The organism is Streptomyces sp. NPDC045287, assembly GCF_056432325.1.
Genome location: NZ_JBWKJG010000006.1, coordinates 107,277 through 161,983, shown reverse-complemented (window position 1 = coordinate 161,983; position 54,707 = coordinate 107,277). Strand labels below are relative to the sequence as shown.

Below are 54,707 nucleotides of genomic sequence, written 5' to 3'. Positions count from 1 at the left end.
AGGGTCAGCACGCCCAACACCTCCGGCCCGCCCGCACCGCCCGTCGCGGCGTCGCCGACGACCGGCAGGCACAGCAGCGAGCTGGCCTCGGCGCGCACCAGCACGGCCGCCCCGTCGGCGTCCGTACCGAGCGCCAGCGCGTCCTCGGGGCGTACCTGCAAGGACGCCGATCCGCCCGCCGCGACCTCCGCGACCAGGGGGCAGTCCGCCGGGTCCTGCCCGGCGAGCACCTTCGCCAGCGTGTCGTCGTCCGGCGGCCCCAGGACCACCGCGCGGCGAACCGGCCCGGCGGGCCCGCCCGCGCCGAGGCCGCCCGCCGTGAGGTCGGCGATCACCCAGTCCGCGAACCGGTCGTGCAGCACCCGCGCCGCCGCCACCAGGGCGCCCCGCGCGTCCCCCGGAGCGGTGCGCAGCAGGGTCGTCGCGACGGCGTCGACCAGGTCCAGCGTCCCGGCCCGCTCGGTGGCCTCGGCCAGGTTCGGCACGCTCCCCAGCCGCCGGGCCCGCCCCCGCGCCCCGGCCGGAGCCGCCGCGGGGAGGGACGCGTCCGCCGCGGAGGAGCGCCGCCCGACCCCGGCGGGCCCGGTCGGCCCGGTGCCGGCGACGCCCGGCTGGAGGACGGCCACGACGGTCTGCTGCGGTTCCCCCGGAAGGATCAGCGCGGCGAGCGTGGCCCGCACCGGCTCCTTCGGCCGCTGCTGGAGCCGCACCGTCAGGCTCCGCCCGCCCTCCCCGCGTGCGGTGGCGGCGGCCTGCGTGCGGAACGGCGCCCGGTCGCCCGGAGTGAGCAGCGCGGACAGGGGACGGCCCGTCGCGTACCCGGCCCGGACGCCGGTGAGCGTCGTCGCGGCCAGGTTCATCCGCCGGACCACCGTGTCCCGGTCGATCAGCACCACCGGCAGCGGCAGCCGCTGGAACACCGTCTTCAGCAGCTGGCGCTCCTGCCGCTCCGCCGACGTGCCCTCCGGGGCGCGCGCCGCCAGCCGCTCGTACCGGGGCCACAGCGTCTCCGCCGCGTGCTGGAGCTCGAACAGGGCGGCGTCCAGCACGCCCCGCTGCTCCTCCGGCGGCAGGGCGCGCGCACTGCGCAGCTCCGCCACCCGCCGGACGAAGTCGGCGAGGTCCTCGCCGAACGCGCCGGTCTCGCTCATCCCCGGGCCCCCGCTCCGCCCGGCGTGTCCACCCCGGATCCCACTCCAGCACCTCCCTCCGGCGCGCACACCCGCGCGCGCCCTCCGCCCGTATGCCCCGTCGTCCGCATATCAGCACGGTAACCGCGCGCACGCCCCCCGGCCCCGCGCCGTTTCGCCCCGCGCGCAGCGGGCAACCGCACCCCGGAAGGAGACGCCGCCCCATGCTGATCGAGCCCGAGTACGAAGGAACCGACTCGGCGTTCGCCGTACGCCGACTCCAGCAGCTCGCCGAGCAGTGCGTCCGCTCCGTCCCGGCCTGCTGCGGCGCGGTCGCCACCCTCGGCGACGACGACGAGCGGGAGCGGGGCGAGCGCCGCACCACCGCCACGCACCCGGACCTCGCCGCCCTCGTCGGCGTCCAGCTCGACTCCGGCGACGGGCCCATCAGGACGGCGCTCGACAGCGGCGAGCCCGTCATCGCCGCGGACCTGCTCCACGACGACCGGTGGCCCGCCTACCGCGCCGCCGCCCTCGGCGCCGGCGTGCGCTCCAGCGTCACCCTGCCGTTCCACCGCGCCGGCGTCCTCGTCACCCTCAACCTGTACGGCTTCCGCCCCGGCTCCCTGGCCAACGCCGCGCGCGGCCCCGCCGCCGTCCTCGGCGAGGAGGCCACCGCGGGCCTCGTCCGCGACCGCCGCTACCGCGCCGCCCTCACCGAGGTCGGCCAGCTGGAGACCGCGCTGCGCTCCCGGCCCGTCATCGACCAGGCCGGCGGCATCGTCATGCACGTGCTGGGCTGCGGCGTCGAGGAGGCGTACGCCGTGCTGCGGCGCGTCTCCCAGCTCACCAACCGCAAGCTCGCCGACGTGGCCGCGCAGATCGTGCGGACCCGCGGCCGGGGCCTGGAGAAGGAGCTGGCCCGGCTGGCCCCGCCGCCGGCCCCCCGCTTCCCGAACGGCGAACCCGCGTGAACCTCCGTATAACTCCGTATGAAGGGTCCGGGTCCGCAGACGTACGGGAGGCCGTGGTGACGCGCAGCTCCGCCCACGGGCACGGGCAGGTGCGCCACGCCCCGCCCGCCCCCGACACCGGCCTGCCCGTGGTCGGGGAGCTCGCCGAGCTGCTGGCCGGCGCCGCCTCCCGGCCCGACCCCGAACCCCCCGGCGGCGGCCCCCTCCTGCGCGAGGCGGCCTGCGGCTACTGGACGCGGCGCGGCCTGCGCTGCCACCCCGGGGACCTCGCCGCCTCGCCCGGCACCGGGCCGCTGCTGACCGCGCTGCTCGCCGCGCACGGCGGCGACGTGCTGGTGCCGCGGCCCTGCCCGCTCTCCTGGGCCCCGCAGGCCCGCCTCCTGGGCCGGACCGCCTTCCACGTGCCGACCCCCGCCGAGTGCGGCGGCGTCCCCGATCCGTACGCGCTCCTGGAGACCGTACGGCGGGTGCGCGCGGAGGGCGGTCGTCCCGCCGTCCTGCTGCTCAGCGTCGCCGACGACCCCACCGGCACCGTCGCCCCGCCCGAACTCGTCCGCGAGGCGTGCGAGGCGGCCGTCGGGGAGGGGCTGCACGTCGTCAGCGACGAGACCTGGCGGGACACCGTGCACCGGCCGCACGACACGGTCTTCGTCAGCCCCGCCGAGATGTGCCCCGACGACGTCACCGTCCTGTGCGACCTCGCCGGCGCGGTCGTCCCCGCCTCCTGGCCCGCAGCCGTCGCCCGCTTCCCCACCGGCGCCCCCGGCGCCGCCCACCGCGCCCGCGCCCTCGACGTGCTCACCGCGCTCGGCGCCGACCTGCCCGGCCCGCTGGCCGCGGCCGTCGCCCACGCCCTGGACGAGCCGGAGGCCGTCACCGCGCGGAACGCCGCCGCGACCGCCCTGCACGCCCGCGTGGCCGCCGAGGCCCACCGCCGGGTGCTCGCGGCCGGGGCCCTCGCCCTGCCGCCCGAGGCCGGCCGCCACCTGTACGCGGACCTCGGCCCGCTCCGCGGCCCCCTCGCCGCGCGAGGCGTCACCGACTCCATCGAACTGGAGGACCACCTGAGCGCGCGGCTGGGCGTCCCCGTCCCCGGCGGCCACCGCTTCGGCGACGAACCCGGCGCCCTGCGCGTCCGCCTGGCCACCACCCCGCTGCTGGGCGCCACCCCGGCCGAACGGCTGGAGGCCCTCGACGCCGGCGACCCCCTGGACCTGCCGCACGTGACAGAGGCCCTCGAGGCCCTGTCGGCCGCGCTCGGCGACGCCACCGCGCGCACGGACCGCACCGGAACCGCTGGAGGAGCCCGCAGATGACGGACGGGACGCCCACCGACCTCACCGCCCCCGCCGCGCACCCCGAGCGCGGGCCGGACCCCCGGACGGCGCCCCGGCCGCTGGGCGAGACCCGCGTCTGGCCCCGATCCTTCGCCGGCCGCCTCACCGCGCCGCTGCCCGGCGTGCGCGCCTTCGCCCGCCTGGCCCGCGAGGGCTCCGCGGCCGTACGCCCCGGCAGCGACGGCCTGCGCGACGTCCCGAGGCTGCCGTTCGCCCCCGGCCCGCTGCCCCCCGCCGACCCGGACACGGTGGCCGTCACCTGGGTGGGCCACGCCAGTTGGATCGTCCGCGTCGGCGGCCTCACCGTCCTCACCGACCCCGTGTGGTCCCGCCGCATCCTCGGCACCCCGGCCCGCGTCACCCCCGTCGGCGTCCGCTGGGAGGACCTGCCGCCCGTCGACGCGGTCGTCATCAGCCACAACCACTACGACCACCTGGACGCGCCCACCCTGCGCAGGCTCCCGCGCACCACGCCGCTGTTCGTCCCCGCCGGACTCGGCCGCTGGTTCCGCCGCCGCCGCTTCACCACCGTCACCGAGCTCGACTGGTGGGAGTCGGCCGAGCTGCGCGGCGTCCGCTTCGACTTCGTCCCGGCCCACCACTGGTCCAAGCGGTCCCTCACCGACACCTGCCGCTCCCTGTGGGGCGGCTGGGTCATCGGTGACCGCCGCCGGCGGCGCGTGTACTTCGCCGGCGACACCGGCTACGGCCACTGGTTCCGCCGCATCGCCGACCGCCACCCCGACATCGACCTGGCGCTGATGCCCATCGGCGCGTACGCCCCCCGCTGGTGGCTCGGCGACGTCCACACCGACCCGGAGGAGGCCGTTCGCGCCTTCCAGGACCTCGGCGCCCGCGTCATGGCCCCGATGCACTGGGCGACCTTCGTCCTGTCCTCCGAACCGGTCATGGAGCCCCTGACCCGCCTCCACGCCGCCTGGGAGTCCGCGGGCCTGCCCCGCGACCGCCTCTGGGACCTGGCGATCGGCGAGTCCCGCGTCCTGGGGTGAGGGCGCCCCTCACCCGCCGGGGCCGGGGCCCGTCCGCCACCCCCGCCGCACCCGCCGCCACGCCCCCGGCACGGCGCCCACCAGCAGTGCCAGCGCCACCGCCGCCGCCACGCCCTGCCAGGGCCGCGGGAACAGCGACCCGCCCGCCACCCCGATCAGCTGGTACGTCGCCGTCCACGCCAGCACCGCCGGCACGTCGCCCCGCACGAACCGGGCCGGCGGCATCCGGGCCAGCAGGCACGCCAGCATCACCGGGATCCGCCCCGCCGGCACCAGCCGGGACAGCACCAGCACCGGCACCCGGTGCCGCCGCAGCTTCTCCTGGGCCCGCTCCAGCCGGTCCGGCGCCGCACGGGCCCGCAGCGCCGCCAGCCACCGCGACCCGCCCCGCGACGTGACCCCGCGCCGCCCCAGCCAGTACAGCGCCGCGTCCCCCGCGAGCGCCGCCGCCGCGGCCACCAGGAAGACGGACAGCGACGCGAACGGCGTGCTCTGGTGGAACGCCACGACCCCCGCCGAACTGACGACCGCCCCCGTCGGCACGACCGGCACCAGCGCGCCCAGCGCGACCAGCAGGAACAGCGACGGGTAGCCGATCGCCCGCTGCGTCCCCTCCGGGGGGAGCTGGCCGACCAGCTCCGCGATCACCACGCCGTCCCCGGCCGCACGCGCTCCCCGTGCCCGGGCAGGTGCACCGCGACACCGGGCGCCAGCCGCGCCGCCAGCCGGGCGAACTCGCCGCCCGGCGCGTGGAACTCGTGCGGCCGCACCGCGTCCATCCCGATCGGCCAGTACGTGCCGTAGTGCACCGGCACCGCCGCCCGGGGGGCCAGCGCGGCCAGGGCCTGCGCGGCGCGCCCCGCGTCCAGGTGCCCGTGGCCCAGGAACGGGCCCCACCCGCCGACCGGGAGGAGCGCCACGTCGACCTCGCCGACCGCGGCGGCCATCCCGTCGAACAGCCCCGTGTCCCCCGCGAAGTACGTGCGCGCCGCCCCCCGGATCACGTACCCGAGCGCGGGGGAGCGGTGCGGCCCCACCGGCAGCCGCCGCCCGTCGTGCGCGGCCGGCACCGCCCGCACCACCACCGGCCCCGCCTTCACCTCGTCGCCGGCGCCGACCTCGGTGACCCGCAGCCCCGCCAGCCGCCGCAGCCCGGGCACCGCCCGGGGCGCGCCGCGCGGCACCACCAGCCGCGTACCGGGCGCGAGCCGGGCCAGCGACGGCAGGTGCAGGTGGTCGGCGTGCAGGTGCGACACGAGCACCAGGTCGGCCACCGCCGCCTCGGGCGGCGGCAGCGCGCCCCGGCGCCTGCGCAGGTGCGCCAGCCGCCGCACGAACAGCGGGTCCGTCAGCACCCGCACACCGGAGTCCTCGACCGTGCAGGTGGCGTGTCCCCACCAGGTGACCTCCATGCCAAGAGCGTAGAGCGCCGGCCTCCTCCGGCGGGCTCCATCGGGAGTAGGGTCGGCCCATGGACGACGTACGCGTGGCGGCGATCGCCAGCCTGACGCCGCTCGAGGAACTCGACAGCGACCCGTTCCTGGTCGACACGCGCAGCCAGCACGCGATGTGCGAACGGTGGGCGGCCGACAAGGGCTACGTCGTCAGCCGCCAGCTCCTCTTCTACGGGCTGCGCCCCGACCACCGCACGCTGTGGGCGGACGTCGAGGAGGGCGCCGTCGACCTGTTCGTCGCGCCCAACGAGCGCGTCCTGGAGCGGGCCCTGACGTCGGCGCGGGACTTCTCCGCCGAGTGCGCGCGGCGCGGCGTGCGCCTGGAGACCGCCGGTCTCGACGAGCCCTCGTACGACGCGGAGACGAAGGCCCGCGTGCACCGCCGGCTGTCCATGCCCACCGCCGGCTACGACGGCTGCTGACCCGCCCGCCGTCCGCCGCCCCGATCCGCCGGCCGGCCGCCGCCCCGGTGCGGTGTGCCACGCTGGAGCCCCGGACGGAGACGGGCGAAAGGCGGATGGCGTGGTCGTCGGACGGTGGAGGTCGGCGGGTCGCGCCGCCCTGCGGGTCGTCGTGGTGTGGGCCGTGTCGACGCTCACCCTGCTCGTCCTGGCCGGGGCGCTGCCCGACTTCCAGCTCCAGTCCGACGACGGCGACAGCGTCACCCGGACGGCCGTCACGGCCGCCTGGGGCGCCGGCGCGTTCGGCCTGCTCGGCGCGTTGGTGTGGCCCTTCGTCGTACGGGCGCTGCTGCTCGTCCCGGCGCTCGTTCTCGGCGTGCTCGTGTTCTTCCTCAACGGATCGCTGCTGCTGGTCGCGCTCTGGCTGATCCCCGACGGGCGCGGCGAGTCCGACCCGGAGAACGCCGTCGTCGTGGCCGCCGTCATGTCCGCGGTGGCGTCCGCGACCTCCACCGCCCTCGCCGTCCGCGACGACGACGCCTACCGGCGGCGCCTGTACCGACTCGCCGGGCGCGGCGCCGCCCCCGCGCCCGGCGCCGCGCCCGGCACGGTCTTCCTGCAGCTCGACGGCGTCGGCCACCGGGTGCTGCGCGACGCCCTCGACGCCGGGCTGATGCCGACGCTCGCCGCCTGGGAGCGGACCACGCACCGGCTCACCCCGTGGCGCACCGACTGGTCCAGCCAGACCGGCGCCAGCCAGCTCGCCCTGCTGCACGGCACCAACCACGACGTGCCCGCGTTCCGCTGGTACGAGAAGGACACCGGCCGCCTCATGGTGAGCAACCGGCCCGCCGGCGCCGCCGAACTCCAGCGCCGCGCCGCCGCCCGCACCGGCGACCCGGGGCTCCTGGCCGACGACGGGGCCAGCCGGGGCAACCTCTTCGGCGGCGGCGCCGACCAGCTCGCCCTGGTGCTGTCGGTCTCCGGCCGCCGCGGTCCCGGCACCCGCTCCCGCGCCGGGTACTTCGCCTACTTCCGGGACCCGGCCAACGCCACCCGCACCGCGATGGCGTTCGTCGCGGAGGTCTTCCGGGAGGTCGGCCAGTCGCTCGCCGCCCGGCTGCGGGGCGACCGGCCGCGCGTGCCGCGCGGCGGCCTGTACCCGTTCGTCCGGGCCTTCGCGACGGTCGTGGAGCGGGACGTGGTGGTCGCGGCCGTGATGGGCGACGTGCTGGCCGGGCGGACGGCCGTGTACGCCGACCTCGTGGCGTACGACGAGGTCGCCCACCACTCGGGGCCGCGCAGCGGGGACGCGGCGAAGGTCCTGGAGAGCCTCGACCGGTGCGTCGGGCTGATCGCGAAGGTCGCCGGGCACGCCCCGCGCCCGTACCGGATCGTCCTGCTCTCGGACCACGGCCAGAGCTTCGGCGAGACCTTCGAGAGCGCGTACGGGCTGACGCTCCGCGACCTCGTGCGGGTGGGCTGCGGCCTGCCGGTCTCCCGGCGGGCCCGGAGGGCCCGGCGCGGCGCCGGCGGCGCGGAGGCCCGGGGCGCGCTGCGCAGCGCGCTGCACCGGCCGGGCGAGGGGGAGCGGCGCGAGGAGCGCCCGGCGCGCGGCGCGGGCCCGGTGGTGCTGGCCTCCGGGAACCTGGGGCTCGTGTCCTTCCCCGACGTGCCGCACCGGATGTCGCGCGAGGAGATCGACCACCGCTACCCGGGGCTGCTGCGGACCCTCGCCGGGCACCCCGGCATCGGCTTCGTCCTGGTGCGTTCCGAGCGGCACGGGTCGGTGGTGCTCGGCGCGGACGGGTTCGAGGCGCCGGTCGCCGAGCTGACCGACGCGTCGGGGCCGCTCGCCGCGTTCGGGCCGGGCGCCGCCGACGCGATCCGGCGCACCGACGGGTTCCCGCACGTCGCGGACATCATGGTCAACTCGATGTACGACCCGGGGACCGGACGGGTCCACGCCTTCGAGGACCAGGTGGGTTCGCACGGCGGGCTCGGCGGCGGCCAGTCCGAGGCGTTCCTGCTGTGGCCGCGCGAGCTGTCGGCGCCCGTCGGGGAGGGCGGGGCGCTGGTGGGCGCGGAGGCCGTGCACCGGGTGCTGCGGCGCTGGCTGGAGGAGGGGCGCCGTCCGGAGGAGCGTGCCGGGGGGCGTCCCGGGACGTCGGCCGCCTCCCCGCAGGAATCGCCGTCAGCCCCACAAGCGGACGAAGCATTTCCGGTTGTGGAGGGTCTCGCACCGGACAAAAAAGGGTGATTTGGAGCGCTGTTTCGCCGTACGCCAGCATGAGGAACGTTTGTACGGAGAAAGGCGCACCACCCCATGGCCACGGTCATCACCCCGGACACCGGGCACGACACCCACCCGACCCCTCCCTCCGGTTCCTCCGGCGCGCGGAAGGGCGAGGGAGCGGACGGCGGCGGGCGCGCGCGGCGGTTCGGCCTCCCCGTCGCCACCGCCCTGGTCATGGGCAACATCATCGGCGGCGGCATCTTCCTGCTGCCCGCGTCCGTGGCGCCGTACGGCACGATCAGCCTCGTCGCGTTCGCCGTCCTCACCGCCGGCGCCCTCGCCCTCGCCCTGGTCTTCGGGCGGCTCGCGGAGCGGCACCCGCGCACCGGCGGCCCGTACGTGTACGCCCGCGAGGCGTTCGGCGACTTCGCCGGGTTCCTGTCGGCCTGGTCGTACTGGATCACCGCCTGGGTCTCCAACGCCGCCCTCGCCGTCGCCGCCGTCGGCTACCTGGACGTGCTGCTGCCGCTGCACGGCTCGGTCCCCGCGACGATCGCCGCCGCGCTCCTCGTGCAGTGGCTGCCCGCCCTCGCCAACCTGGCCGGCACCCGGTACGTCGGCGCCGTCCAGGTGGTCGCCACCGTCCTGAAGTTCGTCCCGCTGCTGCTCGTCGCCGTGGGCGGGCTGTTCTTCTTCGACGCGGACAACCTGGGCCCCTTCCAGGGCAGCGACTCCGGTGCGTTCGGCGCGGTCTCCGCGTCCGCGGCGATCCTGCTGTTCAGCTACCTCGGCGTCGAGTCGGCCGCCGTCAGCGCCGGCGAGGTCCGCGACCCGCGGCGCAACGTCGGCCGCGCCACCGTCCTCGGCACCCTCGGCGCCGCCGCCCTGTACCTGCTCGGCACGGTCGCCGTGTTCGGCACCGTCGCCCACGACCGGCTCGTCGACTCCTCCGCGCCGTTCTCCGACGCCGTCGACGCCATGTTCGGCGGCACCTGGGGCGGTACGGCCGTCGCCTGCATGGCCGTCGTGTCGGTGGTCGGCGCCCTCAACGGCTGGACCCTGCTGAGCGCCCAGACCCCGTACGCCGCCGCCCGCGACGGGCTGTTCCCGCGCGCCTTCACCCGCCGCAGGCGGGGCGTCCCGACCTTCGGCGTCCTCGTCACGGTCGTCCTCGCGTCCCTGCTGACCGTCTACAACTACACGGCCGGCTCCGACGGCGTCTTCGAGACGCTGGTCCTCGTCACCACGTTCACGGCGACCGTCCCGTACCTGCTGTCCACGGCCGCGCAGATCTACTTCCTGCTCTCCGGGCGGCGCGACCGGGTGCGGGGCTCCCGGCTCGTCCGCGACGGCGTCCTCTCCGCGCTCGCGTTCGGCTTCTCCCTGTGGCTGGTCGCCGGGTCCGGGTACGCCGCCGTCTACCAGGGCGTGCTGTTCCTCTTCGCCGGGGTCCTCGTGTACGCGTGGATGTCGGCCCGCAGGGACCGCGGGGTCCACGAGGACCGCGAGCCCCGCGACGCCGCCTGACGCGCCCGGCGCACCGGCGCCGCCGGTGCGGGGTCAGGCGGAGCCGGGCGCCGACAGGCCCGCCGCGGACCGCGCCAGCGCGTCCAGGACCGGCCGGATCAGCGGATGCCCCTCGGCGCCCCGCCGCACCGCGGCGAAGACCCGGCGGAACGCCGCGGGGCCCGCCACCGGCCGGACCACCACGTCCTTCAACTCGATGCCGCGCAGCGCCGAGCGCGGCACGAGCGCCACCCCCGCCCCCGCCCCCGCGAGCGCCACGACCGCGCGGAAGTCGTCCGACACGTGCACCAGCCGCGGCTCGAACCCCGCCAGCTCGCAGGCGAGCAGCACCATGTCGTGGCACGGGTTGCCGGGGGACTGGCCGATCCAGTCGCTCTCCGCGAGCGCCGCCAGCGCCACCTCCGGCCCCCGCGCCAGCGGGTGCCCCGCCCGCAGCACCGCGTCGAACGGCTCCGCGTACAGCGGCACCCGCGCCAGCCGCCGGTCGCCCTCGCGCGGCGCGCCCCGGTACTCCACGGCCAGCGCCAGGTCGGCCTCGCCGTCCAGGACGAGCGGCAGCGACTCGTCGCCCTCCGCGTCCCGCACCCGCAGCCGGATCCCCGGGTGCCACTCGGCCAGCCGCCCGATCGCCGGGGCCAGCACCTCCGCGATGCCCGTCGCGAACGCCGCGACCGACACCTCGCCCGCCGTCCCGTCCGCGTACGCCGCGAGCTCCGCCTCGGCGCGCTCCAACTGCGCCAGCACCTCGTTGGCGTGCTCCAGCAGGATCTCCCCGGCCGGCGTGAGCCGTACGCCCCGGCCGCTGCGGGTCAGCAGGGTGTGCCCGGTCTCCTGCTCCAGCGCGGCGAGCTGCTGGGAGACGGCGGACGGCGTCAGGTACAGCGCTGCGGCGGCGGCGGTCACCGTGCGGTGGTCCGCCGCCGCCCGCAGTATGCGCAGCCGGCGGGGGTCGATCACCCCGCCATTGTCACCCGGCCGCCGGAAGCGGCGTCACGCGCCCATCGCCGCCCGCGCGTCCACGAACGCCGCCACCGCGCGCTCCACGTCCGCCGTGGAGTGCGCCGCCGACAACTGCACCCGGATCCGGGCCTGACCCATCGGCACGACCGGGTACGAGAACCCGATCACGTACACGCCGCGCTCCAGCAGCAGCTCCGCCATCCGCGCCGCCTCCGCCGCGTCCCCGATCATCACGGGCGCGATCGCGTGGTCGCCGGGCAGGACCTCGAAGCCCTCCTCGGCCATCCGCGTGCGGAACAGCTTCGTGTTCGCGTCGAGCCGCTCCCGCAGGTCGCCCGCCGACTCCAGCAGGTCGAGGACCTTCAGCGACGCGGCGGCGATCACCGGGGCGAGCGAGTTGGAGAACAGGTACGGGCGGGACCGCTGCCGCAGCAGCTCCACGATCTCGGCGCGCGCCGCCACGTAGCCGCCGGACGCGCCGCCCAGCGCCTTGCCGAGGGTGCCGGTGACGATGTCCACGCGGTCCATCACGCCGTGCAGCTCCGGCGTGCCCCGGCCGCCCGCGCCGACGAACCCGACGGCGTGCGAGTCGTCGACCATGACCATCGCGTCGTACCGGTCGGCGAGGTCGCAGATCTCCCGCAGCGGCGCCACGTAGCCGTCCATCGAGAACACGCCGTCCGTGACGATCAGCCGGCGCCGGGCACCCGCCGCCTCCTTCAGCCGGGCCTCCAGCTCGTCCATGTCGCGGTTGGCGTACCGGTAGCGGGCGGCCTTCGACAGGCGGATGCCGTCGATGATCGACGCGTGGTTCAGGGCGTCGGAGATCACCGCGTCCTCGGGGCCGAGGAGCGTCTCGAAGACACCGCCGTTCGCGTCGAAGCAGGAGGAGTACAGGATCGTGTCCTCCTGCCCGAGGAACGCCGACAGCCTCCGCTCCAGCTCCTTGTGGATCTCCTGCGTGCCACAGATGAACCGCACGGACGCCATGCCGTAACCCCACCGGTCCAGGGCGTCCTTGGCCGCCGCGACGACCTCGGGGTGGTCGGCCAGACCCAGGTAGTTGTTGGCGCAGAAGTTCAGCACGTCACCGGGCGCGCCGCCCGCCGTGACGGCGACGGACGCGGACTGCGGGGTGCCGATGACCCGCTCGGGCTTGTACAGCCCGGCGTCCCGGATCTCGTCGAGGGTGGCGCGCAGTTCGTCACGCACGGACACGAACATGAGGGGTGCTCCTAGGGATCGGTACGGGGGCGAGTGGGGTGGAGGGGCGCGGTGGACGCGCGGGGAGGGCGCGGGCCCGGCAGAGGCGGCGCCGGGCCCGGCCGGCCTCTGCCGGGCTCCCGGCGCCCGGAGCCGGGCCGGGCGCCGCCTACGCGGTCCAGTCGAGGATGATCTTGCCGCTGCGCGCGGTCGCGGCCTCGTCGAACGCGGCGTCGAAGTCCTTGTACGCGTACTTGCCGGTGATCACCGGGCTCAGGTCGAGGCCGCCCTCCAGCAGCACGGTCATCGCGTACCACGTCTCGAACATCTCCCGGCCGTAGATGCCCTTGATCGTGATCATCGACGTCACGATCTTCGACCAGTCGACCGGGAACTCCTCCGCGGGCAGGCCGAGCATCGCGATGCGCCCGCCGTGGGTCATGTTGGCGACCATGTCGCGCATCGCCTCGGGGCGGCCGGACATCTCCAGGCCGATGTCGAAGCCCTCCCGCAGCCCCAACTGCCTCTGCGCGTCCGCGATGCCGGTCCGCGCGACGTTCACCGCGAGGGTCGCGCCGACCTGGCGGGCCAGCTCCAGCCGGGGCTCGCTCACATCGGTGATCACCACGTTGCGCGCACCGGCGTGCCGGGCCACGGCCGCCGCCATGATGCCGATCGGCCCGGCCCCCGTGATCAGCACGTCCTCGCCGACGAGCGGGAACGACAGCGCCGTGTGCACCGCGTTGCCGAACGGGTCGAAGATCGCCGCGATGTCGGGGTCCACCTCCGTGCGGTGCACCCACACGTTGGACGCGGGCAGCGCCACGTACTCGGCGAACGCCCCGTCCCGCCCGACGCCCAGCCCGACCGTGGCACGGCACAGGTGCCGCCGACCCGCCAGGCAGTTGCGGCACTTGCCGCACACGAGGTGGCCCTCGCCGCTCACCAGGTCGCCGACCTCGACGTCCCGTACGTCGGAGCCGACCGCGGCGACCTCGCCGACGAACTCGTGCCCGAGGACCAGCGGCGTCGACACGGCCTGTTGCGCCCAGCCGTCCCAGGAGCGGATGTGCAGGTCGGTGCCGCAGATACCGGTGCGCAGCACTCTGATCAGCACGTCGCCGGGGCCCGTCTCGGGCTCGGGGACGTCCATCAGCCACAGGCCGGGCTCGGCCTTCTGCTTGACGAGGGCCTTCATCGCGGCGACTCCAGGCGGGGAAGAGGGGGTGGACGCGACCAATCTGCCGATCGCGGACGGCCGCGTCCATCGAGGTTTTCTTAAGCGGGCCCACAGTCCAGCTTCACGCGCCCCGCCGACCGGGTGACACCCCCGCTCCAGGCCGGCCCGCGGCGGCTTCCGGGGCCCTGGAAGCCGCCCCCGTTCGGCCCCGCCACGCGGACGGGGCCGAACGGGGGCCCGCCGGGGGCGGCCACCGCCGGCCCCTCCGCCCCGGAGGCGGTGCCCCGCCCCCGCGCCCGGGCTCCGGCGCCGTGCGCGCCCGCCGGCGCACGCGGTTCGGCACCGGCCGCCGGGCCGCGCGACGGCGGGGGCGCGGTCCGGGTCCGGGCCCGTGGGGCCCCGGGGTCAGGACGGCGCGGTTTCGAGCTCCGCGCCGCCGCCCGACCGGCTGTCGACGGTGGCGATCCGTTCCCTGAAGTCGGCGTGCACGAACTGGTAGACGGGCCCCACCTGGCGCAGGACGTGCAGCAGGCGGGCGTCCTCCAGGAAGGCCAGCGGGCGGCGCGGCAGCCGACTGATCCGGGAGAGCCTCAGACCGGCCTCCCGGTACCGGAAGTAGGCGCTGTTCGACAGGGCCAGCAGCCCGGCGGCGAGCCCCACGGCCAGGTTCGCCTCCAGGGTCTGCAGCCAGGCCCCGAACGCCTGCAGCCAGAGGTGCGGACTGGTCGCCAGGTCCCACCAGGCGGTGACCGCCCACTTGAGCAGGGGCGGGACCATCGCGAACACCAGGACGGCGTTGGCCACCACGTGCTCGCCGCGCAGGGTCGACTGCGGGGTCTCCTGTTCGAGGTCGGTCGGCAGCCGCGCCCAGCGCAGCACGACCAGGCCCAGCCCGAACAGGACGCCGAAGAACGCGCCCATGAGCCCGGAGGCCGCGAGACGTGCCCACAGCGGCACCCCGGCCGCCCAGGGCGCCACCGCCAGGCCCAGGACCACGACCAGGGCCACACCGCTCGCCAGCCCTCCGCCGACACACGCGGGCAGCGGGCGCAGCAGGCTGGAGACCGGGGCGCGGAAGGACAGCCGGCTCGGGCGGTCGGTGCTACCGCCCAGGCCCAGGAAGGCCATGATCCCGGCGATCAGGAGGAACAGGGCGGCGCGGAAGACCGCCCGCTGGTTGGCGAAGCGCAGGTCCGCCCCCGGGTCGAGCAGCGCGAGGTCCAGCAGTGGCCGCCCGGTCTCCTGCCGGGTGGAGAGGAAGCAGAGCTGGCTGGCCGTTTCGGCACCCACCCAGAACAGCACGGTGAAGGCGGCGATCTTCCCCAACGGGACGCGCCGCCCCCACCGCCGGCCCGGCCGCGGCGGCATCCGCCGCCGGACCAACGCGCAACCGAGCACCCCGACGGTCAGCGCCGACATGGCCGCGAGCCACCAGAGGGCCGCCCTCAGCCAGGTGTGGGCGGCCACGCCGACCTCGTAGTGGATGCCGGTCGACGCCGCCGTCCGGGCCCAGTACTCGATCACGGCCCCGACCGCCGGAGCGAGCGGGAGGAGTACGGCACACCAGATCCCGGTGCGGCGGGCCACCTCCGCGAGGGGCCCCCTCCCGTGCCGGTCCGCGCGGCCGGTGCCCCGTCCGACGAAGGCGAGCCGGAGCACCGTGGCGGAGGCGACCGCCGTGGCGAGCGTCACCACCAGGAAGCACAGGAACCGGCTGAGCGGCGGCAGCGCCCAGTGGAAGTAGTCCCCCGCCATGCAGCCCGCGCCCAGCCCGACGGCAGCGCCCGCGACGGGGCCGGACAGGGGGCCGACCGGGTTCGGGGGCAGGGCCCGGTGCAGCTCCCACCAGGCGATGTCGTCCGTGCCCTGCCGTTGGAGGTGCCGGGCGAGGAAGCCCAGGGACAGCTCCGCGTCGTCGGCGCGCCAGCGGTTCGCGGCGGTGCGGCGCACATGGGTGCCCGACGGGTCCGCGGGGGCGGGCTCGCCGGCGAAGACCGCGGGGACGAGGCTGTCCAGCAGGTGGCGCCGGACGCTCTCCGCGTCGGTGTGGCGGAGCAGTTCGGCGGGGTCGGAGTCCGGCGCGGAGTACACGGTCCGGGCCAACCAGACGTTCAGGGGCAGCGAAAGGGCCCGGGCCAGGGGGCCGTCGGGGTTCCGGGTGATCTCCTCGGTCACCGGCCGCCAGGCGGCGGCCCGGCGCGGAGCGACCACGCTCTGGAGGTACGCCACCACGTCCTCGGCCTTCACGGGCAGGGCGACCACGGCGGCGGCCGCCGTGACGACGTCGCCCGCCTCGACGGCCGCCCGGTACTCGTCCGTCCGGGAGGCGAGGACCAGCGGTTCGTGGACGGCGACCGCGCGGTTGACGGCGGCCAGGGCGCGGGGCCGGAGTTCGGCCGGCAGTTCGTCGAAGCCGTCCAGGACGGGCAGGACGCGTCCTTCGGAGACCAGTTTGCGGGCGGCGTCCCGGCCGTAGGTCTCGTAGTTGCGCAGGGCCGGGTAGTCCTCGTGGATGCGGCGCGCCATCCAGTCGCCGAGCGACTCCTTCCGGGGGTTCCACGGAGCCAGGTCCAGGAGCACGGGCACCGGCTCGCCGGGCGGGGCGTCCCGCAGGAGTTCCCGGACCAGCAGGACGGCCAGGGTGGTCTTCCCCGCGCCGGGCTCCCCGAGGAGGATCAGCCGGTGGCGGGGGAGTGCCCGGAAGGAGGCGGCGAACCCGGGCACGTCGTCGCTGCGGCCGGACACCGCGCGCCCCACCAGACGCAGGTGGTCGCCCGTCTCCGTCTGGTCGCTGCGCCAGCGGACGGCCAGCGGGTGGGGGTCGAGGAGCCCCCGGGCCGCCGCCTCCTCGGTCCACTGGCGGCGCACCATGGCGGCGAGCGCCTCAGCGGCCTGGTCCAGTTCGGCCTGACTGGCCGGCGCCACGGGCCGCGCCCGGTGGCGGGACCAGCCGAGCACCCCGGCCGTCGCCGAGATCAGGACGCTCAGGGCCGCGACCGCGGTCTCGCCGCCGGCCCGGACCAGGACGGCGACCAGCACCGAGAACACCGCCACGCCGGTCGCTCCGACCAGCCAGGGCCACCACCTTCTGTCGACTTTCACAGCGGGGGCCTTCTGTCGGCTTCCACAGCGGAAGGGCAAAAGCGCCGGGCCGCCGGGCGGGGCACGGGGCCGGGCCGCCCGGCCGCCCGGCGAAGCGCCCGCCCGGGGGCCCGGCGCGCGGCACGTTCCGCGCGCCGTGCCGCCACCGCGGCGCGGAGCATGTCCCGTCCGGACCGACGGCTAGACCCCGCCGGCTCCCCGGCGCCGCTCGGCCTCCTCCGGCGGGACCAACGTGATGTCCAGCGGGTCGTCGGACGGAACAGTGATCATGGCACCCTCGGGGACGAGGATGGTGCAACTGGCGCCAGGACAGCGCCGCTCGTAACCACCCCTCTCCGGCGCCAGGCCGAGGACGTCGCGGATGCTCCACTCCTTCCGCTCCTCCATCGGCAGATCCAGAGGGGTACCGCATATTTCGATCGAGAAGGTTTCCGTACCCATGGTGTGTCACCTGTTCAGCAACTGAAGGGAGGTGGGACCGCCGTGGGCGGTCCCGCGGCCGCCCGGCGGCAGGGCACCGGCGGCACCGGGCGAGGCCCGTGCCGCGCCACCGCGGACGTCACCGGGCCGCGGCCCGCCCCGGCCCCCACCGGCGACGGTCCGCCGGCGAACCTGCCGGGTGGGGCGCGAAACCGCACGGGAGTACTGGGCGGCGCTTTCGGCGGGGTGTTTTCGCTGCTATCACCATTTCCGCGGGCTGCGACGCCGCCGAGGACGGAGGTCGCGACGACAGCGGAGCCAGAAGCGGTCCCGACGCCCCCTGACCTTCGCTTCCGGTCGCTCCTGCCCCCTGCGTCCAGCATGCGCCCCAGCCGGACGCGGCGCAATGTCGCGCGTGCGGCGGCGGACGGCACCGAGGGCCGGGGGGCGTACCCCGAACGGCCGCGCCCGGCACGCCGACCGCCGCCGCGAGGCACCCCTCGCCGACCCGGCGCCGCGTGCGGCCCGGCGCGGAGGAGCGATCCACCGACCCCACCGGCCCCGCCGACCCCGCCGTCCCCGCCGACCCCGGCGATCCCGCGGCGCACCTGAACGCGCCGGCCGCGGCCCGCTGCCCCCACCCCCGAGGCACCGCGTCCCCACCCCCGAAGTACCGCGCGCCCACCCCGAGGTACCGCTCCCTCCCTCCCCGCCCCGAGGTGCCGCCGTCATTACCCCCGGGGTAATCGACCGGGCGCGTCCCGCCCGGCAGGGTGGGTCGCACCGGACACCGGGCCGGGGCCCCGACGCCGGGGAGCACCCCGCCCGACGTCCGGTCCCCGCACCGCCCGTGACCCCGTACGAACCTCGATGGAGGGTGATCCGCCATGTCCCAGGCCCTGCTCGCCGGCCTTTCCCGCACCACCGAGCCGCAGGTCATGCTGCGCCGCTTCCTCGCCCTCGACGCGGTCGTCACCGGGGCGAACGGCCTCGCCTACGTCGCCGCGCCGGGGCCGCTCGGGCGGCTGTTCGGCGTCGACGCCACGCTGCTGCTCGCCCTGGGCGCCTTCCTCGTCGTGTACGCCGCCGCCGTCGCCGGGGTCGCCTCCCGGCGGCGGCCGTCCACCGCGGCCGTCACGGCGGTCGTCGACGCCAACGCGCTGTGGGCCGTGCTCAGCGTCGTCGCGCTCGTCGCCTGGCTGGAGCCCAGCACCGCCGGAGCCGTGTGGATCCCGGCGCAGGCCGTGACCGTCGCCGGGTTCGCCGCACTGCAGTGGACGTCCCTGCGCGCCCGCGGCACGGGCCGCTGACCCGTCAGCCGGGCAGCGGCAGGGAGCGGAGGAACGCGGCGGTCTCCGCGTCGGCCGGGAGGAACGTCTCGATGGCCAACTCGGCGACCGTCACGTCCATCGGCGTGTTGAACGTCGAGATCGACGACACGAACGACAGCACCCGCCCGGCCACCTCGATCCGCAGCGGCAGCGCGAAGTACGGGTACGGCTCCGGATCCTCCCGGTCACCGGCCGCCGCGTCACCGGGGCCGGCGGCCACCGGGTACGCGGCGACCTCCTCGTACAGCCTCCGCAGCCGCTCGGACCGTTCGAGGGCGATCTGCCGCTCCATCTGGGCCAGCAGGTGCCCGCGCCACTCCCGCAGGTTGTGGATCCTCGGCGCCAGGCCCTCCGGGTGCAGGGTGATCCGCATCGCGTTGGGCTGCTCCAGCAGGTGCCCGGGCAGCCCGTCCAGCAGCAGCCCCGCCCCCCGGTTCGCCGCCAGCACCGCGTACGACCCGTCCACGACGACCGCCGGGTACGGGTCGTACCCCGACAGCAGCCGGTCGATGCCCTCGCGCAGCGGGCCCAGTTCCGGGCCGTCCAGCGCCGATTCGGTGTACTTCGGCGCGTAACCGGCCGCCAGCAGCAGGGCGTTGCGCTCCCGCACGGGCACGTCCAGGTGCTCGGCGAGGCGCAGGACCATCTCCTCGCTCGGCCGCGACCGGCCCGTCTCGACGAACGAGATGTGCCGGGCCGACGAGTCGGCGCGCAATGCCAGTTCCAGTTGGCTCAGCCGCCGCCGCTCCCTCCACTCCCGCAGCAGAGCCCCCACACCCGTGACCGTCGCGACAGTTGTCATACCGCAGACGGTAGCCCAGCCGGTCGTGTTGACCACGGGCGGCGGGTGCCGGGACCGTAAGGTCGGGAACGTCGCCGCCGTCACCGGCACGAACCGGAAGGAGCACGGGACATGCCCACCGAACCGCTGTCGCAGAAGGAGATCGAGGACCGGCTGCGCGAACTGCCCGGCTGGTCCCTCGCCGGCGACCGCCTCGCCCGTACGTACTGCCTCGCCACGCACTTCGCGGCGGCCGCGATGGTCGTCCACGTCGCCCGCGTGCAGGACGAGCTGAACCACCACTCCGACCTGACCCTCGGCTACGACACGGTCGCCCTGGCGGTGAACACCCACGACGCGGGCGGCGCCGTCACGGACCGGGACTTCGAACTGGCGTCACGGGTCGACGCGATCGCCTCGGCACACGGCGCCTCCTGACACCCCGTACGGCCGGGTGCCGTTCCCGGTGGGCGATGGGTCGTGCGGCCGGGTGCCGTTCCCGGTGGGGCGATCGGCCGTACGGGAGCCTCCGCGCCACTTCCCGGAGGCGCGACCGGCCGTGCGGGGGCCGCCGCGCCACGGGTCCCGGCGCGGACGCGGCCCTCGCGGCGTCGCGGGCCCGCCCCGTGCGGCGACCGGCCAGAGGGCGGGGCGGACCGCGCGCCGGGCGGGGACACGACGGCGCCTCCCCGCTCGGCGCCGCGCTCGGTGCCGCGTGCGGGCCCGCCCGGGCGGCGGCCCGCGGGGATGCCGCTCCGCGTACGCCTCGACGTTGCCGGACCGGCACGGTTTCTCGCGGCGGGCGCCGGCGACGCGCACGCTGTCCCCATGACTCACGACCACACGCACATGGACTGGAACGCGATGCTGCCGCTGCTGGAGCGCGGCGCCGAGTTGCGCACCCCGCTGTACCGGCAGGCCGCGTCCTGGCTCACCGACCTGTTGCCGGTGGGCGCCGCCCGGCGGATCCTCGACGTCGGCAGCGGCCCCGGCGTGCTGTCCGGCCTCCTCGCCGAGGCGTTCCCGTACGCGGAGGTCGTCGCCGTCGACGCGACGCCCGAACTGCTGGAGCGCGCCCGGGAGCGCACCGCCGGACTGGGCGGCCGGGTCACCACACGACTGGCCGAACTACCCGCCGACATGGACGAGTTGGGCGAGGCGGACCTCGTCTGGGCGGGGGAGTCCGTCCACCACATCGGTGACCAGCGGGGCGCCCTGGAGGGCCTCGCCCGCCGCCTGCGCCCGGGCGGGGTGATCGCCCTGGTGGAGGGCGGACTGCCGCCGCGGCACCTGCCCCGCGACATCGGCGTCGGCCGCCCCGGCCTGGAGGCCCGCATCGAGGCCGTGTCCGCCGACTGGTTCAGCGAGATGCGGGCCGCGCTGCCCGGCAGCCGCGAGGAGACGGAGGACTGGTCGGCGCTGCTCGCCGCCGCCGGGCTCGTCCCGACCGGGACGCGCACCTTCCTGCTGGACATCCCCGCGCCCGTGCCGGCCGCCGTGCGCGAGCACATCGTCACGGTGTTCACCCGCACCCGCACCGGCCTCGACGACCGGCTCTCCGACGAGGACCGGGCCGCCCTGGGCCGGCTCCTCGACCCGGAGGACCCCGCGGGCCTCCACCGGCGCCCCGACGTGTACCTCCTCACGGCCCGCACGGTGCACACCGCCCGCCGCGCCTCCTGACGGACGCCCGCCCGGGCGGCCCCCGCCGCCGTCCGCCCGGGCCCGTCCGGCGGGACGAGCCGCGTGACGGACGGGCCCGCGACCCCCGCCGACCTGCTGCCGCCCTGCTGGAGAGGGATCGGGCCGGAGGCCGTGCACGGCGGCATCGGCGCCCGGGAGCCGTACGGGGCGGACGAGGCGGGCCTGCCGTCCGCCCCGGCCGCCCACGGGCGGCGGGCCGCCACCACGCACGGGCCGACCGTCGCGTACGGCCCCTTTCTCGCCGTCGCTGCCGTCCCCGTCTCCGGTGTCCCGCCCGGAGCCGTGCGGACCGTGCCGACCGCCGGGCCGTCCGCCCGCGGTGCGTCCGCCGCCCGGCGGGGTGCCCGACCGGCCGTGACCGGGCGGGCGCGGCGCGGCGGGACCGCGCCCGGGTGCCGCGCCCGGCCGCCGTGCCGCGTCCGGCGTCAGCGGTACAGCGCCTCGATCTCCGCCGCGTACACCGTCTCGATCGCGCGCCGCTTCAGCTTCAGCGACGGGGTCAGCAGGCCGTGCTCCTCGCTGAACGGGTGCGCCAGGATGCGGAAGGTGCGGATCGACTCGGCGTGCGACACGAGCGTGTTGGCGGCGACGACCGCGCGGCGGATCTCCTTCTCCAGCGCCGGGTCGCGGACGAGTTCGGCCGACCGCAGCGGTCCCCGGCCCTGCATCGCGAGCCAGTGGTCGACCGCCTCCTGGTCGAGGGTGACCAGCGCCGCGATGTACGGCCGGTCGTTGCCGACCACGACGCACTGCGCGACCAGCGGATGGGACCGCACGCGGTCCTCCAGGGCGAGCGGCGCGACGCTCTTGCCGCTGGTCGTCACCAGGATCTCCTTCTTCCGCCCGGTGATGGTCAGGTAGCCGTCCTCGTCGAGCGCCCCCAGGTCCCCGGTGGCGAGCCACCCGTCGCGCAGCACCGCCTCGCCGGCGGCCGGGTCGTTGAGGTACCCGCAGAAGACGTGCGGGCCGCGCAACCACACCTCCCCGTCCTCCGCGATCCGCACCGACGTGCCCGGAACGGGCCGCCCGACCGTGCCGTACCTGGTCCGCTCCGGCGGGTTGGCGGTCGCCGCCGACGACGTCTCCGTCAGCCCGTACCCCTCGTACACGGTCACGCCCGCGCCCGCGAAGAACAGGCCCATCCGCCGGTCCATCGCCGAGCCGCCCGACATGGCGTGCCGGACGCGCCCGCCGAACGCCTCGCGCACCTTCCCGTACACGGCCTTCTCGAAGAACTGGTGCCGCACCCGCAGCGCCGCCGAAGGGCCCGGGCCCAGGCCGAAGTCCCGGTCCTCCTGCGCCTCCGCGTAGCGCACGGCCACCTCGACCGCCCGGTCGAAGACACCGCTCCTCCCCTCGGCCTCCGCGCGCCGCCGCGCCGCGTCGAAGACCTTCTCGAAGACGTACGGCACCGCGAGCACGAACGTCGGCCGGAACGCCGCCAGGTCGGGCAGCAGCGCGCCCGCCGACAGCAGCGGCTGGTGGCCCAGCTTCACCCGGCCCCGCACCGCCGCGATCTCCACCATGCGGCCGAAGACGTGGGCGAGCGGCAGGAACAGCAGCGTCGACGCCTTCTCGCCGGGGCGGGAGCGGAACACCGGCTCCCAGCGCCGTAGGAGCGTGTCCGTCTCGAACATGAAGTTCCCGTGCGTCAGCACGCACCCCTTGGGGCGCCCGGTCGTCCCGGACGTGTAGATGACGGTGGCGACGGACTCCGGGGTGACCGCGCGCCGGTGCCGGTGCACCACCTCGTCGTCGATCCGCGCCCCCGCCCGGACGAGTTCGTCGACCGCCCCGGTGTCGAGCTGCCACAGCCGCTTCAGGTGCGGGAGGCGGTCCACGACCGAACCGACCGTCATCGCGTGGTCCTCGTGCTCGACGACGCACGCGCTGACACCCGCGTCGTGCAGCATCCAGTGCACCTGGTCGGCGGAGGACGTCGGGTACACCGGCACGGGCTGCGCGCCCACGGTCCACAGCGCGAAGTCGAACAGCGTCCACTCGTAACGGGTACGGGACATGATCGCGACCCGGTCGCCGAACCGCACGCCCTGCGCGAGCAGCCCCTTCGCGAGGGCCAGCACCTCGTCCCGGAACCGCCGCGACGTGACGTCACCCCACGCCCCGGACGCGTCCTTCCGGCCCAGGGCGACCCGGTCGGGATCGCTCGCGGCGTGGTCGAACACGACGTCGGCCAGCCCGCCGACCAGCGGAGCCGCCGCCAGCGGCGGGACCGTCAACTCGCGCAATGGCCTGCTCCTTGTGGCGCTCAGCACAGCGGAGAGTGACGGTACCGGACGGAGAGTTGGCGCGGGAGGGTCTTCATAAAGTCCGGACAAATGTCATTGTCACTGGTCAGACCGGTGAGCGCGTGGTCACGGGGGCGGGGGACCGCCCACTACTGACCGGAGAGTCAGGAACGGGAGCGGGAATCTCCACCGAATCTGTACGCGCCGGTCACAGGGGAGGATGGCCGGGAAGCGCCGGTGGCGGGACGCCCCGGCCGTCCGCCGGGCGGGGCAGGAGGCCGGAGCGCCCCGCAGGCCCGGAACCACCGCCACCACGAGCCCCCGCCCGCACCACGAGCCCCTCACGCCCCCGCACCACCGGCACCACGAACTCTCCTACGCCCCGCACCACTGGCACCACGGGCCTCCCGCGTCCCCGCCCCACCGACCCCACCGAGAGGACACCCTCGCTCCACCCCCGCCCCACCGTGAGCGCACCTCCGTACCACGGCGGCACCGGACCCGCCGGTCCCCGTGCCCGGTGTCCCCGCCGCCCGGTCACCGATCCCCTTCACGCCCCCTCGTGCACGGCCCGCCTCACGCGCGGTGACGTACCGGCGGCCGGCCACGCGGGCCCGTTCCCCCGCCCCGCCGGGATCGTGCCCATCCCGCTGCGGACCGGCGCGAACCCGCCCTGACGTGCCAAGATCACGGCGGCTACGGTGAGGGCCATGCCCGCACCCGCGATCCCCGCCCCGGCCGCCGCGCACGGCCCCCGACCGGCCCGTCCCCTCTCCCGCCCGGGCGGTGCGCGATGACGCGCGGGTGGATACGCCCCGGGGCGGCCCGGCCCTGTTCGCTCGTCGTCTGCCGGGGCTGCTGCTGCGGCGACGCGCGCAAGAACCCCGGTACCGATCACGCGGGCCAGTTGGAGCGGCTGCGGCAGGCCGCGGCGGCGTCCGGCGGGAGGCTGGCCGTCCGTACGAGCGACTGCCTGGGCCCGTGCGGCCAGGCCAACGTCGTGGTCGTCCAGCCCTCCACCGAGGCCCGGCGCCGCGGCGCCCGCGCCGCGTGGATCGGCTGGGCACTGGACGACGACTGCCTGGACGACATCCTCGCCTGGGTCGAGGCGGGCGGCCCGGGCCTGGCGGAACCCCCGGCGACGCTCACGCTGCAGATGATCGAACCGCCGTCGCAGGCCCGCGGCCGGGCCCGCTGACACGGAGGCGGGAGCCCGCGGGCCGGGCGGCGGTGGCCCCCTCACCCCTCCCGCAGCGGGGCGCCGTCCGCGCCGAGGACCCGGTGCTCCCCGGCGTACACGTTCATCGACCCGCCCCGCAGGAACCCGACCAGCGTCAGCCCGGTCTCGGCGGCCAGGTCCACGGCCAGCGACGACGGCGCGGAGACCGCCGCCAGCACCGGCACCCCCGCCATCACGGCCTTCTGCGCCAGCTCGAACGACGCCCGCCCCGACACCATCAGCACCGTCCCGCCCAGCGGCAGCCGCCCCTCCCGCAGGGCCCGCCCGACCACCTTGTCGACGGCGTTGTGCCGCCCCACGTCCTCCCGTACGTCGAGCAGCTCGCCCGACGCGGAGAACAGCGCCGCCGCGTGCAGCCCGCCGGTCCGCTCGAACACCTGCTGCGCGGCGCGCAACCGGTCGGGCAGGGCGGCCAGCACGTCCACCCCGACCCGCACCGGCGGGCCGTCGGCCGGCGCGAACCGGGTGGTGGTGCGCACCGCGTCCAGGCTCGCCTTGCCGCACAGTCCGCACGAGGAGGTCGTGTAGACGTTCCGCTCCAGAGTGATGTCGGGCAGGGGCACGCCCGGCGCGAGCCGCACGTCGACGACGTTGTACGTGTTGCCGCCGTCGTCGCGGGCGCCCGCGCAGTACGCGATGTTCCGCACCTCCTCCGCCGCGCCGAGGACGCCCTCGCTGACGAGGAACCCGGCGGCGAGCGCGAAGTCGTCGCCGGGCGTGCGCATGGTGACGGCGAGGGCCTTGCCGTTCAGCCGTATCTCCAGCGGCTCCTCGGCGACGAGCGTGTCGGGCCGGGCGGACACGGCCCCGTCCCGGACCCGGATGACGCGCCGCCGCTCCGTGACCCGTCCCATGTCTCCCCGTCCCCTCGCCGTGGTGGCCGTACCGCTTCCGAAGACCATTGTCGTCCACGGCGCGCCCGGTGGGCCGGCCGGCGGCGATGTGGCGGACCCTCCAAGTGGCGGGCGCGAATGCTGTGGGATCACGCGACGGGTTACCGGTGGGTCGCTGACCAGACTGGGGGCTCCTGGTCATCACCAACCATCCAGCCGAGGGGGTCCCGGGCATGACGGGCACTCGTATCGCCGCGCTCGGGCATCACCAGCCCGCCAAGGTGCTCACCAACGACGACCTGGCCGCGCTGGTCGACACCGACGACGAGTGGATCCGCAGCCGCGTCGGCATCCGCACCCGCCACGTCGCCGGACCGGACGAGCCGGTCGACGAGATGGCCGCCCACGCCGCCGCGAAGGCCCTCGCCTCCGCCGGCCTGGCGCCCGCGGACATCGACCTGGTCCTCGTCGCCACGTCCACCGCGATCGACCGCTCCCCGAACACCGCCGCCCGCGTCGCCGCCCGCCTCGGCATGGCCTCCCCGGCCACGATGGACCTGAACGTCGTGTGCGCCGGCTTCACCCACGCCCTGGCCACCGCCGACCACGCCGTACGGGCGGGCTCGGCGCGGCGCGCCCTGGTCATCGGCGCGGACAAGATGACCGAGGTCACCGACTGGACGGACCGCACGACCTGCGTCCTGGTCGGTGACGGCGCCGGCGCGGCGGTCGTGGAGGCCGCTCCGGACGGCGTCCCCGGCATCAGCCCGGTCGTGTGGGGCTCCGTCCCCGAGATGGGCCACGCGGTCCGCATCGAGGGCACCCCGCCCCGCTTCGCCCAGGAGGGCCAGACCGTCTACCGCTGGGCCACCACCCAGCTCCCGCCCATCGCCCGCCGCGTCTGCGAGCGCGCCGGCGTCACCCCGCAGGACCTGGCGGCGGTCGTCCTCCACCAGGCGAACCTCCGCATCATCGAACCCGTCGCCCAGCGCATCGGCGCGGTCAACGCGGTCGTCGCCCGCGACGTCACGGAATCCGGCAACACGTCGGCCGCGTCCATCCCGATGGCCCTGTCGAAGCTCGTGGCCCGCGGCGACATCCCCTCCGGCTCCCCGGCCCTCCTCTTCGGCTTCGGCGGCAACCTGTCGTACGCGGGCCAGGTGGTCCGCACCCCGTAAGACCACCCTTCACGCTGCGTAACGCCTCCGCAGCGCCCCGGACACCCCGCCTGACCACGGGATATGAGGGTGAAGGGCACGTCGAACCCCTGGTAGAGTTATCCATGTCGCCGCGGGGAACACCCCGGAGCGACAGACACCTTGTCCGGGTGGCGGAATGGCAGACGCGCTAGCTTGAGGTGCTAGTGCCCTTTATCGGGCGTGGGGGTTCAAGTCCCCCCTCGGACACCAGCAGAGACCCCAGTTGATCTGGGGTTTTTCTGTTTCTCCGGCTGCGGCGTGACCAACAGCCCAGAGAGTTCCCAGGTCAGACCAGGGATGACAGGCCGAGCCTGTTGGCTCCGGAGGCGGCGAGCTTCCGGACTCCGTTCTTCCTGCTGTGGCCGTAGCGGGCCATGGTGTAGCCCGGCGAGTGGTGCCGGACGTTGTCCGGTGCTTCGTACACCGCAGGATCGAACAGGGCATCGTGGTGTGCTCCCCTCATCAGGTGTGGACGGTCGGGCAGGCAAGGTCCGGTGCGACACGGTTCGGGGAGCACGTCACCAGAGCTGCGGACAGAAACGCGGGCCTCTCCAGGTAGAAGCCGTGGGACACGTCTCCACCCCAACCCAACCGTTCGGCAGCGCAGTGCACCAGTAGCGCCAGCCGCGTACTGTCGCGGTCCAACTCGGAGGCGAACCGGGGCGCGTATTCCGCCAGTCGTTGCCCAAGCCATTCCGCCGCTTCCTTCGGCTCCTCCCAGGTGCCGCGCACCAACTTCGCGGGCTTGACCAGCCAGTGCGCCGTTTCCAGCGGCGGTAGGTCCACGGTCGGGAACTCCGTCTTCACCTCCTTGTACCGCGCGATCAGCTCCGGCTTATCGGCCGGAGGAGGATCAGGATGCGGAGGCCGCCTCCGTGCCTCGTCATCGAACCGTTGCTTGGGGCCGGTCCACAGGTAGCCGTGGTGGTGCAACTGTCGTCCCGTTCAGTGCAGGAAGAAGAGGAGCGCCCACCGGCCCTGCCTCCGAGAGGCAAGGCCGAGGGCGCCAGGAATGCCCGTCAGGCAGACAGGCCGAAGCGGGCCGGGTCGATACCGGCCGCGTCCAGTTCCTCGGTGGTGAAGCGCAACGGCTCCGCACCGGGCCGCTTGCTGTCGCCCAACGCCCACGCGTCGGGGCCGATCTTCGCCAGCGTGGCGCAAGATTCGCCATCGGGATGTGTGTTGCCCCTGCACGCCTTCAGGAACTTGGCGTCGTCGATGGGCAGGCTGTACAGGTCGGTTCCGGGCATGGATGTGCCTTCCTGTGAGGTCAGTAACGGGGCAGGCTCAGAACTGGTACTGATCCGGCTTCGACACGTACACGACACCCGGGGCAAGGGCCGTTGCGCTCTCCCGAAACAGCTCGTGCAGCATCGACCGGGAGTTCTCGCACAGCGCCTTGGCCAGATTGTCAGCCAGCAAAGCGGCCTCAGACGGGAGCAGGACCATTTCCGTGTCTGCCATGTGCCGATCGTTCTTCGTCAACCACATGGGCACGCGAATGTTCCCCTCACCATCCCGGTACGCCTGACGGCTCGGCATGGGGTCCGTCCGCCAACCCTGCGGGGCCTTCTGGCCCTGGTTCTTCGGTCTGGTCGGCATGGGTACATCCTCGGACCGCAGGCGAGGGACCTCTAGACTTATTCGCGTTGTCGGGTAAAGATCATGAGCGGAAGCAGCGAGCCCATTCGGACAGTCGTTCTCTGGCTTCCTCGCCGAAGACGGCGTATCCCTCGTAGACGGCGAACTCATTCAGGTACGCCGAGACGTCGCGATGGTCGCGGAACACCATTGCCCCGGTGGAAGTCTCCACGGTCGCTATCCGAGAGTCGTAGACCATGAATGTGTTGAGTGGAGCATTCGGCATGTGCCCACCCAGGGGAATTACGCCCAGGTGCACGTTCGGTAGGAGACTGACGGATGCGAGTCGGTCAATCTGCATAGCCATTGCTGACGCAGGAAGGTAAGGCCACCTAGCGGCCTGCTCGGTCAGAATGAACGTGAAGCGTTTCGACGTGTCGTGCAGGACAGCCTGCCGTTCGAGCTTCTTCCCGATGGCTTTGCTGTGGTCGCCAGGGACGGCGGCAAGGCTCGCCCTCACGTATTCGGGTGTGGCCAGTAGGCCCGTGACCATGGACAGTAGGAAGTACCGGAACTCGGTCGATGACTGCTCGAAGCCTGCTAGCTCGTTCTGCTTCTTCTCCAGGCCCGTGCGGCGCTGCGCCCACACGTCTTGCCACTCGGTGTTAGCTGTGCGCGCAAGAGCAGACATCCGCGCCACTATGTCGGCCGGAGCTTCCAGCGCTCTAAGGACTAGCTCAACGTCGACAAGGGACGGGGTTAGCTTCCCGCCCTCAATGTTGCTGATCTTTGTCTGAGACATGTTCGTACGCTTAGCGAGCCAGACCTGAGTGCGTCCGGCTCGCTTGCGTAGTGACTTCAGTGTCTCCGCCAGGTCAGCTTTCGACTGACCCAGCTCTTGCGGTTCAAACGTCAAGGCCCTTCACGTACTCCTCGAAGGGCACTGACTCGGCCAATGCGATTCGCTGGTATTCCACGTAGAGGCTTACGTTGCCCTCGAATACTTCCCGGCTGATCTGTGTTCCGTCCGGCTCATAGTTCATGAGGACGACCTCTTGCCGGTCGAACATCCAGAAGTCTTGGACGCCGGCCAAAGGGTTTGGCCGGTCGGTGACATCCATAATTCGAATGTCCTCACCGGCCCACGCGTGTGGCAGGTAGTACATGAACTCATAGCGGAGATAGTCCGACAGCGGGCGCGTCACGATATGCACCCGCCCTTTGCTCTTACCTTCGCGCCGTACCCGCTTTAGATCCTCGGTGTACTCATTCGAGTGCGTCTGAGGGTCGATGCGTTCCCCGGCCTTAAAGGCCCGGATCTCCTCCGCTTCCTGCGGGACGTTGTAGGCGGGCAAGGTCTCCAGCCGCCATGCCTCGCTCTGGAAGTCGCGGAACTTGGCTGCCCACGCTTCACCATCCAAGAGCACGGAATGCCTCCCTGAGAACGTGCTCGGGAATCTCCACCAGGCCCTCACCGCTGGGCGGCGTGAAGACGTCGGACACGTCACCCTGGACGATGATGGAGCCGCGTTCAGTCCGGTACAGGTTGGGGCAGTCGTTCTGGTTGCACTCGGGGCCGTCAACCTTGCCCGTTAAGCGGGTCAGTTCCTCACGAGCCATGGCGGCCTACCCTTCCGCGCAGGGTGCGTCCCTGCTGCTGAGAGGACGCTAGGACGACGCCGGTACGGCCGTCTATGCGGCATCGCCAATATTCGCGTTGTCGGGTAGATGATCATGGGCGGGTAGGTCACGGAAGCCGCCTCACCCCTGGTTGGTCACGTGACCAACGCATGACCAACAGCGGTCCGAAACGGCCCGGAACAGGGGGAACGCATGACCGACACGGGCCGTCAAGTCTGCGGCGTGTTGGACATGTTCCCGCAGGTCAGGTAGCTAAAGTGCTGGTGCCCGAGTGGAGAGTTCAAGTCCCCCCTCGGACACCAGCAGAGACCCCAGTTCACCTGGGGTCTTTCTGTTTCTCCGGCCGGTTTCGCGACGCGTCGGAGGCTGGCCCCGGTGTCGTGTGCTCACCGGTCCACGCCGATCGGCGCATGCCGTCGGGCCCTCGCCGCCTGCGTGCCGCAGCGAGAGGCCGGACGCCGTCGCGGGCGCGCCGTAGCGTTGACGGCCCTACGAGAGGGCCAGCTCGTGGGCGCGGGTGGCGGAGATGAGCTCGGTCAGGGAAGTGCGGGCTTCCGACAGTGCGGAGATCCGGTCGTTCAGGCCCTGGAGGTGTTCTTGGAGGGTCTCCAACTTGCATCCGGCGACCGTGCCGTCCTGGCGAACGCACGGCAGCAGGTCCCGGATGACCCGGGTCGGCAGGCCGGCGTCCAGGAGCGAGCGAATGCGGCGGACCACGTCGGGGGCGCTGTCGTCGTAGCGGCGGTGGCCGCTGTCGAGGCGGTACGACTCCAGGAGGCCCTGCTCCTCGTAGTAGCGCAGCAGCCGGACGGAAGTGCCCGTCGCGGCGGCGAGCTCGCCGATCTTCATGTGGCGCTCCTCACAACCCCTTGAACCTCACATCGGTGTGAGATCTTAGCGTGGCAGGCATGACGAACACAGACCGTCCCATAGCCCTCTACGGATTCCTCCGCCCCAGGCCGGAGCGCAGGGACGAGGTGCGGCGCATCCTCTCCTCCTTCGTGGCCCCCACCCGGAAAGAGCCCGGCAACCTGCAGTACCACCTCCACGAACACGAGGACGGCCGCTTCTTCCTGTACGAGATCTGGCGTTCCCAGGAAGACCTGGACCGGCACAACGCGACGCCCCCGCTGCGCGCCTTCCTGGAAAACCTGCCGACCTTCCTGGAGGAGGCCCCGGACGGCTACTTCGACACCATGATCAGTCCGTATGCCGAGGCCGAACCAGTTCCCGAGTGAGGGCGGTCCACGACAGCCCCGGGCAGCGGGCCGGGTGGGACAGGACCGGGACCCCACGGGCACGCGGGACCCCTTGTGCATCGGACCCGCAGGAGCGAGCTCCGGGAAGGCGCCGCAGGCCGCTGACGGTTCCGCTGTCACGCGGACAGCGGGACGGATCCCGCTGGAGCGCCCACCGGGGCGCCCAGCCCGGTGGCCGCGCGCCGACGTACCGCCACTCCGCCCGTACGCGCCACCGTGTGCCGGCGGCAACGGCTACGGGCCGACGGCCGGCCGTGCGCAGGGACGCGGTGAGTGGACGGCCGGGTGGCGGTACGCCATCGGAGCGCTGGGGCTTCGATCGTCAGCCGATGAGGACGATGGAGTTCCAGCCGCCGGTGCCCACCGTGGTGCGGGGGCCGTCCGACGGGTTGCCGGAGGAGTTCGTGGCGCCCGCGTAGAACAGCAGGGTTCCCGAGCCCTCGTCGGTGGTGGCCCACAGGTCGGCGGTGCCGTCGGCGTTCGCGTCGGCCGCGCCGGCCAGCAGCGGGCGGTTGGTGGTGCCGTAGTGGTGGCCGTACGCGGTGCGGGCGCCGAAGCCGCCGGCCGCCTGACCGCGGTAGAGCCAGAGGTCGCCCGTGCCGGTGTCGCGGACCAGCAGGTCGGGCCGTCCGTCGCGGTCGGCGTCGCCCGGGGCGGTCACGGTCATGGCGTTCCAGCCGCGGCTGCCGATCTCGACCGGCGCCCGCAGGCCCGGCCTGGCCGCCGGGTCGCCCGCGTAGAGCCACAGCTTGTCCCCGTACACGGCCACCAGGTCCGGATGCCCGTCGCCCGTCGAGTCCCCGACCGCGACGAACCGCGCGTCCGCGGGCAGCCCCGTGCCGACCACGGTCGGCGTGGCGATGGTGCCGTCACCGCGGTTGGGGTACACGCGCAGCTCGGTGCCCACGCGGGCGACGACGTCCTCGTAGCCGTCGCCGGTGAAGTCGCCCCGGTGCGTGACCGAGGCGGTCAGCCAGCCGCGGGCGCCGATCTCGGTGTGGCCGCTCGTGAGGCCGCCGGTCCCGTTGCCGGCGTACAGCCGCAGCCGGCCCTCGACGTCGACGGCGACCAGGTCCGGCCTGCCGTCACCGGTCATGTCGCCGGGGACCGGCGCGCCGCGGAGCGTGCCGATGATCGGGGCGTGGTCGGAGTAGCCGTTCGGCTCCCCGCTGTCCGGCTCGTTGATCGTCTGGTCCATCCGGCCGGTGTCGACGGCGCACGACGCGAAGCGGGTGCCGTACGACGGCCGGGTCGTGAAGAAGTGGTCCAGCTTGTGGAACGCGTGCTGCTGGGTCTCGCGGTCCCAGCGGTGGTACGTGGAGGCGTCGATGCACCGCTCCGCCGTACCGGTCAGCGGCTGCATGACGGCCGCACCGGCGTTGCGGTTGAAGTCGCCGCCCAGCACGGCGTCGTGCGGCGCGAGCCGGTCGACGAACGCCTTGACGTTCCGGATCTGCTGCCCGGCGCGTTCCTCCTGGTCGGGGATGACGTGGGTGGTGCAGGGCGTCGTGGTCCAGCCCGCCACCGACACGCACAGGGCCGGCAGGGTCTGCAGGTCCGTGCCGTCGGGGTGGGGCGGCAGCGTGTTCTCCGAGTGGGTCGCGGTCACCGTGCCCCTGACCGCCAGCAGCACGCCCAACTGGCCGGTGAGCGTGCCCCGGCAGTCGGTCCGCCCGTCGGGCCGCGCGCCCACGGCGTGCCGGAGCGACCACGCGGGGCCCAACCGCTGCTGGAGCAGGTCCATGTGGCTGCCGGCCGCGCCTCCGCAGACCTCCTGCAGCATCACCACGTCGGCCCGGTGCTCGTCGACCAGTTGCGCGACCTGCTCGATCTTCTTCTCGGGTTCGTTGCGGTACGGGCAGTACCCGTCCTGGCCGCGCGTGCCGCCCGCCTCGCCGCAGATGTTCCACGAGACGACGGTCAACTCCGGCACTGACGGGCGGACTTCGGCCGCTCGCGCGGGGCCGGTCCCGAGGGCGGTGGCGGACAGCGCGGTCAGCGCCGCCGCCAGGAAGGAGGCCACGGCCCGGGCCGGCCGTGCGGTGCGTCTGGTTCTTCCCATGGGCTTCTTCCTGTCGGGCGTCCGGTGCCACGGGCAGACGCCGGCGAATGATCATGTGATCGTATGCCAGGCGCCGCTCGTGCGTCCGCCGCCCCGGGCGGTGCGCCGCCGTTCCCGCCGGGGGTGCCGCACCGCGGGGTCAGGTCGGGCGTGCCGCCGTGACCAGGTAGTAGTCGAGGAGCCCGTCCCGGTACGCGCCGAGGAAGTTGCGGGGCCAGGCCGCCGGCGGCCCGATCTCCTCCAGGTACCGGTCGAGGCCCGGCCAGACGGACTCGCCGATCGACTCCGCCCGCACGTCCACCAGCCCCGCCGCCGCCAGCGCACCGGTCAGCGCCCCCAGCGGGCGCGCCACGTCCAGTCCGGACGCGAAGCTGTCCAGGCGCTCGGCGAGTGCGCGTGCCGCGCCGGGCCGTTCCTCGTCACCGGGTACGAAGAACGACGCCACCGCCGTACGGCCGCCGGGACGCAGCACGCGGGCGCACTCCCGCGCGAAGGCGCCCACGTCGCGGAAGTGCTGGGCGGCCTCCACCGAGTACAGGTGGTCGAACTCGCCGGCCCCGCACGGCAGCCGCTCGGCGGCGCCGCGCACGAGGCGCAACCGCTCCGGCACCGCCGTGAGCAGGGCCGCGTTGGCGCGGCGGGCGCGGTCCACCTGGTCGGGGTGGACGTCCACGCCGGTCACCGACTCGTACGGGTACTCCCGCAGCGCGAGCGCGCAACCGACGCCCAGGCCGCACCCCACCTCCACCGCGCGGCCCCGCCCGTCGCCGTCCGGTCCCCGCCGCCCGCCACCGCCCAGCGCGTCCAGCACCCGCCGGTACAACTGTCGCTCGCTGCGCTCCCGGTCCTCCGCCGTGAGGGGACCGTCCAGGGGGATCCCGTCCCAGCAGCCGAAGTTGATGAAGCCGCCCCGGAACGCGGGTACGGAACCGAGGTCGCCCGGCCCGTACACCGTGCGCACCGCCGGCGGGACGGGCCCGTACCGGTCCTCCGCCGTGTCGTCGTCCGTCATGCGCGTACCGTACCCGCGGCGCCGTCACGTGCCCCGGTGGGCGGCCGGCGCGGCGCGGTCGCCCCAGCCGAAGCGGGCCGGGTCCGGGGCGCAGCCCTTCCGTACGAAGGACTCGCCGCCGGCGCGCCCCTGCTGGGCGAGGGCCGCGCGGCGGACGCAGCCCTTCTGTACGAAGGACTCGCCGCCCTGCCGGCCGGAGGCGTCGAACAGCGACACGCCGAAACGGCACCGGCTCGGCGACGAGTCCGCGTCGTCCCGGTTCCGCGTGGAAGGAAGCCGCGGTGCACCCGGCTCGGGTCGGGGCGGCCCGGGCCGGGGTCGAGGCACTTCACGGAGCCCTTCTCGCCGGGGTCCTCGAAGAAGCGCACGCGGGTGGGGAGGACACTCGGGTTCGACGTGCAGACGTGCCCGAAGGAGGCCCGCGTCTGCTCCAGCCGTTCCGCGGACGGCTCCCCGTCCGCGCCGTCCTCCCGGCGGACCGCCTCCGGCAGCACCGTCCGGTCGGTGAACGCGCCCGGCACCGTGTCGGAGCCGCGCCCGAGTGGGGGCGGGGGCCTCCGTGTCCTTCGACAGGGGCGACAGCCATGCCGGGCCCGGAGTCCGGCGGCCCTCTTGCAGGACCGCGAAGGAGGTGACGGGGACTCAGGTAAGGGCCCGTCCACCACCTGATTTATATGATCGGTTCCCGTCCAAGCGTTTCCTCTGACACGTTCGGGAGAAGGCATTCACATGTTGCGTCGCCGTTCCGTCCGCTCCAGACGGCTCGCCGCCTTGGCCGTGGTGGCCGTCGCGGCGCCTCTGGCCCTGTCCACCACCTCTGGTCACGCGGTCACCGGCCCGGTGGTCACCGACAACTCCTACGCGTTCACCGCGAGGCTGGTGATCGGCGAGGGCGACAGCATGCGCGCCTGCTCCGGCGCCTTGGTCGACACCCGGTGGATCATGACGGCCGCGTCCTGTTTCGGCAACGGCCTCACCGAGCTCAACCCGGGCAAGCCGCCGCTGAAGACCGTCGCCACCGTCGGCCGCGCCGACCTCACCGCCACCACCGGGTACGTCAGCGACATCGTCGAACTCGTTCCTCGCCCCGGCCGTGACCTGGTGCTGGCCCGTCTGGCGGCACCCGCGACCGGTATCGCCCCCGTACCCGTGTCCACCACTCCCGCCGCCGCCGGTGACACGGTCACCACGGCGGGATACGGCCGGACCAGGACCGAATGGGCCCCGCTCCAACTCCACACCGCCACCTTCGGCGTCGATGGGGTGACGGATTCCACCATCAACATCACCGGCAGGACGTCGGACGACGCCATATGCAAGGGTGACACCGGTGGCCCGCTGCTGCGCCAGCAAAACGGCCGGCTCGAACTGGTCGGCATCAACAGCCGTTCCTGGCAGGGCGGATGCTTCGGCACCGATCCGGCCGAAACCCGCACCAACGCGATCGACACCAGGGTCGACGGCCTCGGCCCGTGGACGGCACTGGTGACCGGGGCCCGCTGGGGCCAGGCGGGCGAGAACGCCGACGCCTCCCAGGAGCTCTCGGGCGACTTCGACGGCGACGGCAGGACCGACACCGCGGTCCTGCACAAGTACGCGCCGACGGCGAGCGGCGCCAACCACACTGCCCTGTGGAAGTTCACCAGCACCGCGTCGGGTACCTACAACCCGGTCCGGGCATGGGACAACCTCTCCAGCAGCCCGGCGTCGTGGAACTGGGACGCGTCGAAGTCCGTCGCCGGTGACTTCAACGGCGACGGCAGGACCGACATCGCCGTCCTCTACAACAACGGCCGACAGGCTGACGGAACGTACCGCACCACTCTGTGGACGTTCGCCAGCAATGGCGCTGGTTTTGATGCCCCTGTGGTGAAGTGGAATTCTGGTACTGGTTCTTGGAACTGGGATCGTTCCAAGCCCGTGGCCGGTGACTTCAACGGTGACGGCAGGGCTGACATTGCTGTCTTCTACAACAACGGTCAGCGCGCGGATGGCACCAACGAGACCACTCTGTGGACGTTCGCCAGCAATGGCACTGGTTTTGATGCCCCTGTGGTGAAGTGGAATTCTGGTACTGGTTCTTGGAACTGGGATCGTTCGAAGCCCGTGGCCGATGACTTCAACGGTGACGGTAAGGTCGACATTGCTGTCTTCTACAACAACGGTCAGCGCGCGGATGGCACCAACGAGACCACTCTGTGGACGTTCGCCGGTAACGGCACTGGTTTTGATGCCCCTGTGGTGAAGTGGAATTCTGGTACTGGTTCTTGGAACTGGGATCGTTCCAAGCCCGTGGCCGGTGACTTCAACGGTGACGGTAAGGTCGACATCGCTGTCTTCTACAACAACGGCCAGCAGACCGACCAGTCCTACCGCACCACCCTGTGGACGTTCACCAGCAACGGCACCGGCTTCGACACCCCCGTCGCGAAGTGGAACTCCGGCGCCCTCTCCTGGAACTGGGACCGCTCCAAGCCCACCACCGGTGACTTCAACGCCGACGGCAGGACCGACATCGCCGTCCTCTACAACAACGGCCAGCAGACCGACGGAACGTACCGCACCGGCCTGTGGAGGTTCACCAGCACCGGAACGGCCTTCGCAAGTCCCGTCCGCATCTGGGACAGCAACGACATCGCCGACTGACGGGTCGCCCCGGCTCCCGGGACGGCCACGGCCTCTGTGACGCCGTCCCGGGTGCACCCCGGGCGTCGTCCCGCTCCGGCCCGTGCCCACGGGGGGCGCGGTCCGTCCCCGCACCCAAAGGGCCCTGGGCGTTCCGCCCAGGGCCCTTTGGCGTCGCGCCGCACAGCACTCGGACGGTGCGCCGCACCCGGCGGCGGGGGAGCGGGACGCGGTGGCGGCCCCGCGAGGCAGGCGCCTCCCGGCCACTGCCCGACGAAGGCGGCGCCCCGCGCCGGGCCGAGCAGGGAAAACGCTGGACGTCGGGCGCTCGGGCGCTACTTCCTGCGACCGGCCTCGAGGGTGAACGCGGCCGCCAGGCAGGCCGCGACCGCAGCCATCGAGCCGAAGAAGATCCCCTTGAGGAGCAGGCCGTTCGCGCCCTCGACCGTGCCGTCTTCGTACGTGCAGGACTTCTCGAAAGGGAAACTGGCCGTGTGCAGATCTCCGCAGTGATTCTGCAGGTCCTCGTTGAGCACGTGTGCCCTGACCCAGGACAACGCCCATACGAGGAGGAAGATCCCGGCGAAGGCGCACACGGCGGCCCACAGCCGGTTCAGTTGGGCATCGCGCGCGCTGGTCCCCGTCACCCGGCCGAGCATACTGTTCCGTGTCCGGGCGCGGGCGGTGCGATCCGGTCCGCGAGCGCGTCGAAGTACCCCCGGCTCACGGCGGCGAGGTCCACCTCCTCGGGGTCCAGCAGCCACAGCAGGTGGACGCCCTCCAGGAACGCCGCCGCCTCCGCCGCGAGCGTCTCGACCGGCAGGTCCGCGCGCGCCGAACCGTCCGCGGCGGCCCGCCGGAACACCTCCGCCAACCTCGCCCGCAACACCCGGTTGCGGTCCCGGAACCAGGTGTGCAGCCCCGACCCCGGCTCCAGGTTCTCCGCGGTCAGGGTGGTGTGCAGCGCGGCCAGCTCGCGCTCCGCGGCAGCGGTGTGCTCCGCGTCCCGTACGAACCAGTCGAACGCCTGCCGGACGGTGGGCCGCGCCTCGGGCGCCGCCGACAGCCGTTCCAGGGCCCGCCGGTCCGCCTCCTCCAGAACGGCGCGCAGCAGGCCGTCCTTGCTGCCGAAGTGGTGGATCAGGGCGGACGGGGTGACGCCGGCGCGTTCGGCGACGGCGGCGACGCCCGTACCGCGTACGCCGTTTCGCGCGAACAGCGCGATCGCCGCGTCGACCATCGCGCGGCGCCGCTCCACGCCCCGCTTCTGGACCTGCCCCTTGACCCCTGCCATGCGGAACAGGGTGCCGGGACCCTCCCCCGGCGTCCAGCCGGGCCCGGGGCCGCCATCCGGCCGGAAATCGATGGCAGGCGGAGTCGAGGGGCATTATCTTGAACGACCATGCAGGAAAAAGAGTGCGGGACCGGGAAGGGCCGCTTCGCCGGGGTCGAGCGCATGGTGCCGGCCGGGGACCTCCGGCTCTGGACCGAGGAGTTCGGGGACCCGGCGCATCCGGCGGTGCTGCTGCTGATGGGGGCCGGCGCCCAGGGCGTGCAGTGGAACGACGGGTTCGTCGCGCGGCTCGTCGCCGGGGGCCGCCGCGTCATCCGCTACGACCACCGGGACGCGGGCCGCTCCTCCACCGTCGACTTCGCCGCCCACCCCTACACGGTCGCCGACATGGCGGCGGACGCGCTCGCCGTGCTCGACGCGCTCGGCGTCGACCGGGCGCACTTCGTGGGCGCCTCCCTCGGCGGCGTCATCGCCCAGAGGCTCGCCGTGACCCACCGTCACCGGATGCTGACCCTGACGGCCCTCGCCTCGTCGCCGCTGGGCACCGACATGGCGGGCATCGTGGGGCGGGCGATGGCCGGGCTGCCGCCGCTGGAGGGAGAACTCCCCCCGCCCACACCGGAGTTGCTGGCGACGTTGGCCTCGGTGTCGCAGTCCCGGGGGATGGGGGAGGAGGAGTACCTGGCCGCGCGGCTGCCGCTCTGGCGCGTCCTCCACGGCCCGGACCTGCCCTTCGACGAGGACGAGTACCGGGCGATGGAGAGGCGCGTGTACCGGCGGGCGCGCCATCTGCCCGCCGCCCTCAACCACACGCTCGCCGGTGCGGCCGGCAGCGGCCGTACCGAGGACCTCGCCGGGGTGACCGCGCCGACGCTGGTGCTCCACGGCACCGCGGACCCGATGTTCCCCCTCCCGCACGGCGAGGCCCTCGCCGCCGCGGTACCCGGCGCGCGGCTGGTCACCGTGCCGGGCCTGGGCCACACCCTGCCGTCCGCGCTGGACGGCCGACTGGCCGAGGAGGTGCTGCGGCACACGGAACGCGCGGGGCGGTGATGCGGGGGACGGCGCCGACGCGGACCACCGGACGGAGGTGACGCGGCCCGTCGGGCGGAGACGACGCGGCCCGCGAACCGCTCGTGGGGGCGGGGGCGGGCCGATTGGCGCCTTCGCGCCAGCCTCGCGGGAAGGCGCTCCAGCGGGGGTAGACCGTAGAGGTCCGACGGGCGGCCCCAGGCCGCTGCCCGCCGCCTGCCGCCTGCACCGAAGGAGATCCGAAGCGATGAGCGACGTCCTTCCCGAAGGCGCCCCGGGCCGCTCCCCGATCGTCGTCCTCGGCGTCGTGCCGGCCGACCCCCCGTACCGGGTGGTGGAGGTCAGGGGCGATGTCGTCGGAACCGCCCGCGACATCATCGACGTGATCAAGATCGCCCGCGACTTGGGGATGACCCGCGTCGACCTCGACGACCCGGCCGTCGTCCGCTGGGTCGGCGGCGGCAAGTACCACTGGGTGCCGCGCACCTGACGACCGCGCCGCCCCATCCCTCGCCCGGAAACCGCGGTCCGCCCCTGCGGGTGGTGCGCAGCGGTCGCGGTGCCCACGCTGCCCGGGGACGACGGGGCGCGTGGCGGGTGGCCCTCGTCCACGGCGGTCCGCCCCGGCGCGGCTGCCGCCGGGACCGCCTGCCCCTCCCGGACGCGCGGACCGGCGCTGTCCCCGGCGACGACCCTGACCCGCCCGCGACACCGGCCGCCTTCGCCGCCGGCGGCTCGGCTGAGGGGCGGGGCGGCTCGCGCCGTCCATCGGGGCGACGGCCCGTACCGGCGCCGCCGGCCCGCAGGGCTTCGCAGCGGGGCGGACGTGGGCGCGGGAACACCCCGTCCCCGCGCCCACGGGGGTGTCAGGGCGCGGCCGTGAGGTGTGCCTCGGTGGTCTCCTTGTCGATACCGAGGCCGCTCAGCACGCCGTCGCCGTTCTCGTACTCCAACTGGGCGAGCAGCAGGTGCTCGGGACCGATGTACTGGTCCCCGAGGCGCAGGGCCTCGCGGAACGTCAGCTCCAGGACCTTCTTGGCGGCCTGGTCGTACGGGACGAGGGAGGGAGGCTCCTCGGCGGCCGGGGGGAGCGCGGCGGACGCGGCACGCCGTACGGCGTCGAGCGTCACGCCCTGCGCGGTGATCGCCTTCATCGCGGCCGTCTCCGGTTCCGTCACCAGCCCCAGCACCAGGTGGGGGAGGCCGAGTTCGGCGCTGCGGGCGCTCTGCGCCGCCGCGTGCCCGGCGACGACGACCTTCCGGGCGGTGTCGTCGAACCGGCTGAAGCCCTGGCTCGGGTCCAGTTCCGTCGGCTCGCCCGGGTCCTTCGGCACGAACCGCTTCTGCGCCGCCTGCCGGGTGACGCCCATGCTGCGGCCGATGTCCGTCCACGACGCCCCCGACCGCCGGGCCTGGTCCACGAAGTGCCCGATCAGGTGGTCGGCCACGTCGCCCAGGTGGTCGGCGGCGATGACGGCGCTGGAGAGCTGGTCGAGCGTGTCGGAGTGGGTCTTCTTGATGGCGTGGATGAGGTCGTCCAGGCGGACGGACGCGATGGCGTCTCCGGGTTTCGTCATGTGTCAACGGTAGGTTGACAGTCGAGGAGTGTCAACCGGGAGTTGACGAGGGGTCGTTCTGTTCGTCCTGTCGAACCCGGGACGCGATTTCGCTTGATCCTTGCGCGACTCATTGACGGCCGGGGGTGGGGAATCTACGGTCCCACCCGTTCGAAGTTGCGATCATCATTCGATATGTCGAACCGGGAGAGGGAATGGGACGACCTGTCCTGAGCCGCAGAGAGGCGCTCACCGCGATGGGCGGGGCCGCGGCCGCCGGCGTCGCCGGCTGCGCCGCGCCGCGGACCGCCGACGCCGGGCGGACCAGGCTCCGCTACTGGCACCTGTTCGGCGGCGGCGACGGCCTCACCATGCTCGCCATGGTCGACGCCTTCCGCGCCGAGCACCCGGGCATCGCCCTGGAGGCCGCCACCCTCCAGTGGGGCGCGCCCTACTACACCAAACTCGCCATGGCCGGCGCCGGCGGTCGCGCCCCCGAAGTCGCCGTCCTCCACCTGGCCCGCCTCGCCGGGTTCGCGCCCGGCCGGCTCCTCGACCCGTTCGACCTGGACCTCCTCGCCGCCCACGGCGTACGGGAGGACGACTTCCCGCCCGGCATCTGGCGGCGCGGCGCCGTCGGGGGACGGCAGTACGCCATCCCCCTCGACACCCACCCCATGGTCCTCTTCTACAACACCGAGGTCTGCGCCAAGGCCGGCCTGCTCACCCGCGGCGGGACCCTCGAACCCCTCGACGGCGCCGACCGGTTCACCGCCGCCCTGCGCGCCGTCCGCGGGGTCACCGGCCGGCCCGCGCTCGTCACCGAGACGCTGGGCTCCGACTGCATCGGCCCCTGGCGGCTGTTCTCCACCCTGTACTCCCAACTCGGCGGCGCCGTCCTCGGCCCCGACGGCACCACCCTCGCCCTCGACGACGCCAAGGCGCTGACGGCCCTGGAGTACATGCGCGCCCTCGTCGAAGAGGGCCTCGTCGCCCACCGCGTCGACTACGCGGGCGCCGTCGGCGTCTTCAACAACGGTGAAACCGGCTTCTACCTCAACGGCGCGTGGGAGATCGGCTCCTTCCTCGTCACCGGGCTGCCCTTCTCCATCACCCGCGTCCCCAACCTCTTCGGCCGCCCCACCGCCCAGGCCGACTGCCACGCCTTCGTCCTCCCGCACCAGGACCGCCGCGGCGGGCCGCCCGACGAGGCGGCCCACGCGTTCGTCGCCTGGATGCTGCGGCACACCGTCGAATGGGCGAAGGGCGGACACGTACCCGCCTACCTGCCGACCCTGCGGCGCCCCGACTACCTCGCCCTCTCCCCGCAGTCGGCGTACCGCTCCGTCGTCGACGACGTGGCGCTCGACGAGCCCGCCTGGTTCGCCGGATCGGCCTCCGTCATGTGGATCGAGCTCGGCGCCGTCTTCTCCGGCGTGCTCACCGGGGCCCGCACCCCCCGAAGCGCCCTCGCCGAGGCGAAGGCCCGGCTCCGGACCCTCCTCGACACGCCGAACCCCTTCGGAGGCATCCGGTGACCACGTCCCCCGCCCCCGCACCGACGCGCCCGGCCCCGCGCACCGCGCGTCCGGCCCCGCGCCCGCCCCGGCCGGCCGTCCGCCGGCACTGGACCGAGCACGGCCTGGTCTTCGTCGCCCCCTTCCTCCTCGTCTACGGGGCCTTCCTGCTCTGGCCGCTCGTCTCCGGCCTCGGCATCAGCCTGACCAGCGAGAACATCTCCGGCTCCGGAGGAGGCTTCGTCGGCCTCGACAACTACGCCGAAGCGATCCAGGACCCGGCCGTCTGGTCGTCGCTGGGGAACACCGTCTGGTTCACCGTCCTGTCCACCGTGCCCCTGGTCGTCGTGGGCCTCGTCCTCGCCCTGCTCGCCCATCACCTGCGGGTCGTCCAGTGGCTCTGGCGGCTCAGCTGGTTCGCGCCGTTCCTGCTGCCGTCCGGCGTCGTCGGCCTGCTCTTCCTGTGGGTGATCTACCCGTCCGACTTCGGCTTCGCCGACCAGGCCCTGGCCGCCCTCGGCCTCCACCCCGACATCGGCTGGCTCACCGACGAGCGGTACGCGATGCTCTCCATCGTCCTCACCACCGTCTGGTGGACCGTCGGCTTCAACTTCCTGCTCTACCTGGCCGCGCTCCAAGCCATCCCGCAGCACCTGTACGAGGCCGCCGAACTGGACGGCGCCGGACCCTGGCAGCGACTGCGCTCCATCACCCTGCCCATGCTCCGCACGACCACCGGCGTCGTCGTCGTCCTGCAGGTCCTCGCCTCGCTGAAGGTCTTCGACCAGGTGTACATCATGACCGGCGGCGGCCCCGACGACGCGACCCGGCCGATCCTCCAGTACGTCTACCAGGCCGGGTTCACCGGCTACCGCACCGGCTACGCCTCCGCCGTCTCGTACCTCTTCTTCGCGCTGATCCTGATCGTCTCCCTGGTGCAGCTGCGCCTGTCCCGCCGTACCCGAGAGGAGACCGCCCGATGAGCGCGGCCGCCGACACCCCCGCCCGCCGCCCCCGCTGGACCACCGGCCGGCTGCTGATGCTCCTCGCCGCGCTCGCCCTCGCCGTCGCGTGGGTGCTGCCGCTGGCCTGGGCGGTCGCCACCTCCCTCAAGCCGGAGGGCGAGACGACCCGGACGCCCCTGGAGTGGATCGGCTCCACCGTCACCCTCGACGCCTACCGGCAGGTGTGGGGCTCGGGCGACCTCACCCGCTGGATGTTCAACTCCGCGTACGTCTCCGTCGTGACGACCGCGCTGACGGTGCTGCTGTGCGCCACCGCCGCGTACGGCTTCTCCCGCACGGAGTTCCGCGGACGCAGGGTGCTGTACGGGCTGGTCCTCGCCGGGATCATGGTGCCGCCGCAGGTGCTGATCGCCCCGCTGTTCGCCGAGATGGCCGCCCTCGGCCTCGTCGACACGTACTGGGGCGTGATCCTCCCGCAGGTCGCCGTGCCCGCGATGGTCTTCATCCTGGTGAAGTTCTTCGACGGCGTGCCGCGCGAGCTGGAGGAGGCCGCGTTCGTCGACGGCGCGGGCCGCTGGCGGGTCTTCTGGACGATCGTCATGCCGCTGTCCCGGCCCGTCCTCGCCGCCGTCGCGATCTTCACCTTCATCTCCACCTGGAACAACTTCCTCTGGCCGTTCCTCGTCACCACCGACCCGGGCGGCATGACCCTCCCGGTCGGCCTCGTCAACGTCCAGTCGTCGTACGGAGTCCGGTACGCGCAGATGATGGCCTCCCTCGTCATCGCCGGCCTCCCGCTGCTCGTGGTCTTCGCCCTCTTCCAGCGGCAGATCGTCCGCGGCGTCGCCCACACCGGCCTCGCCGGCCAGTAACCCACCGACCCCCGAAGGGAACCCGCCACCCATGACCGGCACCACGCCCGTCCCCGCCCGCTTCACCCTCGACCCGGCCTTCACGGTCGGCGACGTCGACCCGCGCCTCTTCGGTTCGTTCGTCGAACACCTCGGCCGCTGCGTCTACACCGGCATCCACGAGCCCGACCACCCCGCCGCCGACGACGCCGGCCTGCGCACCGACGTCCTCGCCCTCGTCCGCGAGCTGGGCGTCACCGCCATCCGCTACCCCGGCGGCAACTTCGTGTCCAACTACCGGTGGGAGGACGGCGTCGGCCCCGTCGACAGCCGCCCCCGCCGCCTCGACCTGGCCTGGCGGACCACCGAGACGAACCGCTTCGGCCTCGCCGAGTACATGGAGTTCCTGCGCCGCGTCGGCCCCCAGGCCGAGCCGATGATGGCCGTCAACCTCGGCACGCGCGGCGTCGCCGAGGCGCTGGAGCTCCAGGAGTACGCCAACCACCCCGGCGGCACCGAACTGTCCGACCGCCGTGCCGCGCACGGCGACAAGGACCCGTACGGCATCCGCCTGTGGTGCCTCGGCAACGAGATGGACGGTCCCTGGCAGACCGGCCACAAGACCGCCGAGGAGTACGGGCGGCTCGCCGCCGAGACCGCCCGCGCCATGCGCCAGATGGACCGGGACGTGCAGCTCGTCGCGTGCGGCAGCTCCTCGCGCAGCATGCCGACGTTCGGCGCGTGGGAGGCGACGGTGCTGGCCGAGACGTACGACGTCGTCGACTACGTCTCCCTGCACGCCTACTACGAGGAGCAGGACGGCGACCGGGACTCCTTCCTCGCCTCGGCGGTCGACATGGAGGCGTTCATCGAGGAGGTGGTCGCCACGTGCGACCACGTCGGGGCGCGCCTGAAGTCCCCGAAGAAGATCCAGCTCTCCTTCGACGAGTGGAACATCTGGTACCTCAGCCGCCACCAGCAGCAGGTCGAGGCCGAGCCGCTGGACTGGCCCGAGGCGCCGCGGCTGCTGGAGGACGTCTACTCGGTGACGGACGCCGTGGTCTTCGGCTCCCTGCTGATCGCCCTGCTGCGCCACGCGGACCGGGTGGCCGTGGCCTGCCTCGCGCAGCTCGTCAACGTCATCGCGCCGATCATGACGGAGCCGGGCGGGCCGGCGTGGCGGCAGACCACGTTCTACCCGTTCGCCCAGGCGTCCCGGTACGGGCGGGGCCGCGTCCTCGACGTGCGGGTGGAGTCGCCGACGTACGAGACGAAGAAGTACGGCACGGTCCCGCTGCTGCACGCCACCGCCGTGCGCGCCGACGACGGCGCCGTCACGGTGTTCGCCGTCAACCGCGACCGGACCGCGCCGCTGCCGCTCGACGTGGTCCTGCACGGGCTGGACGGGATGGAGGTCGTCGAGCACACGGCGCTGGCCGACCCGGACCCCGAGGCGCGCAACACGCTCGACGAGCCGGAGCGGGTGACGCCGCACGCGGTGGACGGGACGCGGGTCGAGGACGGAGTGCTGCGGGCGGTGCTGGAGCCGATGTCGTGGAACGTCATCCGGCTCGGGACGAGGTGACGGCGGCCGGGGGCCGCCCACCGGGGCGGCCCCCGGGGGGACGGCCGGACGCGAGCGACGCACGGACCTGACCCGCCCCTTCCCGCCCTTTCCCGTCCGTTCCTCCCCCTCCCCCCGCCCGCCGGAAGCGCCGTGGCGGTGTCCGTACCGGACGCCGCCACGGCGTCGGCGTGTGCGGACGGCGCGTGAAAGACCGGATGAATCGATTCATGCGTACGATGGGGCGTCCCGCCCGGGACGGGCCGGGGCAGGAGCGAAAGGGGGCGCGGGCGTGGCGCGCATGGTGGGAATCAAGGACGTGGCGCAACGGGCCGGGGTGTCCGTCGGCACCGTCTCCAACGTGATCAACCGGCCCGGCACCGTCGCCGAGGCCACCCGCGAACGCGTCCAGGCCGCCATCGAGGAGCTGGGCTACGTCCGCAGCGAGTCCGCCCGGCAACTGCGGGCCGGACAGAGCCGGATCATCGCGCTGCTCGTCCTCGACATGGCGAACCCGTTCTTCGTGGACCTGGCGACCGGGGCGGAGCGCGCCGCGCGGGAGGCCGGTCTCGGGGTCATGCTCTGCAACAGCGCGCAGGACCCGGAGGAGGAGGCGGAGTACCTGGGACTCTTCGCCGAGCAGCGGGTGCGCGGGGTGCTGGTCACCCCGGCCGACCCGGAGGGGCACACGCTGCGGGCCTTCGCCCGGCACGGCATCCCGTACGTGTTCGTCGACCGCACCGCCGCCGGCACCGACGCGTGTTCCGTCTCCGTCGACGACGTCGAGGGCGGCGCGCTCGCGGCGCGGCACCTCCTCGGCGCGGGCCACCGGAGCATCGTCTACGTCGGCGGACCCGCGCACCTGCCGCAGATCGAGGACCGGCGCACGGGCGCCCTGGCCGCGGTCGCCGAGGCGGGGCTGCCGCCGGACGCGCTCGTACGGGTCGACACCGAGCGGCTGGACGTGGCCTCCGGGCGCGACGCCGGGGCGCGGCTGCTCGGCATGTCGCCCCGCCCCTCGGCCGTCTTCTGCGCCAACGACCTGCTGGCCCTGGGCGTCCTCCAGACCCTGTTCGCGGCGGGGGTCTCGGTGCCGGACGACATCGCGCTGGTCGGCTACGACGACATCGAGTTCGCGGCTGCCGCCGCGGTGCCGCTCACGTCGGTGCGGCAGCCGGCCCAGCGGATGGGGCGCATGGCGGCGGAGCTCCTCATCGAGGAGACGGACGGCACGGGGCAGGAGGGCCACGCGCACCGGCACATCGTCCTCCGGCCGGAACTGGTGGTCCGGGCCTCCAGCCTCCCGCCCCGCCGCCACCCGTGACCGGCCCGGCCTTGCCGCGCGGGAACCGGCCCGCGATGCTGGGCCGATGCCGAAGCAGCGCAGGAGACGACAGCGGGACGAGGGCGCCGCGCGCCGGGCGGCCGGGCGCTTCGCCCCCGAGGCCGGGCACTGGGAGGTCGTCTTCGAGACCCGGGACGAGAAGGAGTGGCACGCCCACCTCCGCCGACTGCGCAGCACGGAGCAGGGGTTCGACTGGTCGGCGACGCGTGTGGACACGTTCTGCGGCCGGCTGGAGCAGCCGACCACCTACCGGCTGAGCGTCTTCGTGGAGCGCTGACGCGGGTGGGCGCGGACGTGGGCGGCGTGGACGGGCCCTGACGTGGGCGGCGCGTGCGGGCGCCGGCGCGGGCGGCGTGGAGGGGCGCTGACGCGGACGCGGGGCGGGGCTTCGAGATCCCGCCCCCGCCCCGGGCGTCAGGCGAGGACGAACCGCAACTCCGGGCGCTCCCAGGCCACCTTCGGCGGGGACGGGGCCACCGTGCCCACCCGCTCGGCTCCCAGGCGCCGGTAGAACCGCTCGGCGGGCGGGTGGGACACCACGCGGACCTCGCCCAGGCCGGCCTCCTGGGCCTGGCCGAGCATGTGCTCCACCAGGAGCCGGCCGACGCCCGACCCCCGCGCCCCGTCCGCCACGAACATCAGGTCCAGCTCCGGCGGCTCCAGGACGAGGGAGTAGAAGCCCAGCGGCCGATCGGCGGCGTCGACGGCCGCGAAGACCCGGTGCCGGGCCACGTACTCCGCGGTGACCCGGTACCCCGAGACCATCGAGGCGTACGCCCCCCGGTAGGCGCCGGACCCCTGGACCAGTGAGGTGAGGCGGTCCGCGTCCCGTGCCGCGGCGCGCCTGATCGTGAGGGAACGCATCGCCGCAGTATAGGGGTGAAATGTACATGAGACCATTACCTTTTCCGGTGGGGGTCGCCGTCGTGCCGGGCTCCGGGCGCGGTCCGGGCCCCCGCGGCCCCTCCCGGGCGCCTCCGGCGGCGCCGTCGGCCGTGACCCCGCCCGGGCCCGCCCCCGCCCCCGCCGCGGAAGGTCCCGAAGGTGCCGTGCGGCGCCCGTGGTTCGGCCGGTCGGACGAACGCCCTCCGGAGCGGTGTCCCGGGGTCGGAGTCGCCGCGCCGTCGCGTGAACGGATCTTGTCGTAACCGTTGACTCGCCAGCCCGGGATCCTTACGTTGTCCCAGCAAGCGCTTACCTAAAACGATTCAATGCGCGCTGGAGGACGACTGTGCGTACCAACGGGACCGGGACCCAGGGGTCTGTTGACCGGCGCAGCCTGCTGAAGCTGGCGGGTGGCTCCATGGCCGCCCTCGGCCTGACGGCGGCTGGCTGCGGCGGCGGAAGCGGCTCGGACGGCGGGACCGTCACGATCCGGTACGCGTGGTGGGGGTCGGACGACCGCGCCAAGCGCATCAACCAGACGATCGAGCTGTTCGAGAAGAAGTACCCGAAGATCAAGGTCAAGACCGACTTCCAGCCGTACCTCGACTTCTGGAAGAAGTTCAACACCCAGGCGTCCGGCGGCAACCCGCCGGACGTCTTCCAGAACGCCATCGGCTTCCTCCGCAAGTACGACGCCAAGAACGTCCTGCTCGACCTCAGCGAGCAGGTCAAGGCGGGGAACCTGCGCATGGACGGCTTCCGCGCCGGCCTCGACACGTTCGGCGAGGTCGACGGCAAGCTCCTCGGCGTCCCCGTCGGCTCCAACTCCATGGCGCTCGTCATCGACGAGAAGGTCTTCGACAAGGCAGGGATCACCCCCAAGCCGGGCTGGACCTGGAACGAGTTCCACGCCGCCCTCGACAAGATCCGCGACACCCAGGGGCGCGCCGGCGACAGCGGCATGTACGGCGTGATGTACCTCTACGACCTCTACCTCCGCCAGCACGGCAAGGCGTTCTTCACGCCCAAGGGGCTCGGCTTCACCGAGTCCGACCTCACCGACTGGTGGACGAAGGCGCTCCAGGGCGTCCGGGCCGGCACGTACTCCGACCCGAAGAAGGTCTCCCAGGTCAAGCCCAAGGCGGCCCTCTCCGCCGGGCTCTCCGCGTGCGAGTTCACCTGGGACAACTTCACCATCCGCTACACCTCCGAGGGCAAGAGCGAGTACGGCCTCGCGCCCATCCCCACCACCGACGGCAAGAAGACCGGCCAGTACCTCGGCTCCCTCATGCTCAGCGCCTCCAAGCGCACCAAGCACCCCAAGGAAGTGGCCCAGTTCATCGACTTCATGGTCCACGACCCCGAGGTCGCCAAGATCATGGGCTACGACCGCGGCGTGCCCGCCACCACGGCCCAGTACGAGGCGTTCAAGCCCACCGACCCGGTGAACCAGAAGATCGCCGCGTACGAGCAGCAGCTCGTCGACTCCGGCGTCCTGGAGCAGATCACCCCGCACCCGGCCGGCGCCGACATCGCGGAGGCCGCGTTCCTGCGGATCGCCGAGGAGATGGCCCTCGGCAAGAGCTCCGTGGCCGAAGCGGTCCAGCAGTTCTTCTCCGAGTCGAAGACCGCCCTCGGCTCCTGAGAGGGAGAAACACCGTGACACCTGTACAGACGCCCGCCGCCGCGGCCCTCCCCGCCGAGGGACCGGCGGGCCCCGGGCCGGGGCGGGGCGGCGCGGCCAAGGGGCGCTCCGGCCCCGGCGCCCGGCGGCGGGCCCGCCGGGAGAACCTGGCCGGCTACCTCTTCATGTCCCCGTGGATCGCCGGCTTCGCGCTGCTCACCGCGGGTCCGATGATCGCCTCGCTCTACTTCGCCTTCACCGACTACAACCTGTTCGACGCGCCCCGCTGGGTCGGCCTGAAGAACTTCACCGACATGTTCGCCGACCCCCGGTGGCGCCACTCCGTCGACGTCACCCTCTGGTACGTCGTCGTCGGCACCCCGCTGAAGCTGGCCGCCGCCCTGGGGGTGGCCCTGCTGCTCAACCAGAAGCGCCGCGGCCAGGGCTTCTACCGGGCCGCGTTCTACGCCCCGTCCCTGATCGGCGCCAGCGTCTCCATCGCCATCGTCTGGCGCGCGATCTTCTCCGACGACGCCATCGTCGACCGCGCCCAGCGCAGCCTGTTCGGCATGGACGTCGGCGGCTGGATCGGCGACCCCGACTGGATCGTGTACAGCCTCATCGCCCTGACGATGTGGCAGTTCGGCGCCCCGATGGTCATCTTCCTCGCCGGCCTCAAGCAGGTGCCGCGCGAGCTGTACGAGGCCGCCGAGGTCGACGGCGCCGGCACGTGGCGCCGCTTCTGGAACATCACCCTGCCCATGATCTCCCCGGTGCTGTTCTTCAACGTCCTGCTGGAGACCATCCACTCCTTCCAGATCTTCGGCTCCGCCTACATCCTGGGCGGCCAGGCCGGCGGCACCTGCGGCCCGGCCGACGCGACGCTCGTCTACACCTGCTACCTGTACGTGCAGGGGTTCGAGAACAGCCGCATGGGCTTCGCCTCCGCCATGGCCTGGATGCTGCTGCTCGCGGTCGGCCTGGTGACGGCGGTGCTGTTCTGGTCCCAGAAGCGCTGGGTGCACTACGAGGAGGCCGCCCGATGAGCGCGCTCGCCACCATCCGCCGCCGCGGCGCCGGCTCGATCGCCTGGCACGTCGGGGCGCTCGCCATCCTCGCGGTGGTGCTCTACCCGGTGCTGTGGGTGATCGGCGCCTCGCTCAAACCCAACGACGAGATCGTCGGCAGCCTCCAACTGTTCCCCACCGACCCCATCACCGACAACTACCGGCACCTCGCCCAGGGAATCGCCGACATCCCCCTGAGCACCTTCTTCGGCAACTCCCTGTTCCTGGCGGTCGGTTCCGTCGTCGGCGTGCTGGTCTCCAGCTCCCTGGCGGCCTACGCCTTCGCCCGCATCGGGTTCGCCGGGCGCGGGCTGATGTTCACCCTGATGATCGGCACGCTGCTGCTGCCGTACCACGTCCTGCTCATCCCGCAGTACGTGCTGTTCCAGAAACTGGAGCTGATCAACACCTACACGCCGCTGCTGCTCGGCAAGTACCTCGCGACGGACGCCTTCTTCGTCTTCCTGATGGTGCAGTTCATGCGGAACCTGCCGAAGGAGCTGGACGAGGCCGCCCGCCTCGACGGGTGCGGACACCTGCGGATCTACTGGTCGATCGTGCTGCCGCTGTGCCGGCCGGCGCTGATCACCAGCGCGATCTTCACGTTCATCAACGCGTGGAACGACTTCATGGGCCCGCTGATCTACCTCAACGAGCCCGAGAAGTACACCGTGTCGCTCGGCCTGAAGATGTTCGTCGACCAGGACGGCGTCGCCAACTACGGCGGGATGATCGCGATGTCGCTGGTCGCGCTGCTGCCGGTACTGGCGTTCTTCCTCGCCTTCCAGCGGTACCTGATCGACGGCATGGCCACGTCGGGCCTGAAGGGGTGATCCCGGCGTGTCGACGACGAACACGACGCACGTGACGGACACGGCGCGGGCGGCGCGGCCGTCCGGTTTCCTGGCGGGGTTCGCGGTCTTCGCGGAGTGCCTGCTGACCGGGGTGTGGATCGCGGTGGCGGCGCTGCCGCTGGTCACCCTGCCGGCCGCGCTCGCCGCGGGCGCGGCGCACCTGCGGCGCGTCCTCGCCCACGAGGGGGGTGGGGTGCGGGAGTTCGTCGCCGACCTGCGGACCGCCGCCGCCCGGCACGGCTGGCTGGTCGGAGCCGCCGGCTGGGCGGCGGTCGCACTCGTCTGGGCCGACCTGGCCGTCGTACGCGCCGGGGGACTTCCCGGCGGGGCGTTCGCCGGGGCGGTCGGGGTGCTGGCCCTGCTGGGCCTGGTCGTCGCCGGGGTGCGGGCCGCGGCGGTGTGGCGGCCCGGCGCGTCGTGGCGCGTGCTCATGGGCGCGGCGGTACGGCGCACCGTGCGCGACCCGGCGGGGTCGCTGGTGCTGGTGTGCGGGCTGGCGGTGATCGCCGCGTCGGCGTGGCTGTCGCCGCCGCTGGCGGCGCCCGCGGCGGGGGTGCTGATGGGGGCGGCGCTCGCGGTGGAACGCCGCCGCGCCTGACCGCCGAGCCTGACCGCCGCGCCGGGGCCCCGGGCCAGGAGCCCCGGGGCCCCGGCCCCGGACCCGTAGGCCCGCGCCCCGCCGGGACGGCGTCCCGGCCCGTCGCGCGCGGCCTCCCGGACGAGGCACCCGCCGCGCCGCCCGCTCCGCCCCGGCGGAACGGGCGGCGCGGCGGGGTCCGAGTCCACCGCTCGATTCGGACTCACTGTCAGGAAGGAACGTTCATGTCTCCCATACCGCGCAGATCCCTGTTCAAGGCGGCGGCTGCCGTCGGGGCCGCCGCGCAGTTCAGTTGGGCACTGGGGCAGGGGACCGCGCAGGCGGCGCCGGGGGCCGAGGCGCAGGCCGGGGACGCGCCGGTGCGCGTCGGCTGGCTGGAGGACGGAGGGCTCGGCGCCGCGCCCGGCTCGACGTTCGGCGTGCCCTGGCCCAAGGGCGCCGTCCCGGCCGACCGGGGCTTCGCCCTGGCCACCGAGGACGGCGAGGAGGTGCCCGTGCAGAGCTGGGCGACCGCCTACTGGCCCGACGGCTCCCTCAAGTGGACCGCCCACGCCGTGGGCCCCGCCGCGGCGGGCGCCGAGAAGTTCACGCTCACGCCCGGCGCCGGGGGCGCCGCCCCCGCCCAGCGCGTCGCCGTCACGGAGACCGACCGGCGGATCACCGTCGACACGGGCACCATCAAGGCGGTCGTCTCCAAGGACGGCGGGAAACTCGTCGAGTCCGTCACCCGCGGCGGCACGAAGATCGCCACCGACGGCCGGCTCGTCCTGCTGCGGCAGAGCGACCTCGACGACGGCGACCAGGGCAACGCCAAGTGGGAACGGTTCGACGGCGAGATCGAGCGGGCCGTCGTCGAGCAGCGCGGCCCCGTGCGGGCCGTCGTGCGGATCGACGGCAAGCACCGCAAGGGGAGCCGGAGGTGGCTGCCGTTCAGCGTGCGGCTGTACTTCTACGCGGGCGCCGAGTCGTTCCGGATGGTGCACACCATCACGTACGACGGCGATCAGAACAAGGACTTCGTCCGCGGCCTCGGCGTCCGCTTCACCGTGCCCATGCGGGACGCGGCGTACGACCGGCACGTCCGCATCGCCGGAGAGGGCGAGGGGTTCCTCACCGAGGCCGTCCAGGGCATCACCGGCCTGCGCCGCGACCCCGGCGCCGCGGTGCGCGCCGCGCAGGTCAAGGGCGAGAAGCTGCCCGACCCGTCGACCTGGGACCAGCGGGTCACCACCCGCCTCCCCTACGTCCCCACCTGGGGCGACTACACGCTCTCCCAGCTGTCCGCGGACGGCTTCACGCTCCGCAAGCGGACCAAGCCCGGCCACGGCTGGATCCCCGCGGGCGGCGGGCGGCGGGCCAACGGCTTCGCGTACGTCGGCGGGGTCAGCGGCGGCTTCTCCTTCGGGCTGCGCGACTTCTGGGAGAAGCACCCCGCCCAGCTCGACATCCGCGGCGCCGCCGGGGACGCCGCCGAGGTCACCCTGTGGCTCTGGTCGCCCGAGGCGCAACCCATGGACCTGCGCTTCTACCACGACGGCCTGGGCCAGGAGACGTACCCCGAGCAGATCGAGGGCCTCAACATCACGTACGAGGACTACGAGCCCGGCTTCGGCACCCCCTACGGCATCGCCCGCACCAGCGAGCTGATGTTCTGGGCCAACGCGGCCACCCCCGCGGCCGACGCCCTCGTCGCCCAGGCGCGGGCCGTGCGGACGCCGCCGCAGTTGGCCGCCGCGCCCGAGGACCTGGTCCGCGCCAAGGTGTTCGGCGGGCTGTTCGCCCCCGTCGACCGGTCGACCCCGGCGAAGGCGGCGATCGAGGACCAGCTCGACTTCCTGTTCACGTACTACAAGGACCAGGTCGAACAGCGCCGCTGGTACGGCTTCTGGGATTACGGCGACATCATGCACACGTACGACGAGGACCGGCACCAGTGGCGGTACGACGTCGGCGGGTACGCCTGGGACAACTCGGAGCTGTCGCCGGACCTGTGGCTCTGGTACGCGTACCTGCGCTCGGGGCGCGCCGACATCTTCCGGTTCGCGGAGGCGATGACCCGGCACACCGGCGAGGTCGACGTGTACCACCTCGGGCAGTGGGCGGGGCTCGGCACGCGGCACGGCGTGCAGCACTTCGCGGACAGCGCGAAGCAGCAGCGCATCTCCACCGCCGTGTACCGGCGCCCGTACTACTTCCTCACCGCCGACGAGCGGGTCGGGGACCTCATGCACGACCTGGTCGACTCCGACGAGACGTTCCTCGTCCTCGACCCGATCCGGAAGATCCGCACCGAACCGTACGAGCCCGACCGCCACGCGCTGTCGATCGGCTTCGGCACGGACTGGAGCGGACTCGCGGCCGCGTGGCTGACCGAGTGGGAGCGGCGCGGGCCCAAGGCGGCGAAGGCGGAGGCGCGGCTGCGGTCCACCATGGAGACGATCGCCGCGCAGCCGAACGGCTTCGTGCAGGGCACGGGCCTGTACGACCTGGACACGGGGCGGTTCGCGGTGGCGACCGAACCGGTGGTCGGCGTCTCGCACCTGTCGGCGATGTTCGGCCTGGTCGAGATGTGCGCCGAGCTGATCGACCTGATCGACATGCCCGCGTTCAAGGAGGCGTGGCTCGACTACTGCCGCTACTTCAACGCGACCAAGACCGAGCAGGCCGCCCGGTACGGCAAGAACTTCGGGTCGCTCATCCTGTTCCAGGGCCACTCCCGTCAGGACGCTTACGCCGCCGCCCAGTTGGGCGACGACGCGCTGGCCGCGCGGGCGTGGCGGAAGTTCTACGACAGCGACGGGTACACGAAGGCCATGAAGTGGGAGAAGACCCCGCTGAAGGGCCCGCAGGTCCTGGAGCCCGGCTACGAACACCTGTGGATCTCCACCAACACCACGGCCCTGTTCGGCCTGGCCGCCATCCAGAACCTGGCCCTGGTGGGCGACAAGATGCCGGGGTGACACCCGGGAGGGCGGTGCGGCCCCGGCCCCCCGGGGGGGGCGCCCCCCCCCGCGCCCCCGCTGGCCCGGCGGGGGGGGGCCGGGGGGGGGGGCGGGGGGGCGGGGCCCCCCCCCCACGGCCGTTTCCCGGAAACGGCAACAACG

General features: G+C 73.8%; 52 protein-coding genes and 1 tRNA gene (1 of these 53 only partly in view). 27 read left to right on the top strand and 26 right to left on the bottom strand.

Features of this window, described 5'->3' with window-relative positions; all coding sequences use genetic code 11:
• Positions 1–1,151, bottom strand: the 5' portion of a protein-coding gene (locus tag AC07D6_RS12735; RefSeq protein WP_479043789.1) for a PAS domain-containing protein. Its footprint begins 112 nt before the window's first position; only the first 1,151 of its 1,263 coding nucleotides appear in the window; it begins with the start codon at positions 1,149–1,151; its stop codon lies beyond the left edge, outside the window.
• Positions 1,152–1,354: 203 nt separating this feature from the next.
• Between AC07D6_RS12735 and AC07D6_RS12730 the strand changes: the two genes are divergently transcribed.
• From AC07D6_RS12730 to AC07D6_RS12720, 3 genes are read left to right on the top strand one after another with little or no spacing between them, the layout of a single operon-like run.
• Entirely contained in the window at positions 1,355–2,104 is a 750-nt protein-coding gene (locus AC07D6_RS12730; RefSeq protein WP_479043787.1) for an ANTAR domain-containing response regulator, read from the top strand.
• Positions 2,105–2,160: 56 nt separating this feature from the next.
• The gene (locus AC07D6_RS12725) at positions 2,161–3,420 is read left to right on the top strand and encodes an aminotransferase class I/II-fold pyridoxal phosphate-dependent enzyme (RefSeq protein ID WP_479043785.1); all 1,260 of its coding nucleotides are present in this window, start codon (positions 2,161–2,163) and stop codon (positions 3,418–3,420) included.
• Complete coding sequence (locus tag AC07D6_RS12720; protein WP_479043783.1) at positions 3,417–4,451, top strand: MBL fold metallo-hydrolase; 1,035 nt, start codon at positions 3,417–3,419, stop codon at positions 4,449–4,451. Before AC07D6_RS12725 ends, AC07D6_RS12720 begins: the two co-directional genes overlap by 4 nt.
• 9 nt (positions 4,452–4,460) lie before the next feature.
• On the opposite strand, the gene AC07D6_RS12715 is transcribed toward AC07D6_RS12720, so the two are convergent.
• Both AC07D6_RS12715 and AC07D6_RS12710 read right to left on the bottom strand, forming a co-directional pair.
• Positions 4,461–5,099 (bottom strand): DedA family protein, encoded by a 639-nt coding sequence (locus AC07D6_RS12715; protein ID WP_479043779.1) that lies wholly within the window; start codon positions 5,097–5,099, stop codon positions 4,461–4,463.
• Positions 5,096–5,863 carry an MBL fold metallo-hydrolase gene (locus AC07D6_RS12710; protein WP_315877741.1) on the bottom strand — a complete coding sequence of 256 codons (768 nt, stop codon included), beginning with the start codon at positions 5,861–5,863 and terminating at the stop codon, positions 5,096–5,098. Before AC07D6_RS12710 ends, AC07D6_RS12715 begins: the two co-directional genes overlap by 4 nt.
• Positions 5,864–5,922: 59 nt before the next feature.
• Here AC07D6_RS12710 and AC07D6_RS12705 point away from each other — a divergent pair, with 59 nt between their 5' ends.
• From AC07D6_RS12705 to AC07D6_RS12695, 3 genes are all read left to right on the top strand, one after another.
• Positions 5,923–6,327 carry a hypothetical protein gene (locus AC07D6_RS12705; protein WP_479043776.1) on the top strand — a complete coding sequence of 135 codons (405 nt, stop codon included), beginning with the start codon at positions 5,923–5,925 and terminating at the stop codon, positions 6,325–6,327.
• Positions 6,328–6,427: 100 nt separating this feature from the next.
• Positions 6,428–8,566, top strand: coding sequence for a phage holin family protein (locus tag AC07D6_RS12700; RefSeq protein WP_479043774.1), 2,139 nt, complete (start codon positions 6,428–6,430; stop codon positions 8,564–8,566).
• A 66-nt stretch (positions 8,567–8,632) separates the two neighbouring features.
• Positions 8,633–10,069, top strand: a complete 1,437-nt coding sequence (locus tag AC07D6_RS12695; RefSeq protein WP_315877738.1) for an amino acid permease — start codon at positions 8,633–8,635, stop codon at positions 10,067–10,069.
• A gap of 33 nt (positions 10,070–10,102) precedes the next feature.
• Here the strand turns inward: AC07D6_RS12695 and AC07D6_RS12690 are convergent, their stop codons facing one another.
• The 5 genes from AC07D6_RS12690 to AC07D6_RS12670 all read right to left on the bottom strand — a co-directional run bounded on the left by AC07D6_RS12690 (position 10,103) and on the right by AC07D6_RS12670 (position 16,901).
• Complete coding sequence (locus AC07D6_RS12690) at positions 10,103–11,026, bottom strand: LysR family transcriptional regulator (RefSeq protein ID WP_479043772.1); 924 nt, start codon at positions 11,024–11,026, stop codon at positions 10,103–10,105.
• A gap of 33 nt (positions 11,027–11,059) precedes the next feature.
• Complete coding sequence (locus AC07D6_RS12685) at positions 11,060–12,253, bottom strand: glycine C-acetyltransferase (protein WP_479043769.1); 1,194 nt, start codon at positions 12,251–12,253, stop codon at positions 11,060–11,062.
• A gap of 148 nt (positions 12,254–12,401) precedes the next feature.
• The gene (gene tdh, locus AC07D6_RS12680) at positions 12,402–13,430 is read right to left on the bottom strand and encodes an L-threonine 3-dehydrogenase (RefSeq protein WP_315877735.1); all 1,029 of its coding nucleotides are present in this window, start codon (positions 13,428–13,430) and stop codon (positions 12,402–12,404) included.
• Between the two features lie 387 nt (positions 13,431–13,817).
• The gene (locus AC07D6_RS12675; protein ID WP_479043767.1) at positions 13,818–16,514 is read right to left on the bottom strand and encodes an NACHT domain-containing protein; all 2,697 of its coding nucleotides are present in this window, start codon (positions 16,512–16,514) and stop codon (positions 13,818–13,820) included.
• A 180-nt stretch (positions 16,515–16,694) separates the two neighbouring features.
• The gene (locus tag AC07D6_RS12670; protein WP_479043765.1) at positions 16,695–16,901 is read right to left on the bottom strand and encodes a hypothetical protein; all 207 of its coding nucleotides are present in this window, start codon (positions 16,899–16,901) and stop codon (positions 16,695–16,697) included.
• Positions 16,902–17,821: 920 nt separating this feature from the next.
• Between AC07D6_RS12670 and AC07D6_RS12665 the strand changes: the two genes are divergently transcribed.
• Positions 17,822–18,244 (top strand): hypothetical protein, encoded by a 423-nt coding sequence (locus AC07D6_RS12665; protein WP_315881098.1) that lies wholly within the window; start codon positions 17,822–17,824, stop codon positions 18,242–18,244.
• A gap of 4 nt (positions 18,245–18,248) precedes the next feature.
• Here the strand turns inward: AC07D6_RS12665 and AC07D6_RS12660 are convergent, their stop codons facing one another.
• Positions 18,249–19,067 (bottom strand): helix-turn-helix domain-containing protein, encoded by an 819-nt coding sequence (locus tag AC07D6_RS12660; RefSeq protein ID WP_479043762.1) that lies wholly within the window; start codon positions 19,065–19,067, stop codon positions 18,249–18,251.
• Positions 19,068–19,178: 111 nt separating this feature from the next.
• Between AC07D6_RS12660 and AC07D6_RS12655 the strand changes: the two genes are divergently transcribed.
• Together AC07D6_RS12655 and AC07D6_RS12650 are read left to right on the top strand one after the other, a co-directional pair.
• Positions 19,179–19,484 (top strand): 4a-hydroxytetrahydrobiopterin dehydratase, encoded by a 306-nt coding sequence (locus AC07D6_RS12655; protein ID WP_479043759.1) that lies wholly within the window; start codon positions 19,179–19,181, stop codon positions 19,482–19,484.
• A 390-nt stretch (positions 19,485–19,874) separates the two neighbouring features.
• Entirely contained in the window at positions 19,875–20,729 is an 855-nt protein-coding gene (locus tag AC07D6_RS12650; protein ID WP_479043757.1) for a class I SAM-dependent methyltransferase, read from the top strand.
• A gap of 446 nt (positions 20,730–21,175) precedes the next feature.
• On the opposite strand, the gene AC07D6_RS12645 is transcribed toward AC07D6_RS12650, so the two are convergent.
• Entirely contained in the window at positions 21,176–22,999 is a 1,824-nt protein-coding gene (locus AC07D6_RS12645) for an AMP-dependent synthetase/ligase (protein ID WP_479043755.1), read from the bottom strand.
• A gap of 793 nt (positions 23,000–23,792) precedes the next feature.
• Here AC07D6_RS12645 and AC07D6_RS12640 point away from each other — a divergent pair.
• Positions 23,793–24,197 (top strand): (2Fe-2S) ferredoxin domain-containing protein, encoded by a 405-nt coding sequence (locus AC07D6_RS12640; RefSeq protein WP_315881093.1) that lies wholly within the window; start codon positions 23,793–23,795, stop codon positions 24,195–24,197.
• Between the two features lie 41 nt (positions 24,198–24,238).
• Here the strand turns inward: AC07D6_RS12640 and fdhD are convergent, their stop codons facing one another.
• Positions 24,239–25,093, bottom strand: a complete 855-nt coding sequence (fdhD, locus tag AC07D6_RS12635) for a formate dehydrogenase accessory sulfurtransferase FdhD (RefSeq protein ID WP_479043752.1) — start codon at positions 25,091–25,093, stop codon at positions 24,239–24,241.
• 212 nt (positions 25,094–25,305) lie between these two features.
• Between fdhD and AC07D6_RS12630 the strand changes: the two genes are divergently transcribed.
• Together AC07D6_RS12630 and AC07D6_RS12625 are read left to right on the top strand one after the other, a co-directional pair.
• Positions 25,306–26,250 (top strand): beta-ketoacyl-ACP synthase III, encoded by a 945-nt coding sequence (locus AC07D6_RS12630; protein WP_315881091.1) that lies wholly within the window; start codon positions 25,306–25,308, stop codon positions 26,248–26,250.
• A 143-nt stretch (positions 26,251–26,393) separates the two neighbouring features.
• A tRNA-Leu gene (locus tag AC07D6_RS12625) sits at positions 26,394–26,481 on the top strand.
• 76 nt (positions 26,482–26,557) lie between these two features.
• Here AC07D6_RS12625 and AC07D6_RS12620 read toward each other — a convergent pair.
• From AC07D6_RS12620 to AC07D6_RS12585, 8 genes are all read right to left on the bottom strand, one after another.
• Positions 26,558–26,695 (bottom strand): hypothetical protein, encoded by a 138-nt coding sequence (locus tag AC07D6_RS12620; RefSeq protein ID WP_479043748.1) that lies wholly within the window; start codon positions 26,693–26,695, stop codon positions 26,558–26,560.
• Between the two features lie 38 nt (positions 26,696–26,733).
• Positions 26,734–27,204 (bottom strand): hypothetical protein, encoded by a 471-nt coding sequence (locus tag AC07D6_RS12615; protein WP_479043746.1) that lies wholly within the window; start codon positions 27,202–27,204, stop codon positions 26,734–26,736.
• Between the two features lie 86 nt (positions 27,205–27,290).
• Positions 27,291–27,521: a DUF397 domain-containing protein gene (locus AC07D6_RS12610; protein ID WP_479043744.1), complete on the bottom strand. Its 231-nt coding sequence runs from the start codon at positions 27,519–27,521 to the stop codon at positions 27,291–27,293.
• A 37-nt stretch (positions 27,522–27,558) separates the two neighbouring features.
• A complete protein-coding gene (locus AC07D6_RS12605; RefSeq protein WP_479043742.1) occupies positions 27,559–27,873 on the bottom strand; it encodes a hypothetical protein in 315 nt (104 codons plus the stop codon).
• Positions 27,874–27,934: 61 nt separating this feature from the next.
• Positions 27,935–28,768 (bottom strand): helix-turn-helix domain-containing protein, encoded by an 834-nt coding sequence (locus AC07D6_RS12600; protein WP_479043739.1) that lies wholly within the window; start codon positions 28,766–28,768, stop codon positions 27,935–27,937.
• Complete coding sequence (locus AC07D6_RS12595; RefSeq protein WP_479043735.1) at positions 28,758–29,279, bottom strand: DUF6879 family protein; 522 nt, start codon at positions 29,277–29,279, stop codon at positions 28,758–28,760. The genes AC07D6_RS12600 and AC07D6_RS12595 overlap by 11 nt, the downstream gene beginning before the upstream one ends.
• Positions 29,263–29,472: a hypothetical protein gene (locus tag AC07D6_RS12590; RefSeq protein ID WP_479043732.1), complete on the bottom strand. Its 210-nt coding sequence runs from the start codon at positions 29,470–29,472 to the stop codon at positions 29,263–29,265. The genes AC07D6_RS12595 and AC07D6_RS12590 overlap by 17 nt, the downstream gene beginning before the upstream one ends.
• 510 nt (positions 29,473–29,982) lie before the next feature.
• Positions 29,983–30,342, bottom strand: a complete 360-nt coding sequence (locus AC07D6_RS12585) for a MerR family transcriptional regulator (RefSeq protein WP_315881090.1) — start codon at positions 30,340–30,342, stop codon at positions 29,983–29,985.
• 59 nt (positions 30,343–30,401) lie between these two features.
• Here AC07D6_RS12585 and AC07D6_RS12580 point away from each other — a divergent pair, with 59 nt between their 5' ends.
• Complete coding sequence (locus AC07D6_RS12580) at positions 30,402–30,731, top strand: putative quinol monooxygenase (protein ID WP_315881089.1); 330 nt, start codon at positions 30,402–30,404, stop codon at positions 30,729–30,731.
• Positions 30,732–31,074: 343 nt separating this feature from the next.
• Here AC07D6_RS12580 and AC07D6_RS12575 read toward each other — a convergent pair whose 3' ends face one another.
• The 3 genes from AC07D6_RS12575 to AC07D6_RS12565 all read right to left on the bottom strand — a co-directional run bounded on the left by AC07D6_RS12575 (position 31,075) and on the right by AC07D6_RS12565 (position 34,042).
• Positions 31,075–32,814: an FG-GAP-like repeat-containing protein gene (locus AC07D6_RS12575; RefSeq protein ID WP_479043728.1), complete on the bottom strand. Its 1,740-nt coding sequence runs from the start codon at positions 32,812–32,814 to the stop codon at positions 31,075–31,077.
• 139 nt (positions 32,815–32,953) lie between these two features.
• Complete coding sequence (locus AC07D6_RS12570; RefSeq protein WP_479043726.1) at positions 32,954–33,826, bottom strand: class I SAM-dependent methyltransferase; 873 nt, start codon at positions 33,824–33,826, stop codon at positions 32,954–32,956.
• Between the two features lie 24 nt (positions 33,827–33,850).
• Entirely contained in the window at positions 33,851–34,042 is a 192-nt protein-coding gene (locus AC07D6_RS12565; RefSeq protein ID WP_479043723.1) for a hypothetical protein, read from the bottom strand.
• A gap of 513 nt (positions 34,043–34,555) precedes the next feature.
• On the opposite strand from AC07D6_RS12565, the gene AC07D6_RS12560 reads away from it, so the two are divergent.
• Positions 34,556–36,472, top strand: a complete 1,917-nt coding sequence (locus AC07D6_RS12560; protein WP_479043721.1) for an FG-GAP-like repeat-containing protein — start codon at positions 34,556–34,558, stop codon at positions 36,470–36,472.
• 314 nt (positions 36,473–36,786) lie between these two features.
• On the opposite strand, the gene AC07D6_RS12555 is transcribed toward AC07D6_RS12560, so the two are convergent.
• Positions 36,787–37,098, bottom strand: a complete 312-nt coding sequence (locus AC07D6_RS12555; RefSeq protein ID WP_479043719.1) for a hypothetical protein — start codon at positions 37,096–37,098, stop codon at positions 36,787–36,789.
• A complete protein-coding gene (locus tag AC07D6_RS12550) occupies positions 37,095–37,745 on the bottom strand; it encodes a TetR/AcrR family transcriptional regulator (RefSeq protein ID WP_315881083.1) in 651 nt (216 codons plus the stop codon). Before AC07D6_RS12550 ends, AC07D6_RS12555 begins: the two co-directional genes overlap by 4 nt.
• A gap of 108 nt (positions 37,746–37,853) precedes the next feature.
• Between AC07D6_RS12550 and AC07D6_RS12545 the strand changes: the two genes are divergently transcribed.
• Both AC07D6_RS12545 and AC07D6_RS12540 read left to right on the top strand, forming a co-directional pair.
• Entirely contained in the window at positions 37,854–38,798 is a 945-nt protein-coding gene (locus tag AC07D6_RS12545) for an alpha/beta fold hydrolase (RefSeq protein ID WP_479043717.1), read from the top strand.
• Between the two features lie 226 nt (positions 38,799–39,024).
• Positions 39,025–39,267: a hypothetical protein gene (locus AC07D6_RS12540; protein WP_315881081.1), complete on the top strand. Its 243-nt coding sequence runs from the start codon at positions 39,025–39,027 to the stop codon at positions 39,265–39,267.
• A 376-nt stretch (positions 39,268–39,643) separates the two neighbouring features.
• Here the strand turns inward: AC07D6_RS12540 and AC07D6_RS12535 are convergent, their stop codons facing one another.
• Complete coding sequence (locus AC07D6_RS12535) at positions 39,644–40,354, bottom strand: Clp protease N-terminal domain-containing protein (RefSeq protein WP_479043714.1); 711 nt, start codon at positions 40,352–40,354, stop codon at positions 39,644–39,646.
• Positions 40,355–40,548: 194 nt separating this feature from the next.
• Here AC07D6_RS12535 and AC07D6_RS12530 point away from each other — a divergent pair, with 194 nt between their 5' ends.
• From AC07D6_RS12530 to AC07D6_RS12505, 6 genes are all read left to right on the top strand, one after another.
• Complete coding sequence (locus AC07D6_RS12530) at positions 40,549–41,871, top strand: extracellular solute-binding protein (RefSeq protein ID WP_315881075.1); 1,323 nt, start codon at positions 40,549–40,551, stop codon at positions 41,869–41,871.
• Entirely contained in the window at positions 41,868–42,833 is a 966-nt protein-coding gene (locus AC07D6_RS12525; RefSeq protein WP_479043711.1) for a carbohydrate ABC transporter permease, read from the top strand. The genes AC07D6_RS12530 and AC07D6_RS12525 overlap by 4 nt, the downstream gene beginning before the upstream one ends.
• Positions 42,830–43,687, top strand: a complete 858-nt coding sequence (locus tag AC07D6_RS12520) for a carbohydrate ABC transporter permease (protein ID WP_315881073.1) — start codon at positions 42,830–42,832, stop codon at positions 43,685–43,687. The genes AC07D6_RS12525 and AC07D6_RS12520 overlap by 4 nt, the downstream gene beginning before the upstream one ends.
• Before the next feature lie 31 nt (positions 43,688–43,718).
• Positions 43,719–45,251 carry an arabinosylfuranosidase ArfA gene (gene arfA, locus AC07D6_RS12515; protein ID WP_479043708.1) on the top strand — a complete coding sequence of 511 codons (1,533 nt, stop codon included), beginning with the start codon at positions 43,719–43,721 and terminating at the stop codon, positions 45,249–45,251.
• 280 nt (positions 45,252–45,531) lie between these two features.
• Positions 45,532–46,554 (top strand): LacI family DNA-binding transcriptional regulator, encoded by a 1,023-nt coding sequence (locus AC07D6_RS12510; RefSeq protein WP_315881102.1) that lies wholly within the window; start codon positions 45,532–45,534, stop codon positions 46,552–46,554.
• Between the two features lie 46 nt (positions 46,555–46,600).
• Positions 46,601–46,852, top strand: coding sequence for a hypothetical protein (locus tag AC07D6_RS12505; protein WP_315881071.1), 252 nt, complete (start codon positions 46,601–46,603; stop codon positions 46,850–46,852).
• Positions 46,853–46,989: 137 nt separating this feature from the next.
• On the opposite strand, the gene AC07D6_RS12500 is transcribed toward AC07D6_RS12505, so the two are convergent.
• Complete coding sequence (locus AC07D6_RS12500) at positions 46,990–47,439, bottom strand: GNAT family N-acetyltransferase (RefSeq protein ID WP_479043705.1); 450 nt, start codon at positions 47,437–47,439, stop codon at positions 46,990–46,992.
• 439 nt (positions 47,440–47,878) lie between these two features.
• Between AC07D6_RS12500 and AC07D6_RS12495 the strand changes: the two genes are divergently transcribed.
• The 5 genes from AC07D6_RS12495 to AC07D6_RS12475 all read left to right on the top strand — a co-directional run bounded on the left by AC07D6_RS12495 (position 47,879) and on the right by AC07D6_RS12475 (position 54,563).
• The gene (locus tag AC07D6_RS12495; protein ID WP_315881101.1) at positions 47,879–49,105 is read left to right on the top strand and encodes an ABC transporter substrate-binding protein; all 1,227 of its coding nucleotides are present in this window, start codon (positions 47,879–47,881) and stop codon (positions 49,103–49,105) included.
• A gap of 14 nt (positions 49,106–49,119) precedes the next feature.
• The gene (locus tag AC07D6_RS12490; RefSeq protein WP_315881069.1) at positions 49,120–50,130 is read left to right on the top strand and encodes a carbohydrate ABC transporter permease; all 1,011 of its coding nucleotides are present in this window, start codon (positions 49,120–49,122) and stop codon (positions 50,128–50,130) included.
• Complete coding sequence (locus AC07D6_RS12485; RefSeq protein ID WP_315881068.1) at positions 50,127–50,984, top strand: carbohydrate ABC transporter permease; 858 nt, start codon at positions 50,127–50,129, stop codon at positions 50,982–50,984. Before AC07D6_RS12490 ends, AC07D6_RS12485 begins: the two co-directional genes overlap by 4 nt.
• Before the next feature lie 31 nt (positions 50,985–51,015).
• The gene (locus AC07D6_RS12480) at positions 51,016–51,603 is read left to right on the top strand and encodes a hypothetical protein (protein WP_315881100.1); all 588 of its coding nucleotides are present in this window, start codon (positions 51,016–51,018) and stop codon (positions 51,601–51,603) included.
• A 224-nt stretch (positions 51,604–51,827) separates the two neighbouring features.
• On the top strand, positions 51,828–54,563 hold the full coding sequence (locus tag AC07D6_RS12475; RefSeq protein WP_479043701.1) for an exo-rhamnogalacturonan lyase family protein: 2,736 nt from the start codon (positions 51,828–51,830) through the stop codon (positions 54,561–54,563).
• Positions 54,564–54,707 lie beyond the last annotated feature (144 nt).

Excerpts from the sequence above, each read along its gene's own strand:
- AC07D6_RS12610 (WP_479043744.1), bottom strand. The coding sequence starts at position 27,521 with ATGCCCGGAACCGACCTGTACAGCCTGCCCATCGACGACGCCAAGTTC.
- AC07D6_RS12660 (WP_479043762.1), bottom strand. The coding sequence starts at position 19,067 with ATGACAACTGTCGCGACGGTCACGGGTGTGGGGGCTCTGCTGCGGGAG.
- AC07D6_RS12685 (WP_479043769.1), bottom strand. The coding sequence starts at position 12,253 with ATGTTCGTGTCCGTGCGTGACGAACTGCGCGCCACCCTCGACGAGATC.
- AC07D6_RS12580 (WP_315881089.1), top strand. The coding sequence starts at position 30,402 with ATGACGAACACAGACCGTCCCATAGCCCTCTACGGATTCCTCCGCCCC.
- AC07D6_RS12590 (WP_479043732.1), bottom strand. The coding sequence starts at position 29,472 with ATGGCTCGTGAGGAACTGACCCGCTTAACGGGCAAGGTTGACGGCCCC.
- AC07D6_RS12475 (WP_479043701.1), top strand. The coding sequence starts at position 51,828 with ATGTCTCCCATACCGCGCAGATCCCTGTTCAAGGCGGCGGCTGCCGTC.
- AC07D6_RS12575 (WP_479043728.1), bottom strand. The coding sequence starts at position 32,814 with ATGGGAAGAACCAGACGCACCGCACGGCCGGCCCGGGCCGTGGCCTCC.
- AC07D6_RS12505 (WP_315881071.1), top strand. The coding sequence starts at position 46,601 with ATGCCGAAGCAGCGCAGGAGACGACAGCGGGACGAGGGCGCCGCGCGC.
- fdhD (WP_479043752.1), bottom strand. The coding sequence starts at position 25,093 with ATGGGACGGGTCACGGAGCGGCGGCGCGTCATCCGGGTCCGGGACGGG.
- tdh (WP_315877735.1), bottom strand. The coding sequence starts at position 13,430 with ATGAAGGCCCTCGTCAAGCAGAAGGCCGAGCCCGGCCTGTGGCTGATG.
- AC07D6_RS12495 (WP_315881101.1), top strand. The coding sequence starts at position 47,879 with ATGGCCGCCCTCGGCCTGACGGCGGCTGGCTGCGGCGGCGGAAGCGGC.
- AC07D6_RS12570 (WP_479043726.1), bottom strand. The coding sequence starts at position 33,826 with ATGACGGACGACGACACGGCGGAGGACCGGTACGGGCCCGTCCCGCCG.
- AC07D6_RS12520 (WP_315881073.1), top strand. The coding sequence starts at position 42,830 with ATGAGCGCGGCCGCCGACACCCCCGCCCGCCGCCCCCGCTGGACCACC.
- AC07D6_RS12545 (WP_479043717.1), top strand. The coding sequence starts at position 37,854 with ATGCAGGAAAAAGAGTGCGGGACCGGGAAGGGCCGCTTCGCCGGGGTC.
- AC07D6_RS12650 (WP_479043757.1), top strand. The coding sequence starts at position 19,875 with ATGACTCACGACCACACGCACATGGACTGGAACGCGATGCTGCCGCTG.
- AC07D6_RS12665 (WP_315881098.1), top strand. The coding sequence starts at position 17,822 with ATGTCCCAGGCCCTGCTCGCCGGCCTTTCCCGCACCACCGAGCCGCAG.
- AC07D6_RS12720 (WP_479043783.1), top strand. The coding sequence starts at position 3,417 with ATGACGGACGGGACGCCCACCGACCTCACCGCCCCCGCCGCGCACCCC.
- AC07D6_RS12550 (WP_315881083.1), bottom strand. The coding sequence starts at position 37,745 with ATGGCAGGGGTCAAGGGGCAGGTCCAGAAGCGGGGCGTGGAGCGGCGC.
- AC07D6_RS12695 (WP_315877738.1), top strand. The coding sequence starts at position 8,633 with ATGGCCACGGTCATCACCCCGGACACCGGGCACGACACCCACCCGACC.
- AC07D6_RS12560 (WP_479043721.1), top strand. The coding sequence starts at position 34,556 with ATGTTGCGTCGCCGTTCCGTCCGCTCCAGACGGCTCGCCGCCTTGGCC.
- AC07D6_RS12500 (WP_479043705.1), bottom strand. The coding sequence starts at position 47,439 with ATGCGTTCCCTCACGATCAGGCGCGCCGCGGCACGGGACGCGGACCGC.
- arfA (WP_479043708.1), top strand. The coding sequence starts at position 43,719 with ATGACCGGCACCACGCCCGTCCCCGCCCGCTTCACCCTCGACCCGGCC.
- AC07D6_RS12605 (WP_479043742.1), bottom strand. The coding sequence starts at position 27,873 with ATGCCGACCAGACCGAAGAACCAGGGCCAGAAGGCCCCGCAGGGTTGG.
- AC07D6_RS12540 (WP_315881081.1), top strand. The coding sequence starts at position 39,025 with ATGAGCGACGTCCTTCCCGAAGGCGCCCCGGGCCGCTCCCCGATCGTC.
- AC07D6_RS12630 (WP_315881091.1), top strand. The coding sequence starts at position 25,306 with ATGACGGGCACTCGTATCGCCGCGCTCGGGCATCACCAGCCCGCCAAG.
- AC07D6_RS12670 (WP_479043765.1), bottom strand. The coding sequence starts at position 16,901 with ATGGAGGAGCGGAAGGAGTGGAGCATCCGCGACGTCCTCGGCCTGGCG.
- AC07D6_RS12655 (WP_479043759.1), top strand. The coding sequence starts at position 19,179 with ATGCCCACCGAACCGCTGTCGCAGAAGGAGATCGAGGACCGGCTGCGC.
- AC07D6_RS12705 (WP_479043776.1), top strand. The coding sequence starts at position 5,923 with ATGGACGACGTACGCGTGGCGGCGATCGCCAGCCTGACGCCGCTCGAG.
- AC07D6_RS12530 (WP_315881075.1), top strand. The coding sequence starts at position 40,549 with ATGGGACGACCTGTCCTGAGCCGCAGAGAGGCGCTCACCGCGATGGGC.
- AC07D6_RS12510 (WP_315881102.1), top strand. The coding sequence starts at position 45,532 with ATGGTGGGAATCAAGGACGTGGCGCAACGGGCCGGGGTGTCCGTCGGC.
- AC07D6_RS12710 (WP_315877741.1), bottom strand. The coding sequence starts at position 5,863 with ATGGAGGTCACCTGGTGGGGACACGCCACCTGCACGGTCGAGGACTCC.
- AC07D6_RS12585 (WP_315881090.1), bottom strand. The coding sequence starts at position 30,342 with ATGAAGATCGGCGAGCTCGCCGCCGCGACGGGCACTTCCGTCCGGCTG.
- AC07D6_RS12485 (WP_315881068.1), top strand. The coding sequence starts at position 50,127 with ATGAGCGCGCTCGCCACCATCCGCCGCCGCGGCGCCGGCTCGATCGCC.
- AC07D6_RS12640 (WP_315881093.1), top strand. The coding sequence starts at position 23,793 with ATGACGCGCGGGTGGATACGCCCCGGGGCGGCCCGGCCCTGTTCGCTC.
- AC07D6_RS12730 (WP_479043787.1), top strand. The coding sequence starts at position 1,355 with ATGCTGATCGAGCCCGAGTACGAAGGAACCGACTCGGCGTTCGCCGTA.
- AC07D6_RS12535 (WP_479043714.1), bottom strand. The coding sequence starts at position 40,354 with ATGACGAAACCCGGAGACGCCATCGCGTCCGTCCGCCTGGACGACCTC.